Below are 57,671 nucleotides of genomic sequence, written 5' to 3' on the forward strand. Positions count from 1 at the left end.
ATGGAGCACTTTCGGCAGTGCGGAGTGCATGCGTTTGCCCATGCCTGCCGCGAGGATCACAATGTTCACGAGTATGTCTGTATGGGTGTGTGGGTGGAACTTCACCGTTACTGACAAGACGTTCTTGGCGTCTGGCCACCGGTATTGCCCGCGAGTTGACGGATTTCCTCCGCGAGCTTTGGCGTTGGTGTGTCGTACTTATAGCAATAAGGCGGAGCCGGCACCTTCTCCGGCAGATAGCTCCCCAACACGGCCCTGGCGTCACCAAGATAGAGATTGTCTCTGACCGAAAGATAGGCACGATAGTCGCGCCCTTCCCCATAAAGTTGGGCCGACCGCTCAAAATTCTTTTGGTCCGATCCCCCGTTCGGCAAAGCGGTTCTCGATGGTGCGTCGGCAATGTATTTGCAGTAGTTGGCGTTCACGCCTTCCACCGTGGGGAAGAACTTCGGCTCCACACAATCTCGATTCGACACGTTGCTGAATATATTGCCCTCCACCAACGCCCGTGCCTGAAGACTGAAGCTCATGCCATAAAAATCCCAGTTCTCGAGCAGATTGTTGAAAATATGAAACGTGCCGAACTGCGCGCGCGGATTTCGCTGTACGGTATTCAGGAAATAGCAATGATGGACGGTCACGCGCGCCACCTTGTCACGATCATAGTTAGCGAATAAATCCTTCGACGTAATATTGTTCAACAGCATCACTTTGTCGTCGTCGTGGAACTTGATCCATGACACCGTCACGTCCGTCGAGCCATTTTTTACGTTGAGCAGGCGATCTGCGAACCGGGAAAGATCGAGATGATCGATCCAGACATTGTTCGAGTAGTTGGCCACATTGATCGCTTGCGAAAACGTCCGCAACCGCCCGTCAATGGTCAGATGCGTGACAATCACGTTGCTGCTGCGGTAAATGCCCAGACCATAGTCAAGCAGCGTGACGCGATGCCCTCGGCCATCGATCGTCACGTTGCCAGGCACATGCAGTTGCGACAGCAACGTTATGGTCATGTCCGATGCAAAGCGGATCCACCGCGGCCTGTCGACGTTTGCGAGCGCTTCCCGCAGCGTTCCCGGTCCCGCGTCCGCCGACGATGTCACGATCACCACCTCTCCGCCCAGGCCGCCCGTTGCCGCGCGCCCATAGCCCTCGCGCTGCGCAAGCAGGCTGGAGACGAACGGACACTCGGCGCTTGCGACCGTGCACGCACTCGTGGGATCGGCGAACGCCGCGCGCGATGCCGCGGCCAGTGCAAGGCAGACAAGCAGCCACAACCGCAAGGCCCGCACGATGTTGCCAACATTGATCGTCATGAACGTTACCTGTATGGAGCGTCAAACTATTCGACCGTTACCGACTTCGCCAGATTGCGCGGCTTGTCAATATCGGCACCGCGCGCGCACGCCGTGTGATACGCGAGCAACTGGAGCGGCACCGTGTACAGGACCGGCGAGAGCGGCCCATAGTGCGCCGGCAGGCGGATCACATGGATGCCTTCTTCGCTTTCGAGCTGCGTGCCCTTATCCGCCAGAATAAAGAGCTCGCCACCGCGCGCGCGCACCTCCTGGATATTCGATTTCATCTTCTCCTGCATGGCGTCGTCCGGCACGATCGCAATCACGGGCATCATTTCGGTCACGAGCGCAAGAGGACCATGCTTGAGTTCTCCGGCTGGATAGGCCTCGGCGTGGATATAGGAAATCTCCTTGAGCTTGAGCGCGCCTTCCAGTGCGATCGGATATTGCAGTCCGCGCCCGAGGAACAACGCGTTCTCCCTGGCGGCGAGCCTCGCCGACCACGCAACGATCTGCGGTTCAAGCGCGAGCGTCGACGTCAGCATCTGCGGGAGCCCGTGCAACTGCTGCAGATACTGCGCCTCGTGCAACGCCGTCACATGACCGCGCTGGCGCCCGAGCGTCACCGCCAGCATGAAGAGCGCCACCAGTTGCGCGGTAAACGCCTTCGTGGACGCCACACCCACCTCTTGCCCCGCCTGGGTCAGAAAGCGCGTGCCGCAAAGCTGCACCATTGCGCTCGACGGGACGTTGCAGACCGTGAGGGTACGTGTCTGTCCGAGCGACTGCGTGTACTTGAGTGCGGCCAGCGTGTCGGCCGTCTCGCCCGACTGCGAGATCGTCACGACGAGCGCGCGCGGGCTCGTCATCGGCTCGCGATAGCGATACTCGCTCGCGATCTCGACGTCGGTTTTGATCTTCGCGATCGATTCGAGCCAGTACTTCGCGACGAGTCCCGCATAGTAGCTCGTGCCGCACGCGAGGATCTGCACGCTTTCGATGCCGTCGAACGTCGCGGCCGCGGCATCGCCGAACAACTCAGGCACGAAGGCTTCGACACCGCCTGTCGTGGCGGCCACCACGCCGGGTTGCTCGAAGATTTCCTTCTGCATATAGTGCTGATAGCTTCCCAATTCCACCGCCGAGTTCGCGATGCGCACCTGCTGCGGCTGACGATCGACTGGCTCGCCGTTGCGCGCCACGATGCGAATCGTGTCGCGCGTCAGTTCGCACACGTCTCCCTCGTCGAGAAATAGGAAATGTTCGGCCTGGTCCGTGAGCGCGAGCGCGTCGGAGGCAAGAAAATTGCCTTCCGCGCCGGCGCCGATGATCAACGGCGATCCCTCGCGTGCGCCGACGATAATATGCGGCGCGTCTTCATGAACCACCGCGATCGCGTAGGCACCGCGCAGACGTTGAACGGCCTCGCGCACCGCGGTGAACAGATCCCCGTCGTAGAGACTATGAATCAAATGGGCGATCACTTCCGTATCGGTCTGCGACACGAACGCGTAACCTGCATCGGAGAGTTCCTCGCGCAACGATTCATAGTTCTCGATGATGCCGTTGTGGACCACCGCAAGCGCATCGCAGGAAAACATCGGATGCGCATTGCGGATTTCAGGCGCTCCGTGCGTCGCCCAGCGCGTGTGTGCGATGCCGCTCGTGCTTTCGAGGCGCGCGCGGCGCAGACTCGAATCGAGATGTGACACGCGCTCTATGCTGCGCATCCGCTCGAGACCGCGCTTCGAATTCACGGCCACGCCGCACGAATCGTAGCCGCGATACTCAAGACGCCGGAGACCCTCAACCAGCACCGGAACAATATTCTCCCGTGCAACCGCACCAACAATCCCGCACATGATTTTTCTCCCCTTCCCGTATTGGGGCGTGGCTTCACGCCCATGCTTGTGTGTTATCGACTGACGCGACGTGCCGGTTCAAACAGCGGCCTTCTCTCCGGTAACGAATGCGAGGTACCAGGGAAGCGCCTCTGTCATGCCCCTTTGGAGATCGAAGAGCCCGGAGAAGCCCAGATCCCGCACCGCATTCGATACATCGGCTTGCGAGTGGCGCACATCACCGGCGCGGAAGGGTTTGTATGCCGGCCGCTTCCCGTAGTGAATACCGTGCGTGGCGAGCCCTGCCTGGATGATCGAGAAGAGGTCATTGAGCGTGGTGCGGCCGCCCACTGCAACGTTGTATACCTTGCTCGCGGTGAGTTCCCCGAGCAGCGCGGCACGCAGATTGGCCTGCACGACGTTACCCACGTAGCAGAAGTCGCGGCTCGTTTCGCCATCTCCGTTGATCTGAACGTCGTCTCCTGCCAGCATCGCGGCGATCCATTTCGGAATCACCGCGGCGTAAGCGCCGTCCGGGTCTTGCCGCGGGCCAAACGCGTTGAAGTAGCGCAGGCCGATCGAATGAAAACCGTAGGTCCGCGAATAGACGCTCGCATAGAGCTCGTTGACGAGTTTCGTCACGGCATATGGCGAAAGCGGATTGCCGATGCGCTCCTCGCGCTTCGGGAGGTTGGGCTCGTCGCCATAGGTCGAGCTGGACGCGGCATAGACGAAGCGTCGTACGCTGGCTACGCGTGAGGCGTCGAGCATCGCGAGAAAGCCAGACACGTTGACGTCGTTCGTCGTGTTCGGGTCCTTCACTGAACGCGGAACCGAGCCGAGCGCCGCCTGATGCAGGACGTAGTCCACGCCGGTGACCGCCTTCGCGCAGGCGTGCGCGTCCCGGATGTCCGCTTCATGGAAGTCGAAGCGGCTCCAGACCGCCTCGCCGACCCGTTCCCGCACTTCCAGGAGGTTGCGCCGGTGGCCGGTGGCGAAATTATCCAGACCGCGGACTTCCTGACCGAGCAACAGTAAAGTCTCCACGAGGTTGGAGCCGATAAACCCCGCGGCCCCGGTGACGAGCCAGCGAAACCGGTTTCCCTGCAGAAAGGTCCGCAGCTCGTTTTGCGTTTCGTCGTTCAGCCACGACGGCAGGTTGGTATTCAAAGTCGTTTCGTTCCGCTTCATCAGTGCATCTCCACGTTTTGTTCAATACTCAAGTTGCCGAATCCTTTGCAGTGGACGACACAACGTGCCGCCACAGTCCGCCGCTCAGGCGCAGGTTTTCCGGGCGCCCGGCGATGTGGACGCGCAAGTGCGCGAGCCACGCGTGCTGCCATCTCACGACGTAGTCTTCAAGTGTCTCGTTCTCGAGCGGTTCGGGCAGCCGCTCGAGCGTGTGGGTAATGCGGCCTTGCTCCCATTTCGGCGCGTAGAAGAGCGAAGGGAGGCCGAGGCGATAGCACGCGCGTGCAGCAAAGCTCGACCACGTGATCTCCTGGCCCTCGAACGGAACGCGCGCGGCCGCCGGATTCAGCGCGCCGTCCACGGCAAGGCATACGGCATGCCCCTCCTGAAGCGCCTTGAGGCTGGCCTTCACCACCTGGACCTCGGTCCTGTCGCTTGTCGAGATCAGCGAGCGCGCGTAGTGGCTGCGGCTGATGCCCGGCGTCGATGCAATCCACCGCGATGGAATGTCGAGCAGATCAAGCGCCATCAGTCCGCCATACATCGGCCCCACGTGTGCCGTGGCGACCACGAAACCCCGTCCGCTCTCGCGCAGCGGTGCAAAGAACTGCTCGGCCTCGTCAAGGTCCGAGAGCAATTCCATGGCTTCTTCCGCGCGGTCTTCGCGGCATTCGAGCCAGTCGAGCAGCAGATGGTCGGCAAGATAGCCCCATTGCGCCGCGCGCTCCCATGCTTCGCGTGTCATCGGCTCCTGCGCCTGCTGCTCGCCTCGCAGCGCCCACGCCCAGTCGAGGCGGGCGCGCGGCACCGTCACCGTGGCTGCCTGCGCGTCGATCCGCGCGAACGCCTGCTCGAACGTGGCGGGCATGCCGGCCGAACGGCGGCTGATGAACGCGTCGAGCAAATTGGCCGCTTCTTCCATGCGGCCCGCCTGGGTCAGCGCACCCGCCGCCGCGCGCTGCCAGCGCGCGTGCTCCGGATTCGCGTGGGCCAGATGCAAAAACTGCTCAGCCGATTGCGCATGATTGCCGGAATGGCGCAATGCCCGCGCGTACATCGCGCGTATGTGTTCGAGCCCAGGCGCGAGCGTGGCGCTCTTCTCCAGAAACGACACCGACTGCGCAAAGCGCCCGGCGCGCAATAGCGTTTCGCCATAGAGCGAGTTGAGCCGCAGATCGTCCGGCGCGATTTGTACGCCCACCGCGAGGTGCTCGAGCGCCGCGACCAGACGATCGTCGTGCGTCCCGCGCGCGAGGTGCGCCTGGGCGAGTTGCGAACGCAGCGCAGCGCTATCGTGACCGGCGCGCAAGGCGTTGCGCCCGACGGAGATGGCCGCGCCGGTCCTGCCGTTGCTGAGCAGCGCACGCACCGCGACGCTCGCGACCCGGTGATTGGGCGCCTCGATCTTGGCGGCGATGTTTGCCGCGCCGGCAAGATCGCCTCCGCGCAGCAGCGCGGTCATCCAGACATGCGCGTCGCCAGGGGCCTGCGTGGCGGCGCCGATCGACTCGCGCGCCAGCTGGGCCGCCGCAGCCGTCTCGCCTGCCAGTGTGCGCAACTGAATACGCGTCGCCAGCAGCGAGCCGTCGCCGGGCGCAGCGCGTGCGGCTTCGTCGACATGAGCGATTGCCTCGCTCCATCGTTTGAGCCGCGCGAGCACACTCGCATAGCTGCGCCGATCGTCGCTGCTCTCGGGATAAGCGCGCACCAGCAAGTCGAGCACGCGCGCCGCATCGATCAATGCGCCAGCCTTCACAAGCGGAGCGACCACGAGGCGCCGCAAATCGGCGCGTCCCTGCGCCTCGCGAATCCGCTGAGGATCGAGACTGTCGATCGCGGCCATGAAGCCCCTCGAGCGGATCAGCGCGATCGCCTTCAGAACGCCGGCATTGGCGTCGAGCTCACCGCCGCTGCGTTCGATCTCCTCGAGCAGCGCGAGGCCGGTTTCCCATGCTTCAGCGCGAATCGCACGCTTCGCGGCGTCGAGCGGCGAGACGGCGCGCTCACTTGCGCCGCGTTCGGCCAGTGGCTCAGCCATGGTGGAACTCCCGGTACAGCGCCGCGGCCATACGCACGGCGAACGCGAAGACGAACCCCGCCGCAAGCGCCTCGATCAGCAACACGTGCGTGTTGGGGCTTCCAGGGCGCGCCTCCGGCACCGGGCGCGCAATCACGCTGAGGTAGCGTTGCAGGCGCAGGGTGTCGATGAACGCCTGCTGGTAGTTCTGCCGCGCCGATGTGAGATTCTGGTCCGCGAAGGTCTGCGCATTCAACAGCGCCTGATAGGACTTCAGACGGCTCGCCTCAGTATTGCCGCGCCCGCTCATGCGCGCGCGCACTTCGTTGAGTTGCTTCTGCAGCGCGCTCACCTGCATCTGCGCGGGCTGCAGCATAGGATGCTCAGGATTACTCAGCGCCCGAACCTTGTCGAGATTGATCTTCGCCGTGTTGAGTTCGGCCTCCAATTGCGCCGAGAGGTTCAGCAGCATGCTGGCTTCGGCCTGCGGATCGATATTGCCGTTGCGCACCCGCCAGTCGGCGAGCGCGCCACGAGCATCGATTGCCTCTTTCTCCGCGCGCGCCACGGCGTCCTTGCTGACCTTGAGCGTATCGGCAATGCCTTCCTGGTCCATCTTGTTGACGAACTGCTGGGCCAGTTCGATCAACCCATTCGAGATCGCGCGCGCGTCGGCCGGCGAGAAGGCGCTAACGCGCAATACATCGATCTGCTCGATCATGTTGTACGAGACATCGACCGCGTCGAGATAGGCGCGATAAAGTTCGTCCTCGCCGGCATCAGGTGAGAGCCGGTTGACCGGGTCGATGCCCGTGTAGACGAGGTACTTGCGTAGCCCGATCTTGCTATCGAGCTGGCGCATGCAATCACGCGAGCGGATGAAGTCGGCGACGGCCCAACCGTCTACGAATCCACCCACCGCGCTACCGCCGTTACCGCTCGAGAGCAGGCTCCCCGATGCGCCCTGCACGGAGGACTGTACCGCGCTCGAACGCACCGAGAAGCGCGCTTCGGCACCAAAGCGCGGCGCCGCGAACGCAAACGCGTAGATCGCCGCCAACACCACGGGGACGAATACGAGACCGAGCGTGACGAGGCGCTGGCGGCGGCGCCCGCGCAACACGTGCTCGCGCACCTTCGCGCGCTGCGAGATCGGCAAATCCGCGCTAGACACCGAACTGGTCGGCAGCGCCGACGTCGACGACATTGGCTTCGCCTGACTCGCCGGACTCGCTGCGAGATCTCCGGGGAGGGAAGCGGCGGATGCATTCTCCGAGGTCATCGTCGATCCGAAGGCCGTATTGCTCATAGACCAAACCCTTGGTGCAGTAATCCATCATTTGCTGATGACGGTAAGTTGATAGAAGTAGCGTGCGTCCCACCAGCCGCTCTTCGAACAGCGCGAGCCACAGGTTCGTGAAGCGGCAGTCCTCGAACGGGATCGCCCCTTCGACGATGTACACGTCGAAATCCGGTGCGAGCGCGAGCGCGAAGGAGAATTCCTGGCGTACATAGAGCGGCCAGTGCTCCATCGGCCGCGGCAGATATTCGGGGCTCGTCAGCAGGTCCGACACCAGCTCGACGCAAGGTGTGGGCGCCATGCCGTAAAGCGCACACACGAACTCGATCATGCGCAGTCCCGTAGCCTTGCCGCGCACGAAGCCTTGCCGCCCGAGCGGCCACGAAACGAGGCCCCTGCGATCGACGAACCCATCGCGCGGCGGCCGCAGGCCCGCGATGACGTCGACAATGGCCCGATGAAACTCCGGCCTGCGCGAGAGCAGTGCATAGCGTCCGCGCGGAATCCACAGGTCGACATCCTGAAGCAGAATTTGCTGCGTCCCGAAGATGCGCGGAGCGTCCGTGACGCCGTTCAGATAGATCATGACTCGCTCACATCGGTTGCACGCGGGTCCGCGCGATCCGCTCCATGGCCACGCCGAGCACAGCCAGCAAGACCAGCGCAGTGACGAAATACGTGAAGCTCGCGTCGTGCGACGTGTAACTGTCGAAGTACGACGACCTGAGCAGCTGCATGCCATGCGCGAATGGCGACCACAAAACGTACTTCCGATATTGCTCCGGCAACTGCTCGGAGACGAAGAAGACCGACGAGAACAGCTCCAGGCATCGCTCGATCACCGGCGCAAATCGCAAGAAGAAGTGCCACGTGCTGGCGATGCATCCGAAGATCAACCCTATTGCGACGCCCGCTCCGCCCATCAGGACGACATAGGCGATCGCCCCCGACCAGCGCACAGGCAGCGTGATGAGACCGATTCCGTGGCCGACGCCGATGAGAATGGCGTACACGCTGAGGTAAATGGAGATGAACAGGCATCCTTGCACGAGCGCCACGGAAAGCGGCTTGACGGGCTCCAGGTTGATGAGCCAGCGGGCCGCGACGTAGCTCGTGCTCGTGCGAAACACCGTCTGCCGGAACATGATCCACGTCGTCGCGCCCAGCAACGAAAACGTGGGCACGTCCATGCCGAGCACGTAGTGCGTTCCCATCAGGAAGTAGAGCGAAGAAATCAGGCTCAGCAGCACCGCGGGGCCGACCACGGACCACAACAGCGCAATGCGGCTCTCGTTCTGGAGGATGTGCAGCTGAATCCGCAGCAGCGGCGCAATGCTCGCCAGCCACGACTGCAGTGTGCCGGGCTGGGCGCAATGTTGCCGGGCATGAATACCGGCGAGCCGCTCGCGCAACAGCGCGACTTCGCGCTCCTCCTGCGGCTGCAACGCGATATCGAAGGCGACATCCTCGGACGAGGCGCGGCGCCGCGCCTCGCGCACCTCCTGCTGTTTGCGCTGCTGTGCGCGCCGATCGAACCCGTCGCACAGCCGTGCGTTGTCTGCGTCGAGCGTTGCAGGTGCGTAGCCTGCCATCAGCACGTCGACACCCGCGCGGATATCGGCTTCGAGCAGTCGCACGACCATGCGCAGCTGGCGCCGGCGAAAATCCGCGAGCTCGGGCGGCGCGCCATCGCGCGCGAGTTCCGCGTCAAGCTCACTCTCGAGCGCATCGTAGATGCGTCGCCGCCCAGCCACGCTTTCGCGCGGCGCGCTGGCGAGTGCATCGAGCACGCCGCTCAGGACGTTGCGCACGTCGTCCGAAGCTGTCCAGCCGGAGCGAGCGCCGTGCAAACCCGCCGACGCGCCCGAAGCAGCGCTGGCAGCGGCAATCGCGTTGGCGGCCGCGCCGTCGGCATGCCGTGCCGTCCGGCGTTCGCGCCAGTTCTTGATCCGATCCTGATTGCTCATGCCCGCCCTTCACTGCGCCATGCTGGACACGGAGCGCGCGGTGCCTAGCGTTGCACTGAAGGCCGAAAGGACCTTCTGAATCTGCGTAAACGGCGCGTCCGAGATATAGATCGCATCGCCGCCGTGCACCGAGAACTTGCCGGCGAGCACCATCTGCTCGGGCTTCGTGAAGTCGAACTGATAGATGACCGGGCGGGCGTCGGCAGCAGCCGCAACGGCATCGGGGCGAATGCGCAGCAAGAAGACCGCCTTCGGATTGGCGAGCGAATCGCTCAGGCCGCGCGAATCGCCGAGCGCGTCGAGCACGGTGTAATTGCGCTTGCTGAGCTTGACACTGGATTGAGCGCCCGCGGCACCCAACACGATCAGATTTTCTACGACGTTGTGGACGACGACCGAGTCACCGGCGTGCAACGCGATGTCCTCCGCGCTATTTCGATAGACGTCGGACAGGCGCACCGATGCGCTCTCGCCGTGCCGTCGGACCGTGATCGCGAGCTGCTCCGGATTCATCTGGTTCGGCGCGGCCTGGCTTAGCAGGCCGCTCAGGCGCCGGGCGCCAGGCGCGATCGGATAGACGCCGGGCTTGCCAAGATCGCCCTCGATTGTCACGGTCTGCCCGCGCCGCTCTGTTCGGCGCACACTGACATCGAGCCCCACCGTCACGCGGCTCAATCGCCGCTCGATTGCATCGCGCAACCCGGCTGGCGTCAGGCCTTGCGCGCGCACGCGGCCGACCTGTGGAACGTAGATCGTGCCGGCCTCGTCAACGACCATCTCGCCCATGTCCGTCATTCCGCCCGTTCCGTTGGCAAAGACGCCCACGCCGTCGCGCCCCCACAGCGAGATATCGACGCCGTCGCCCGGAGCCAGCTTTTCATCGTCGATCGGCTGCGCCTGCAGGAAATCGGCCGGAAAGCCGGCGCTGCCCGCAACGCGAGAGGCAAGCGCGAGCGCCGGCGTTACACTGATCAGCTCAATGTCGTTACGATCGCGCGACGCCTGCACTTCGCTCAACAGCGGGCCGCTACGCGGGACCACACAGCCCTGCAAAACACAACAGAGGCAAACAGCCAGGGTCATGATCAGGCGTTCAGGAATACCAACAAGCGGGTACAGCATCAATTCATCACCAGATTTTCGAGTTGTTCCGCACACTGGCGACGTGCCTCCACCGGATCGTCGCGCCGGCACAGGTCCATAAACGTTTCGAGCATGGTCTCCACCGAAAAGTGCTCGGTGGCACGCCGCTTTGCCAGTTCCCTCACGGTTGCGTCCGCCTGCGCGCTCAGGACAAGGTGTTCGATCTTCGCGCAGGCGTCGTTCAGGTCGGGGTTCTCCGCGCACGCCAGCAGATGCCCGGTCACGCCGTCTATGAAGCACTCACCCGCCCCGCCCGCCGGCGTCGAGACCGTACAGATGCCGAGCAGTTGCGCCTCGATCAGAACGTTCGGTAACCCTTCATGCCGGGACAGCAGCACTTTGACATCCATCTTCGAATACCAGAACCCCACATGCGATGAGAGTCCAGCGAGCAGCAGGCGGTTGGCAATACCAAGCTCGGTAGCCAGCGCGTGAGCCTCCTCTCCGAAACGACCGTCGCCCACGATAACGAAGCGTGCAAGCGGGCGCCGCTTCAGGTAGCGATGCGCCAGCTTGATCCACAGCAGCGGCCGCTTGTCTGGCTCGAGGCGAAACACGCCGCCGATCGTCTCGGTCGCGTCCGGCGTGCGCTCGACGAACTCCGTCCACTTGCGCTCGTCGTGCTCCGAGGCGATCGCGTTCATTTCCGGCACGCCGTTGTAGAGAATGCGGAATCGCTCGAGCGGCAGCCCCAGCCATTGCGCGTACTCCCGCGCGCCGGTCATGCTGTTGCTGACGAAATCGACACCCGGCACCTCAGCGATGGCGCGATAGAATGCGGCGTACTCGGGACGGTTGCGCTCCTGCCGGATATTCGGCGGCAACCCCCGAAACACGAGATGAATCGTCGGCACGCCTGCCAGAAGCGCGGCCAGTGCGCCGAACAGACAAGTGCCGTCCTGCCAGAGGCTCACGACGTCGAACGCATGCTCGCGCAGATACGGGGCGAGGCGCGTGACACCGTAATGCACCTGCGGCGGCAGGCTGCCGAGCATGCGCAGCAGGTCCGCGTCGAGAATGTCCTGGTGCGCAGTCGAAACTGCCGGCATCGAATTGATTTCGGATACCTTGACATTTGCGTCACGCAACATACCCAGAAAGAAGTCGAGCCGTTGCGGCCGGTCGACGCGTGCAGGCTCGGAGTGCTGCTTGACCAGTACTTCCACGGCGCTCACGGCGTATTCGCTTGCGTCGACAGCCTCAGACGCGAGACGCTGCAGATGAACGGCGAGCCGCGATAGTTGCCGCTCCGCGCCGCCAGGCCCCAGGCTGCCCGTCACGAGCGCGACCGACGCGGGTTTGCCGCGTTGCGGTGGCGACACGACGCGATCGCGAAAGCGCAGGATCGCCTGACGCATCGCGGCAATCTTGATGTCCTGTCCCTCCAGATCCGCTGCGGATTCGAATCGACGGTAAAACGTGTAGTCGTCGATGATCTTCGCAACGAGCTGCCCCGCCTTGCTCTCAGGCGCGAGCCCAAGCGCGACGGGTTCGATGATCTGGATCGCATCGGCAACCATGCCGCGCTTGACGAGGCGCTTCGCGAACGCCACACGCAGATCGCGCCGGTCGTGCTCCGCTATGAGGCGCCTGAACAGCGCATCCGAAGCCTCATGTGCCTTGATGTCGGCGAGGAACTCCGCGCGGGCCAGCGTCTTGCGGGAATCGTCCGGCTGCTCGGGAAAGTAGCGGTCCGCTAGCGCCATGGCCTCCTCCACGCGCCGCTCCTTGAAAAGCCGCGTTGCGTAGTGACGCGCCACGACGAGATCCTCGGGACAGTCGCGAAGCAGATCGGCCCATTGCGCGAGCAGGCCCGTGCTGAGGCCGGTCCTCTCCTTGATCTGCAGCATCGCGATACGCACCGTCATGTCGTCTGGCGCCTGCGCCGCCAGGCGTTCCGCCTCGCCCAGATGCTTGCGCGCATTCTGCAGCGTTGTGCTGGCGGCGAGCAGGCCTGCCAGTTCCTCGTGCAGCGACTGTAAGCCGGCAGGTGTTTCAGTGCTGGTCCGGGGCCGCTGCGGCGTGCAGGCCGCTTCGGGCTCAACGGGCGCCGGCACCACCTGCGGCACCGGGGCAACCTCCGGCCCAGATGATGCCTTTAGCCTGGCGTCTGCGTGAGGCTTCGCCGCCGCGCGAGGCTTCGCCCGCGCCGTGGCCTTCGCCGCAGCGATTGCGTCGCCGGATGCCCGGACCCGCTTGGGCCGAGCGGGCACGGCACACGCGCTCTCGTTCGCTCCTGTCTTTCCTGCTTTAGCCATTACCGGAACCCAACCATGATTTACTGGAAATACTCCAACCACGTTCGCAAGCGATCGCCACGGGCCGGGACTGTGCGCCCCGGCCCGCAGGCCATCAGAGGCCGTGTCAGGCCGCCTTCTTGCGCTTTGCGCGATCGATGAATATCCGGCACTTCTGGATATTTCCGTCGATCAACTCCGGCGACGCGGCGCGGGGGCGCAGCGCCTGCCAGTACTTGAGCGCCTGGTCAAAGCGATGCGTGCGCATAGCCCCGGTCGCCGCCGCCTTCAACCCGATGGCGTCCTCGGGCGCGAGGCGCAGGATCGTCTCGCCGAGCGAGAGCCGGTCCGCGTCGCTCGTGGCGTCGAGCGACTTCACCTTCACGTGTAGCCCCGTGAGCACGCGCTTCTTTTCCTGCGAGACTTCCTTGTTATCCGGATCGAGCTGCTGCAGACGCTCGAGCAGCGCCCACGCGCGCTCATGGTCGCCCGCGCGGTGCGCATCGCGCGCGAGCCGGATGGCGCGGCTACGCAGGCCGAGAATCTGACGCTTCGCCTCGATGCGCGCTGCCGGATCACTCGACGGCGAGTTCAGCACCCGCGCATAGGCATCGATCGCTTCGCCGTAGTAGCCGCTGCGCACGGCCATGCGGGCCAGCTTGATCCATGCACTGTCCGCAATGTCGTCGAACGTGGATGGGTCACGCAGATACACGAGCGCGGTGCGGATATCGTCGAGCGCTTCGGCCACGCGTATGCGGAAGCTCACCAACTCGGGAAAGGTCGTGAGCGTCTGGCTCGCAATAGCGATCACGACGGCCGCGCGCTCATAGTCGCGGGCGATGAGGGCTGTGCGCGCGTCCTGCCGCATCTGGCGTTCGAGTTGCCTTTTCGCGCGAATCAACGCATTGCCGTTCGGACTCAGCTGCGCACGGGCCTGGATCTTGTCCGCCGCCTGCATCAAGTCGCCAGCCGCAAGTGCCGCGGTACCCTCATCGAGCCACGCTGTGGCGCAGCTGGCGATCCAGTCAACCGCAGCCTTGCCCTTGCTGCGCGTGAGCCCCTGGGTTGCGCTCAGCAGTGCTGCCGGTAGCGCGAAGCCGCGCTCGGCCGTGCGTTGTGCGACGGCCAGAACGTCCGCCTCACACATGTCCACGAGTTCGCGCGCCAACTCCAGCAGCGCCTCGCGGTCGGACGCCGCCAGCGCCCGATCCCAGAGCGCCGAGAAACTCGGTGCATGGGTAGGCAGCGTCTCGCGCACCTCATTGGCCCACTGGACCGCTCCCTCGGCATCGCCAGAGGCATCGAGCAGACCGATCACCGCCGTCGCAGCAACGGATGTGTCAGCCGTATCTGTCGAAACGCGGAACAAACGCTTCCAGGTGGCTAGCGCCGTGGGCGTATCGCCCAGCTTCCCCGCCGATTCCGCGCAAATCCTCAGGACTACCGGCGCCTCACGCTCGTCCGCGATCAGCGCGGCGGCCAGACGGGCGGCCTGCTCGTAGCGCCCAGTCTCGAAGTAGCAATGCGTGAGCAGCAGATTCGCCTTCTCGTCGAGTTCCGGCTCCGTGCCGAGCGATTCGAACTGCACTGCCGCTTGCTCATAGTCGCCGAGCTCATACTGCACGCGACCCAACAGCAGCCGATGCTGCCGGCTGCCCTCGCCGTGGCGCAGGATCCCTCGCAGCCGCTGCGACACTTCAAGCACGCGTCCGGCGTTCCACGCGGCCTCGAGGCTTTCAGCCGTATCTTCGTGCTGGAGGGAATCGACTTTCTGGGGCGACGGAATATCCGACGCATCGACCCGCGGCACGACAAATTCCGTGTACCACGCCTCGCATAGCTGGTCCGAGAACAAATCGGTGTAGTGCGCCAGATCGAGCCCGCCGTTTTCCAATGCGTTGGCCTGGCCCAACTTGCGCATCAGGAGACTAGGGTCGTAGCACGGCACATTCATCCGCTTCGCAATCGTGCGTACCGCGTTGATCAGCGCGCGCCGCTGCACGACCGGCATGCTGTCGGGCATATCGGCGTTCACATGCGTGACGAACGCCAGCTTGTCCCGGCCGACCAGGTCGGCGATCTGCTCCATCTCGGCCATGATTTCGGCATCCTTGAGATCGCGCCGCAGGATGCGGGCGAGCAGATCCCGGTCAACCGGCGAGAGACGCTGAAACGCGAAATCCTGCTCGAGCCATTGCCGGCGCTCGTCTAAACGGCCCGGCGTCGCCATGGACATGAACATTCGTGAGCGCTTCTTGTCGGCGAAAAAATCACCGAAATGACGCATCATGTAGTTCATCTGGATCGGATGATCGTCGACGCTAAAGAGCTTTCGCGAGGAGATCTCGACCAGATAGAACTCGGCGCCGGTCCACGAATTCGCGTCGAGGTTCTCCGGCAAAATGGGGCGAAACGTCAGCGTGCGCACGTCTGCGGGGATGTCCTTCTCCCCGAGCATGAACTGCAACTGCTGGAGCGCCTCGGAACTCGTGTGCACATAGCCGTAGTTTCGCGCTAGCGCCGGGCGGATCGGGTAGCGTCCCGCGCCTCGGCGCAGCGGCGTGTGAATGCGGCAGGTGCCGATGGGCGCAATGGTAAATGGATTCATGATCGCTGTTCGAATATCGTCAGTGCCGGCGTTTAGAGTGCCCAATAGGTCAGCTTGTTTTTCGTGATCCGCTCGCCGTCCAGCGTCGATTTCAGATCGCAGACAATCCCGCCGTCAGCGATCATCTCGGGCAGGTCGCGCTCGATCGTTGCCATGATTTCGCGGTGCGGCACTGCGAATACCAGTACGTCCAGCGCGCTAAGTTCCTCACGCGCTGAGAGCTTGATGCCGTACTCTTCGTGCACCTGCTCCGCGTCGGCCATCGGGTCGTAGACGAGCGGCGTCATGCCATAACGCGTGAGCGCTTCGTAGAGGTCGACAACCTTCGAGTTGCGGATATCGGGCACGTTCTCCTTGAACGTAATGCCAAGAATGCCGACACGGGTTGTCGCCTTGAGGCGATGGCGGCTTGCAATCACTTGAACGAGGCGGCTGGCGACATAGTCGGCCATGCCGTCGTTGATACGGCGCCCCGCCAGGATCACTTCGGGGTGGTAGCCGAGTTCTTGTGCCTTCGAGGTCAGATAGTAGGGATCGACGCCGATGCAATGACCACCAACGAGTCCCGGCGTGAATCGAAGGAAGTTCCACTTCGTGCCCGCAGCTTCCAGCACTTCGGACGAACGGATGCCGACCAGATCGCAAATCTTCGAGACTTCGTTCATGAGCGCAATATTGATGTCGCGCTGCGTGTTCTCGATGACCTTGGCCGCTTCGGCAACCTTGATCGAAGACGCGCGGAAAACGCCAGCCTCGATGATCTTTTCATAAACGTCCGCGATCAAATCGAGCGCTTCCTTGTCCTGACCCGAGACGATCTTGACGATCTTTTCGAGCGGATGTTCGCGGTCGCCCGGGTTGATCCGTTCGGGGCTGTAGCCGAGCTTGAAGTCGATGCCACAGCGCAAGCCCGAACTCTTTTCCAGTTCAGGTCCGCAGATTTCTTCGGTCGCGCCCGGATGGACGGTGGACTCGAACACTACGATGCTGCCCGGTTGCAGGACCGGCCCGATCAGACGGCAAGCACTCTGCAACAGCGAAAAGTCGGGGCTGCACCTTTCGTCGACGGGCGTAGGCACCGCGACCACGAAGAAGTTTGTACCGGCCAGGTCTTTGACCTCGTCGGTAAAGCGCAGCGTCGAGTCGCGCAGCACATGCGGCTCGATCTCGCCGGTCCAGTCCTCACCGCTGCGCAAGTTCTCGACTCGCCTCGCGTCAACATCGAATCCGGTTACCTCAAAGTGCCGCGCGAGCGCCACCGCCACGGGCAGACCGACATAGCCCAAGCCACACACTGCAATCTTCGTCGTCACACAATTCCCCTTATTAATAGTCGCGTGTCGCCGGCCCGCGTAGCCATGCACGGCTCGCTGACACGAACGCTTCGACCCAGACAAACAAGCCCGGTGACCAGTGTGGAAACTGGACCTGAGCGTAGAGATTTATTAGCTACCCTGAATCAGCTATTCATTCAGGACTATTGATTCTTAGATCTGCAATGACGTCGTTGCGGAAACGTGAACCCTGCATGTGCGTCGCGCCAGCGCGCTCCGCGACCTCCACGTCTGGCTCGTTTTCGATGCCGGTAATCACGACTTCGGCGCCAGCGCCGCGCGCCAGCGTGACGAGGTTGCGCAAGAAATCGTTGGCCCGATCGCGCTTGCGTGCGTCGCGAAGGCAGCCTGCATCGATCTTCACGACATCGACGCCTAGCGACGCCAGCGCCTCAATACTGCTGCTGCCGCCTCCCACGTTGTCGAGTGCAACCTGGCAACCGAGCTCCTGAAGCTTGCGCACGAACGCGCCCATACTCGCCAGATCCACCGTGGGCGTGACCCCGGAAAGCTCGATGACGAGGCGCTCGGCGAGCGCACGCTGCTCGCTCAGCACGGCAATGATGAACGTCCACCAGCCATCGAGCGAAGCGCTTTGCGACGTCACATTGCAGCCAAGCGCAATGCCGGGCTTCGACTGGAGCGCACAGATTGTCGTTTCGACTGTCCAGCGATCCAGTCTTCGGGTCAAGCCGAGCCGCTCGAGCGGCGCCACCATCTCTGCCACCTGCCTGCGCACGCCGTCGCACCTCCAGAAAGGCATCACCTCGTAGTAGCGTACGATTTCAGCATTGCGCAGATCGCAAACCGGCTCCGCGTCGAAGACCAGACGATCGAGATTTTTAGCCGAGAACAGCCGCTCGGCGGCCTTCATGTCGGAAAAAAACCGGTCGCGCCAGCGCTGCTCCGCCAAGCCGACCCGTGCACCGTCCGTGCCAGCGTCGGCAGCCGCAATATCGAACGCACTCTCGATCTGTTCGACGACCGTTACGGAAAGTGCCGCGAATACAACGTTGCCCGCAATTTCGATCGGCTGGTCAGCGAGATCGCAAAGAATGCGGTCCATCAGCAATCCGAGCCGGGCCGAGCCCGACGTTGCCGCTGGCAGACCGTCCAGAGGCGAATCGAAGACGAACAGGATGAGGTCGCCGCTCTGCACGGCAATGCCCGGTATCGACCGGCATAGCTCGCGCGCCCGCTGGAGCACAACGTGCCGTACGGCGAGCGCAGGTTGCGAACCCCAAGCGCGGTCGATCTCCCGCAGATTCGTGATCGAAGCGACGATGCACAACGTTCCTGCCGGGTCGAGGTGGTCGGGCAAATTAGCCTCAGGCCGCACCGACCGCAGAAAAAAATTCTCCTGGAACGTCATGCCCCAGCGCCTCTATTGAAAGCAATGCCACAACAGGGATAAAAGGACAAAAGGGGGCCTTTTGACAGCACGAATACGCCGCGTGTCTTGAACTGACGGCGCGTGAGATCTACAGATACGCTTGATCGTGCCACGCGTGCATCGTCACCAAAAAGCACCGTTTTGTTTTCGAAAAAGGTTCGCAATTTTTCAGTACAACGAAATCTTTGAATAGTTGTAGATGACATGCAAACTCGTATCTGCACCTGCGAGCTAGCTCATGCCAGAAGAGATTTTCTTTTCCGCAAAATCGATCTCACACCACGAACCATTGGCCCAAGAGAGCCGTGAAGCGCAGTGTTCAGCATCAGCGCGGAGAGTGTGTGAGCAGTTCTGCTCTCAGGTAGAGCGACTAGTCGTACGATGAGCTGCCCGATATTCCGTAGGCGTTTGCGACAAACGTTTGCGAAAAACCCGCGAAATCCGCTCGCCACTGCTCATCCCGCAGCGCCGTGCAATCTTGTCGACTGGAAGCGTGGTTTCCCGAAGAAGCCGACAGGTCATTTCAAAACGAGCATCGAGAAGATATTCAGAGGGTGTCCTGCCCGTTACAACTTTAAAATGACGCAGGAAAGTTCGCTCACTCATTCTGGCCACCTCCGCCGCCTGCGCAACGGAGATTGAACGCCTGCAATTCTTCGTGATCCATTGTGCCGCGGCGTGAACCCGATCCACCACGCTCACCTCGTTGAGCGCGTCGTCATCGGCACACGAAAGATCGAGACTGGGCGCAACGACATTTCGCATAATCCTGTGCGCGATCTCGGTATAAAGACTTCCCGGAATAAATGATAGTGCGGCGGAAAGCGAACTGTTCACACTCTGACCGACGAGCGACGCGCAATCTTCCGTTGAACTGTTTTTCCGCCGATATGATTCGGGCCACCCCCTTTCCGCTGCCGAAGTGGGTTCATAGCCCGAAGCCTCGATCACCGCCCACCCCTGCTCATTCCACTTCACGGAGCTGGCGTTCATAAGCAATTTACGCAATGCGCGAAGATCCGTTGGATCGACCGAAGCAACGTTTTCGGGGGCTCCGCCGAGAACGAAAACGCCGTCAAAATGTTCGGCTAGATGTTCGTCGATCGCATCGGTTCTGATACGAACCGATACGGAATTCGTAACGTACCCGCCTCGCGCCGAAACCATGGTAACTAAAACACGGTTATCGATCGTGCATGAAACGTCCGGAAATTGATTGAGTTGCCGAAACACCTCGGCTACGAGGCTGAGATCAAACAGGGAAAAGCCATCGCATAATACGATTGCCACATTAAGTGTGGCCTCCCGCGGCCTGACTACCGCACGCTGATCCATTGACTTCCAATACTCCGTCACATCTATTTGTGCTTGCATAAACCGCTCTCTCAACGGCAATCATTCAGCTTTTCTGTACCGGTGCTGAGTGTACTTTTTTTAGATAGGTGAAAATGTTCCATGGCACCGATAAGCAACGTTTTGTCGGAAGATAGTTTGCAATCGAAGCACCCAGCGCCACATTTCGGGCGTGAATTTACATTACATTTCAATAACATGCAACATCATTAACATTACATACATAACATTTGCCTTTCCATCCATTGACATTATCATTTACCCAATAAACATAAAAATGGCGCTTATGCGCAATAATTTGGCGGAAAATCAGGGTTACGACTCGCGTCACATCCGCAACCGATCGTCCAATGTCGGAGTGCCTCCAAGCCCGATGCCCATCAGACAGGGCTAACCGTCCGTGTTGAACCATCGGGCATGAAAATCGAGGCGGCCAGATTCCTGGCACGTATAGGTGGGGTTGGCCAGCCAGGCCTCACATGATTCCCGGCCCCGGTCGCGTCCATGATCCAGGCTGATACGGTCCGCTCCGATTGCAGCGAGGGCACCGCCCGGTGCCCTCATGACCGGAGCGACGCGACGTTCCACGATGGAGGCGTCCTGGACAAGATTGCTTGTGTTGGGGTTGATCTGGCGAAGAACGTCTTGCAGATCCACGCCGTCGACGGTGCCGATCATGCCGTCGTCCGAAAGGCGACTACGCGCGATCGCCGCGAAAACTGGTTTGAGAATCTGGAACCGTGCGCCGTCGCGACGGAGGCGTTCATTTAGAGAACGATGTCCTCGATGCCGAAGCAATCTGCGAAGCGGCAAGTCGCCCCTTCATGCCTTGCGTGCTGACCGAGTTCGGCGCGTTCCTGCCACAAAGCATTGGCTGATTGCGCATGCATTTCGTCGATCGCATTGAGGACGTTGACAACGAGCCGGTTGGACCAGCAAGTCAGGCGCCAATGCCTGGCTGGGTGCAATGCCGGGCGCCGGATGAGTGAATCGCGTGGCTGCTCAGCCCACCACGCTAGCCGATTCAGCGAGCACTATTTTGCACGATAGCCACGTTGAACATGTCTATAGACCGATGTCGTTAGCCCCGTACGCTAATCATGCAATACACATGCGCATAACGATTCAAATAGATTTTTCGCGACAGAAGCACGGATCAGGCCTGTACTGATGCAATCAGACAGTCGAACAGAAGATTGCTCGGTCTTCGACTGTAGCGACATGACGCAAATGACGCTACTCCATTGACTTGATTTCACTCCGGTACGCAAAAACGAAAAAAGTGCCGACGCGTAATGCGTCGGCACAACTCGTTCCGGCTATTCCGAGGGTGGTTGCCGAAACGGAGAGAACAGTCATCTTACCGAAGTCGACTATATTGATTCAGACATTCTCATGTTTCTACCGGCCAACCTCACACTAAAGCCGGAATTGTTAGCACATGGTTGTCATATCGTGTAGAACGTTATGGTTCGTGTTCTGTCTTCGCGCCATGTTATTCGTATCGCGAGATCGAAATTCATTGAATAAATTGCTGCCCGTTAGTAATGTTTGGTAAAGCACGAACACGAATGACATCGACGTCACTAACACGAATCCTGGGCCGTTCGTCTGGAACAAGCCGGTCGAAGAAATTATCAAGCCTGGTAAAACGAATTTACAACTCGCAAGACTAGACATTGGGGGGAGTAGTGAACATCAGAATCATAAACAAGGACCGTCCTGGTGGCAGCGTTCACGTGCCGAGGCAATGCTATGCACTTGTTTTGTTATGCTTAGTTGTTGCCGGATGCGGAGGGGGGAATTCAAACGATAGCGGTACAAATGCGTCAACGCCATCGCCGTCGGCTCCGCCACCTTCGGAAGAAAGCAGCGATCAATCGGCTCTGCCGGTTTCGATTGCAGACCAGAACCGTCCAATCAACTTTCTCCAGGTTTTTGGGCCAACATCCGAAGCGGCGCAACAAGCGCTCGTTGGTCGGGTCGGCGCCATGTGGTCCTCAGGATGGGGCCCGCAACCTGGCGTCTACTCAATGTCCTATGCGCCGGCCTACAGGTTGGACACCATTCCATCCGGATGGAGCGGGGCGAGCGGATACGACGCGACGCCGCTCGGTTGGCTCTACTACAACCATCCAGACTGGATCGCGTACGGCTCGGACAGGAATGTCATGTACGAGTTCGGTCACACGGACTACCCTGTCGTCGATATCTCGAACCCGGACGTCCAGCAGTACATGTTCCACTCGATGGCTGCCAAAGCGGGCGGCTATCAGGCGCTATCGCTCGACAATGTCAGCACACAAAACATTCGCAATGACTCAATTTACCAGGTTGGGCACTACACCGGAACTCGTGCGCCGTGTCCAGCCAAATTGCGGCCCGCATGTGGCGGGACGTTCGTTGCTCAGTATGCGTCTGCCAGCGATTCCAAATGGACTGCGGCGAATCTCGCGTACCTGAAGTACATCAGCGCGCAGGCGAAGGCTGCTGGACTCGCCACGATCGCGAACCTCTCATATCAAGGGGGGGCGAATTTCGTTGCAGCGGCAAACGCGGTGAGTGGGATCATCGTAGAGAACGTTCCGCAGCAGCAAGGGATCAGCGCGGAGAATAGCTGGTACAACGGGTTTATGATCGACGATCTGTTCGAGGCGAACCTTTACAACGCGGAGAACGTAACGCAGAAGTTCTACGCTGCGGTTAGCTACCTGAACGGGCATGACACGAGCAGCATCACGAAGGCCGAAGAAGCCTACGTTACGGCCTGGACTTTGCTGACGACACAAAGCGCTCAAAATTTTCTTGGCGCGGGGAAAATCTCGTCGAGGGCGGTTGAATCGTATCCGCCGTCGATGGGCGGTTATGTCGATGTAACCGTTACCGGCACGAGTAGTGCAGGTAGCCCGGTAGTGACTGGGCTGTCGTCGTCGAGAAGTGTGTCCGTGGGCCTCAATGTAACGGGCGCGGGTATCGCGGCGAATACGTCCATCGCCGCCGTATCCGGCACAACGCTTACGCTGAGCACGCCGGCGACTGCCAGCGCCACGACGGTCACGCTGAACATCTCCGGTCTTCCCGCGCTGCCAATTGGCGAGCCCATTGCGCCGCCGCCCGCCGTCAATCCCTATGCGGCCACACCGACCGGCGTGTGTGGATGGGTCAATGGTGCTAATGCGGGCGTGTGTTCGCGACAGTATTCCAACGGCTGGGTTTACATGAATCCGGTGTGCCAGTACAACGGCACGAGTTGTTCAGTCGCCTCTCAAGCCGTGACGATTCCCGCGGCGGCATCCGGCAGTTGGTACGACCAGTTCTGCAATGTCGTGCCAGCAGGACGTCACACGATGAAAGCCGCCACGGCGCTGGTGATCGCACAAGGCACGCCAACGCAATGTCCCTGGCCGCAACCGTAGTCGCTAACTTTGCGCGATGGTCGATTGTCCCTGCTGCGAGCTCGTCATGACGAAGTTGCGGCATACCATCGGCCAATCCCCCGCAGCCGCAGTCTTTCCGTACCGGTTTTCGTGCGCACATCTGTACCGGTACTGTACCGATTTCCGCGGCTAAACTGGCTGCCAGCCTATCGGCGGCGATCTTCACCGATCGCCGCCCTTTCCCTGGAGCCACCGCACCATGCTGCCCGAAATGCTCAGCGCCCTGCCCGCCGGCATGCTCTTCGTGGTCGTCACGACGATCACGCCCGGCCCCAATAACACGATGCTGCTCGCCTCCGGCGTCAACTTCGGTTTCAAGCGCACAGTGCCGCACATCCTCGGCATCAGCGCGGGCGTCGTCGTGCTCATGCTCTCGGTAGGATTCGGCCTCGGCGAAGTCTTCCGGCACGCGCCCTGGCTCTACACGGCGCTCGAGGCCGCGAGCGTCGCCTATCTGCTGTGGCTCGCGTGGAAGATCGGCACCTCGGGCATGATCAAGGCGAGGAGCGGCGAGCGCCGCCCCATGCGCTTTCACGAAGCCATCGCGTTCCAGTGGATCAACCCGAAGGCGTGGATGATGGTGCTCACCGCGGCCACCACGATTCGCCTCTCGGCGGACTTCGGCGTCAACACCGTCGTGATGGCCGCGCTGTTCTATGTGATCGGGCTGCCGTGCATCTGCGTGTGGGCCGCGTTCGGCACCGGCATGCGCCGCTTTCTCGACGATCCGCGCCGCCTGCGCACGTTCAATGTCGCCATGGCGCTGGCGCTGGTCGCGTCGATGTATCCATTGTTCGCGCATTTGCTGCAGCGCTAAAGGCGGCCCGCGCCCGGCCGCCCCGCGCTCAGCCCACGCTCAGCCCACGTTTAGACCCCGCCGTTGCCGCCCACGGTGCGCAGGCTCTTCCACTGCCCCTGCTGGACCTCGAACAGCGTGTAGGGCGGCTTGATCAGATCGCCGTGCGGATCGAACGCGATATTGCCGGTCACGCCCGTCACGGTGACCTTAGGGAAGCTCGCGACGATCTTCGCGCGGTCGAGCGAGTTGGCGTCCTCGATCGCCTTGATCATGGCGAGCGCCGCGTCATAGGCGAACGGCGCATACAGTTCGACATCCTGATTGAAGCGCGCCTTGTAGCGCTTCGCGAAGGCCTGCGCCGCCGGCAGCTTGTCGAGCGCGGGGCCGGGCTCCAGATCTTGGGTGCCCTCGCCCGCCGCGCCGGCAATCTGCAGGAAGGCATTGCTCTTGAGTGCCCCGGCGCCGAACAGGTGCGCCTGCATGCCGAGCGAGCGCATCTGCTTGGCGAGCATCGCGCCCTGCTCGTCCAGACCGCCGAAGAAGATCATGTCGACGTTCTTCTGCTTGAGCGTCGTGAGAATCGCGCGGAAATCCACGGCCTTGTCGTTGGTGAACTCGCGGTCGACGATATTGCCGTTGGCCTCCTTCGCGCCTTTTTCGAACGCATCGGCGAGCCCCTGGCCGAACGCGGTGCGGTCGTCGATGATGCCGATGCGTTTCGCCTTGAGCTGATCCACGGCGAAGCGCCCGGCGATCACGCCGCCGATGCCGTCGTTGCCCATGGTGCGAAAGACGTTCGCGAAGCCCTGCTGGGTGAGCGCCGGATTGGTCGAGCCCGGCGTGATCATCGCGACGTCCGCCTTGTGATAGACAGCCGAAGCCGGAATGCTGCAGCCGGAGTTGTAGTGGCCGACCACGCCGACCACGCCGTCGTCCACGAGCTTTTGCGCGACCTGGATCGCGATGCGCGGGTCGGCCTGATCGTCCTGCACGTCAAGCACGAACTTGACGGGCTTGCCGCCGATGGTGGGGTGTTTCGCGTTCTCCTCGTCCAGCGCGAGCTGCGCGCCAAATTGCAGATCCTTGCCGACGCGCGCAACCGGGCCGGTCAGCGGCCCCGCGAAGCCGATCTTGACGACTTCCGGATCGGCCGCGTACGACGAGACGTGCGCACACATCAGCCCAAGGGCCATCGTGATGATCAAAGTGCGACGGTTCATGATGCTCATCCTCTTCTGAAGACTATAGCGGTGGTTGAAGACAATCGTTAGTTACGCTGATTAAAAACGCCTGGGACTATAGGGCGCGAGATCGAGCGCACTCTCGCGGCCGGCAACGAGGTCGGCGACCACGCTGCCCGTGACGCCGCCGAGCGTCACGCCCAGATGCTGGTGGCCGAACGCGTAGATCACATTCGGCGAGCGGCTCGCCGGACCCACGACCGGCAGGCCGTCCGGCAGGCTCGGGCGAAAGCCGAGCCAGTCGCTGTCCGGTTCGGGCAAGCCGGGCAGCGCCGCTTGCGCCGACTGTGTGAGCAGCTTGAGCAGGTCGGCGTTCTTGCCTGCTTCGTGGCGGGCCAGCTCGACGGTGCCTGCCGCGCGGATGCCGCCCTCCATCGGCGTCATGTAAAAACCGCGCTCGGCCCAGCCGCAGGGCCGCGAGATCAGGCTGGACGTGCCCGGAAAACGCACGTGATAGCCACGCTCCGTGCCGAGCGGCACGGCGTCGCCGCATTGCCGCGCGAAGCGCCCCGAGCGCGAGCCCGCGCAGACGATCGCGCGCTCGGCCTCGTGCGCGGCGCCCGCGGTATCGATCAGCCTGACTGCACGCGCGTCCGGTGCAACCGACGCGACATCCACCTGCCGGTATTGCATGCCGCGCTCGAGCAGCGAGGCGTGCAGCACCCGCAAAAATCCGCGCGGATCGCTCAGGAACCAGCTTCCGCCGAACAACGTGCCGCGCTCGAAAAGCGGTGCGAGGCCCGGTTCGAGTTCGCCGATCGCAGCGCGCTCCAGCGTGTCGAACTGCACGCCGAGCGAGCGGCGCAGCGCCAGCGACGGCTGTGCCGCCTCGAACGACGTCTTGCTCGAATACAGGTACAGACATTCGCGTTCGCGCACGAAGGCGGCCAGCCCGTTAGCCGAGAGCATCTCGCGATAGCCCTCGAACGCGCGCGAGAGCATTTGCGCGAGCGCCTTCGCGCTCCACTCGTAACGGCGCGACGTGGCGGCCAGTAAAAAGCGCGCGAGCCAGGGCGCGAGCGTGGGCGTATCGCGCCAGCGGATCCGCAACGGGCTCGTTGCGGAGAACAGGAAGCGTGGCAGATTGCGGAACACGTCCGGGTTGTTGACGGGGATGCACGCGTAGTTCGCGAACGTGCCCGCATTGCCGTACGAGGCGCCCTCGCCCGGGCCCAGCGCGTCGAACAGCGTGACGCTGTGCCCGTCGCGCATGAGCCAGTACGCGCACGAGAGTCCCACGAATCCGGCGCCGATGACAGCCACTCGAGCCATTACTTCTTCCAGTTCGTTGCAGGTTCGCCGAAGCCATGCGAGTGCGCGCGGCGCGTCTGTGCACGGCGCTTGCTGCGGGTCAGCACGTATGCAAGCGAGACCACCGCGAGACTCGCCAGGCTCGCCATCAGTTGGCTGGAAAGCGAGCGGTCGAAGCCCATCGCGATCAGCACGCCTGCGATCGCCGCCACCACTGCCCAGGATAGCCAGGGAAACAGCCACATCTTCAGCGTGAGCCGCTCGGGTTGCTGCGCCTCGAGACGGCGGCGCAGAACGATCTGCGAAACGGCAATCGAGAGATAGACGAACAGCATCACCGCGCCCGACGCGTTCACGAGGTAGAGGAATACACCCTGCGGCGAGACGATGGCCGCAATGATGGCCACATAGCCCACCACGCTGCTTGCGAGCACCGCGAGGCGCGGCACGCGCGTGCGCGAGAGCTTGAGCAGCGCGTGAGGCGCGTCGCCGCGCTCGGCGAGACGGAACACGATGCGCGAGGAAACGTACAGGCCCGAGTTGAGCGCCGAGAGCACGGCAACGAGCACGATCGCATTCATCATGTCGGCGGCGCCGGGGATGTGCATTGTTTCGAGCGCGGCCACGAACGGCGAGTAGCCGACCTTGATTTGCGCCCACGGCACGATGCACGCGATCACGAAGAGCGAGCCCACGTAGAACGTGATGACGCGCAGGATGACCGAGCGCGTCATCGAGGCCACGTTGCGGCTGGGGTCATCCGATTCGGCCGCCGCGATGGTGGCGATTTCCGCGCCGCCCACCGCGAAGATCACCGTGGGCACGCCCGCGAAGATCGACATGGCGCCGAACGGCAGGAAGCCGCGGTCGCCCGCGAGATGCGCGGCGGTCTGGTGCCAAGAGCTGTAGCCGAACAGATAGCTCGCGCCCACCACGATGAAGACGATGATGGCCGCGACCTTGATCGACGCGAACCAGTACTCGAATTCGCCATACGATTTGACGGACAACAGGTTCACCGCCGTCATCACCGAGAGCAGCACGAGCCCGATCACCCAGACCGGCGCCGGTATCCAGCGCTGCAGGATGCCAGCGCCCGCCACCGCCTCCACCGCGACCACGATCACCCAGAAGTACCAGTAGAGCCAGCCGTTCGTGAAGCCGGCCCAGTCGCCGAGACCGAGGCGCGTGAACTCGGTGAACGAGCCCACGCCCGGATGCGCGAGCGCCATCTCGCCGAGCATGCGCATCACGAACAGCACGACGATGCCCGCGAGCAGGTAGCTCAAGCATGCCGCCGGTCCCATGGCGCTGATGGTCGCGCTGCTGCCGACAAACAGCCCCGCGCCGATGATCCCGCCGAGCGAGATCATGGTCACGTGCCGCTTGCGCAGCGAATGCCCGAGGTGGGTGGATTGTTCGCCGGACGGCGACGTGGGTTGCTGAATTGCCACGAGCATCTCCTCATGTACTACAGTGCGGGTTGCGCCGCATCAGTGTCCAAACAAAACCGTGGACTCATACTCACACAATAATTTTTTGTGTGCAAATTAAAAGTCTTTGTGTGGAGACCAGGAATTTCCCTGGAGAGAAACGCATATACGCGGCGGAAGTCTGGCAAATCTCTTGCCATACAGCAGCTTATTGGGTTTAAGATGCAGCAAGACCGTTGTGCGGCGAGCCTGAAGCACCGGTTTGCCGTGGCAGGAGACCGAGTTTTGTATGGAGTTATTACTTGAATGAAAGTGGACGAAAACCAGACAAAATCTGACGGCAATAGCCATACAAAAGGACGCCAGGCCACCTATCTCGAGGTGTCGCGCAATCTGGAGGAGCAGGTCCGCAGCGGGCAGTACCCGCCGGGCAGCCGGCTGCCGCCGCAACGCGATCTGGCGATCGAGCTGGGCATCAACGTGTCGACGGTTTCGCGCGCCTACAAGGAGCTGCAGGCGCGCGGACTGATCGTCGCGAGCAAGCGGCGCGGCTCGATCGTGACCGGCGGCGCGATGCCAGCCGTGCAGACGAGCGCGCAGCGCAACGCGCAGGCGCCGGGCGAGGCCGCGAGCGGCGTGATCGACCTGACCGTCAACCGCCCCGCGACCGGCGAATTTCTCGCGCAGCTCGCGCGCACCATGGCCGTCATTGCGCGCGACCCGCGCTTTGCCGAAACACAGGAGTACCAACCGCCCCAAGGCGCGGAATGGGCGCGCGCGGCCGGCGCCAGGTGGATCGCCGCGCCAGGGTTCACGCCCTCGCCGGAGAATCTCGTCGTGACGAGCGGCGCGCAGCACGGGCTATACGCAGTCCTGAGCAGTCTGATGGGCCACGAAGGCGTGATCCTCTCGGACAAGCTCACCTACTACGGCCTCAAGGCGCTCGCACCCGCGTTCCAGTTCGAGCTCATCGGCATCCCGAGCGACGCCGACGGCCTCTTGCCCGAGCATCTGGAAGACGCGTGCCGGCGCATGCGCGTGAAGGCCATCTTCACCGTGCCGAATCTGCAGAACCCGAGCGTCGTCACGATGAGCCTCGAACGCAGGCTCGCGCTCGCGGAGATCGCGCGGCGGCATCACGTGGCCATCATCGAAGACGACGTCTACGGGCCGCTCCTGCGCAAGCGCCTGCCGACCATCGCGAGCCTGTGCCCCGAGCTGACCTTCCACATCGCTTCCACGTCGAAGATCCTGGCGCCGGGCCTGCGCATCGGCTATCTGCTGACGCCGCCGCACGGCGCCGCGCTGGCCGCCGAGGCCGTGCGCACGACGGCGTGGATGCCCGCGCCGCTCTCGACGCTCATCGCCACACGCTGGATCGAGGACGGCACCGCCCAGGTCATTCTGGAGGCGCAGCGCGTGGAGCTGGAAGCGCGCCAGGCGCTCGCGCGCGAATTGCTGCCGCAGGAGCTGCTCAACAGCGACCCTGCGTGCATGTTCGTCTGGCTGCGCGTGCCCGAGCCGTGGCGCTCGGACGACTTCGCCGCCAACGCGCAGGCGCGCGGCGTGAGCACGATGCCCGCTTCGGCGTTCGCCGTCGATCGCTCGACCATCGAGCACGGCGTGCGGATCAATCTCGCCTGCGCGAGTTCGCGCGAGCAACTGGCGCGCGCGCTGCAGATTCTGGCGCGCACGCTGCGCGACCGGCCGCGCGCGCTGTACGGAACGATCTAGCGCCTGGTGTGGCGCGCGGGAAAGCCGCGCTTCATGACGCCCGGCCGCCGACCCGCTCGATGAACCGCCACAGCGCATCGCTAAGCGAATACGGCGCGTTGAAGCGGAACCAGGCGCTGGCCGCGTCGTCGGTCCGGAAATAGGAGCCGGGCGCGAGCCAGATGCCGTCGGCCAGCGCCGCCGTGGCGATTGCGCCGGCACGCGCGGCCTCCACGGGCAAACGTACCCACACGAAAAGCCCCGCGCGCGGCCGGCAGAACGGCTCGAGGCCCAGCGCATCGAGACGATCCTCCAGCGTGGCATGCGCGGCCTTCAGGCGCTCGTTGACGATCTCGACGTGACGCGCATAGCGCCCTTCGAGCAACACCTTGTCGACGATCCGCTCGATCGTCTCCGACGATGTGAGCCCCACCGCCATCTTGGCGCGCGCGAGCTCGCGCAGCACGTCGCGCTCGGCCACCACATAACCGCAGCGCAGCGACGGCGTCACCGTCTTCGAGAATCCGCCCACGTAGAGCACGCGCTGCAGCCCTTCCATCGCGGCCAGGAGCGGCGCACCGGGCGGCGCGAGCTCGCGGCTCACGTCGTCCTCCACCACCCACATGCGCTCGCGCTCGGCAATCTGCAACAGGCGAAACGCATTCGCCATCGTGTAGGTCGCGCCGGTGGGATTTTGCAGCGTCGTGTTCACGAAGATCGCCTTGGGCCGATGTGCGGCCACCTGCTGCTCGAGCACGTCGAGGTCGAGCCCGGCCGGCGTGCGCGGCACGCCATGCACCGCGAGCCCGGCGAGCTTGAGGATCTGCAGCAGGTTGCAGTAGCCCGGGTCCTCCACCAGCACCGCATCGCCGGGACGCAGCAGCGTGCGCACGATCAGGTCGAGCCCCTGGGTCGCGCCCTGCGTGAGCAGCACGTTGCCGACCTCCACCGGCAGGCCCTGGCGGTCCAGCTGTGCGGCGATGCGCTCGCGCAGCGGCGCGAAGCCGTACGGATGCCCATAGTCGCCCAGCCGCACCGCGGGCACGCGGCTCGTCGCACGCAGCGCGTGATGCAGGCCCGTCTCGTTGATCCACTCGCTCGGCATCCAGCCGCAGCCCGCCTTGATCGGCACGGAGTGGTCCGCGAACACGTCCGAGAGCAGCCAGGTGGCGGTGAGCGTGGGCGGCTGCCAGACCGCCGCGCTCGGGCGCGGCGCGGACTCGCGCGGCGCCACGCGGTAGCCCGAGCCGCGGCGCGCCACCACGAGCCCCATCGAGACGAGCCGGTTGTATGCCTCGGTCACCGTATAGGTGGAGAGCGCGTGCGACTGCGCGAGCTGCCGCACCGAGGGCAGCAGCGCGCCGGTGCGCAGCGAGTTCGCCTCGATCGCGTGCGCGAAGCCGCGCACGATCTGCTCGACGAGCGTCGTGGAGGCGCCGCGGCCGCGTTCCAGTTCAAGTTCGATCATGGGAAAAGTGGATGGCGCATGCGTGGGTTCGCGAGTTTCGGCTTAGCCGCTCCAGCTGCTCCAGCGCACGCAGACCAATACAGTTGCGTCAAATTGTCCAGCACGGTTATCAGCGCAGTATAGAGACTGTATATGCCGCCGTTCAAGCCCGGGGGCTACAGTCTTCGAAACCACCAAGGAGGAGCAATCCCATGACTTCGCGCCCCGTCATCGACGATCTTTCGTCGTTCTGGATGCCGTTCACGGCCAACCGTCAGTTCAAGGCCGCGCCGCGCCTGCTCGAATCGGCCAAGGGCATGTACTACCGCACGAGCGACGGCCGCGACGTGCTCGACGGCAGCGCGGGTCTGTGGTGCGTGAACGCCGGCCATGCGCGCGAAGAGATCGTCGCCGCCATCGCGCAGCAGGCCGCCTCGCTCGACTTCGCCCCCACCTTCCAGATGGGTCACCCGCTCGCCTTCGAGGCGGCGCGCAAGATCGCGGACATCATGCCCGCTGGGCTCGACCGCATCTTCTTCACGAACTCGGGCTCGGAGTCCGTCGACACGGCGCTCAAGATCGCCCTCGCCTACCACCGCTCACGCGGCGAAGGCCAGCGCACCAAGCTCATCGGCCGCGAGCGCGGCTATCACGGCGTGGGCTTCGGCGGCATTTCGGTCGGCGGCATCGGCGGAAACCGCAAGGCGTTCTCGGGCCAGCTCCTGCCCGCCGTCGATCATCTGCCGCACACGCACAACCTCGAGCACAACGCGTTTTCGAAGGGCCAGCCGGCCTGGGGCGCGCATCTCGCCGAGGACCTCGAGCGCATCGTCGCCCTGCATGACGCCTCGACCATCGCGGCCGTCATCGTGGAGCCGGTGGCGGGCTCGACCGGCGTGCTGATCCCGCCGCAAGGCTATCTGCAGCGCCTGCGCGAGATCTGCACGAAGCACGGCATCGTGCTGATCTTCGACGAGGTGATCACGGGCTTCGGCCGCCTCGGCAAGGCTACGGCGAGCGAATATTTCGGCGTGACGCCGGACATCATCACGATGGCGAAGGCGATCAACAATGCGGCCGTGCCGATGGGCGGCGTGGCCGTGAGCCGGACGATCCACGACACGGTGGTGAATAGCGGTGCGCCGGGCGCAATCGAGCTGTTCCACGGCTATACGTATTCGGCGCACCCGCTCGCCGCCGCGGCCTTGATCGCGACGCAGGACCTGTATCGCCGCGAAGGCCTCTTCGAGCGCGCCCATAGCCTCGCGCCGAAGTTCGAAGCCGCAGCCCACGCGCTGCGCGACGCGAAGCATGTGAAGGATGTCCGCAATCTCGGCCTCGTCGCGGGCATCGAGCTCGATTCGCGCGATGGCGCGCCGGGCGCGCGCGCCTATGAGGTGTTCGTCAAGTGCTTCGAGGCGGGCGTGCTGATCCGCTTCACGGGCGACATACTCGCGTTCTCGCCGCCGCTCATCGTCACCGAGGAAGAGATCGAGCGTCTGTTCGGCACGGTGCGCGACGTGCTGGCGAAGGTGCAGTAACCCTGGGGCTATCGCTCACGCACCCCGCTCATTGCGCCGCGCCCTCGCGCGCGGCGCAATGAGGTGAGAAGACAGCCAGGCGGCCCGCGGCAGCATGTTCGCGGGCCGCTTTTTTTCGCCCGTATCTTTCAGTTTGCTTTTTCCCGTGCCTGGCCCGGCGATCACGACACGCGCACGGCGCGCGGCATCGGCGTATCGTTGGTTTATCGACACTGCGATGCCGCTCGCAGACGGCGGCGGGAGGAAGGGCCATGAAGACACCGATCCGTATGGGCGCGCATATCGAAGGCGTCCACTGGGTAGCGGAATATCTCGCGTCGACGCATGAGATCCGTGTGTTCCGCGACGGCCGCGCAGTCGACACGTTCGCGGCGCCGGCCGCGCTATTGGGCGAAGAAGACGATGCGGGCTCGGCCAGCGACGAAGCGAGCCGCGCCGAAGACGCCGCCGTGCTGGCCGTCCTGCGCCGCTACGTGGCTGAGCTCAATGCCGAAGAGTAAACGGGTAAGCCGGGGCGCACGTTGCGCGCGCCCCGTTGCGCAGGATTAGCCCTGCGCGTCGCCCGACGGCGCGGTGTCTTCCTCGCGGAAGATGCGATCGGCGAGATGGAACGCCGAATTGGCTGCGGGCACGCCGCAGTAGATGGCCGTCTGCAGCAAGACTTCCTTGATCTCGTCGCGCGTCACGCCGTTGTTCTTCGCGGCGCGCAAATGGAGCGCAAGCTCCTCGCTGCGATTGAGCGCCACCATCATGGCGATCGTGAGCAGGCTGCGCGTGTGGCGCGGCAAACCCTCGCGCGTCCAGATCTCGCCCCACGCGTAGCGCGAGATGAGCGTCTGGAATTCCTCGGTCAGCTCGGTGCGGTTCGCGATCGAGCGGTCGACGTGCGCGTCGCCCAGCACCGCGCGGCGCACTTTCATGCCCGCTTCGTAGCGTTCGTCTTCGTTCATTTCGACTCCAGCAGGAAGCCCAGCACGGTCTGGTTGAACTCGTCCGCCAGCTCGACGTTCGAGATGTGCGCAGCGTTCAATTCGACGTAGCGCGCGCCCGGCACCGATTGCGCCAGCTCGCGGCCCTGCGCGGGCGTGGCGGCCAGGTCGTGGGTGCCCGAGATCACCAGCGTGGGCGCCTTGATCGACGCGGCCTCGCCACGCAGATCGGCAGCATTGATCGCTTCGCAGTTCGAAGCATAGCCGTCCTTGTCGGTATGCACGAACACGTCGCGCGCCTGGTCGATCACGAGCGGATTGTTCGCCATGAATTCGGCCGTGTACCAGCGCGGCAGCACCGCGTCGGCGAGCGCGAGCATGCCTTCATTGCGCGCCTTCGCCGCGCGCGGCACCCACACTTCGGGCGTGCCGATCTTCGCGGCCGTGTTGCACAGCGCGAGGCGCCCGATGCGGCTGCCAAAGCGCGCGCCGAGGCCCACGCCGGTCAGGCCGCCCATCGAGACACCCGCGAAATGCGCGCGCTCGATGCCGAGGTGATCGAGCAGGCCGATCACGTCGCCGGTCAGTTGCTCGATGGTGTACGGGCCGGCCGGCGCCGCCGAGTGACCGTGACCGCGCGTGTCGTAGCGCAGCACGCGGAAATGCTTCGAGAATGCGGCGAGCTGGGGCGTCCACATCGACACGTCGCTGCCGAGCGAATTCGACAGAACGAGCCACGGGGCCGTGGCGTTCTGCGCACCGTCGATGCGGTAGAACAGTTGCGTGTCGTTGACGGCTGCATGAGGCATGCGGTTACTCCTGATGAGTCTGCGATGAAGAATGGGAGGCGCGCTCGCCATACGACGCGAGTACCGCGTCGACAAAAGCGTGCGCCTCACCCACGTAGTTGGCGGGATCGAGCAGCGCCTTCAGGCGCGCGTCGTCCAGATGTTGTGTGACGGCGGGGTCGGCTGCGAGCACGTCGTAAAGCGTGCGCCCCGTTTGCACCGCCGTTTTCGATGCGTGCTCAACGAGATGATGCGCGTCCAGCCGACCGATTCGGTCGCCGAGCGCGAGCATCACGGCCTCGCCGAGAATCAGGCCATGCGTGACGTTCAGGCTGGCCGCGAGACGCTCGGGCCGCACTTCGAGGCCGCCCGCGATCTGCTCGATCTGTGCGAGCGCGCCGCCCGCGAGACGCGCGAGCTCCGGCAGCGCATCCCATTCGGCCTGCCAGCCGCCGAGCGCACGCTCGTGCTCCTGCACCATGCCCGCGAAAACGGTGGCGACGAGGCCCGGCGCGCGCGTGGCGGCAGTCAGGACTGCTGCGCAACCGACCGGATTGCGCTTGTGCGGCATTGTCGAAGAACCGCCCTTGCCTGCCGCAGCAGGCTCGCCCAGTTCGCCGATCTCGGTTTGCATCTGCAGCGAGATATCGCGCGCGATCTTGCCGAGCGTGCCGATCAGCATGCCGAAGAACGAGGCGGCCTCGGCAATGCGGTCGCGCTGCGTATGCCAGGGCAGCGCGGGAGCGGCAAGGCCGAGCGCCTTCGCGAGTTCCGCACTCACCTTCGGCGCCGCCTCGCGCAGGCTCGCGAGCGTGCCCGCCGCACCGCCGAATTGCAGCACCAGCGCGCGCTCGCGCAACGCCGCCAAGCGCTCGCGGTGACGCAGCATCGCATCGAGCCATTGCGCGAATTTCAGGCCGAGCGTGATCGGCAGCGCTTGCTGCAGCCAGGTGCGCCCGACCGCGGGCGTCGCGCGATGCGTGCGCGCGAGGTCGGCGAGCTTCGCGCAGGTGGCGTCGATACCGCTTTCGATCAGCGCAAGCGCGTCGCGCAATTGCAGCACCGTGGCCGTATCGATGATGTCCTGGCTCGTCGCGCCCCAATGCACATATTTCGCGGCTTCGGGATCGGCAGCCTTCACGCGCGCGGTCAGTTGCTTGACGAGCGGAATCGCCAGATTGCCGCCCAACGCGGCATCGCGCGCAAGTGCTTCGGCGTCGAGCCGGTCCGCAGCGCAGGTCGCGACGATCGCCGCGACGGCGGACTGCGGAATCACGCCATGCGCCGCCGACGCCCGCGCCAGCGCCGCTTCCACGTCGAGCATGCGCTGCAGCGTGGCCGCGGGAGACCACACGGCATTCATCGGCTCGGTGCCGCAGATCAGGCTCGTCAGGCGTTCAATCATGGATCGGGATGAATCGAGTGGAGATACGCGCAAACACAGATGGCGCGGCGCCCGGCTACCGTTCAGCCGGACGCCGCGCCACGCGGGTGTTCATGCGATGAGCGCGTTGCAGCAGTTTAAGCCGCGCGGCGATTCTGCGTTGCGTCGATCAGCGGCACGCCGGCCAGCTTTTGCAGCGCGTCGAAGTCGATGTCCGAATAGATCTCGCGCACGGCGAGGCCTTCCGGCGTCACGTCGAACGCGGCGATGTCGGTGTAGACACGGCCCACACAGCCCACGCCCGTCACCGGATACGAACACTCGCTCACGAGCTTGCTTTCGCCCTGCTTCGTGAGCAGTTCCATCATGACGAACACTTGCTTCGCGCCGAGCGCGAGGTCCATTGCGCCGCCCACTGCCGGAATCGCATCAGGCGCGCCGGTGTGCCAGTTCGCGAGGTCGCCCTTCACGGAGACCTGGAACGCGCCGAGCACGCAATAGTCGAGGTGGCCGCCGCGCATCATCGCGAACGAGTCCGCGTGATGGAAGAACGCGCCGCCCGTGAGCAGCGTCACGAACTGCTTGCCTGCGTTGATGAGTTCGTCGTCTTCCTGGCCGGGCGCCGGCGCCGGGCCCATGCCGAGCAGGCCGTTCTCACTGTGCAGGAAGATTTCTTTGCTCGGATCGAGGTGGTTGGCCACCAGCGTCGGCACGCCAATGCCGAGATTCACATAGGCGCCCTCAGGAATGTCCTGAGCCACGCGTTGAGCCATTTCGTCGCGATTCAACCGTTTCATTTCTTGACTCCGTAACTCAGGCAGCCTGGCCGGCTTGCAGCGCCAGATGCGCCGGCTGCGGCACTTCAACGACGCGCTGCACGAAAATGCCGGGCGTCACGATGTTTTCCGGGTCGAGCTCGCCGAGCGGCACGACCTGAGTAACCTGGGCGATGGCGACCTTCGCCGCGCTCGCCATGATCGGGCCGAAGTTGCGCGCCGTCTTGCGATAGACCAGGTTGCCCCAGCGATCGCCCTTGTAGGCCTTGATGAGCGCAAAGTCGGCGTGCAACGGCGACTCCAGCACGTAGTGGCGGCCATCGATCAGGCGCGTTTCCTTGCCTTCGGCCAGCTTCGTGGCGTAGCCCGTGGGCGTGAAGAAGCCGCCGATGCCAGCGCCCGCCGCGCGAATGCGCTCGGCCAGATTGCCCTGCGGCACGAGCTCGAGCTCGATTTCGCCGGCGCGGTAGAGCGCGTCGAACACATACGAGTCGCTCTGGCGCGGGAACGAGCAGATGATCTTGCGCACCCGCTTGGCCTTGAGCAGCGCGGCGAGACCGGTGTCGCCGTTGCCTGCGTTGTTGTTCACGATCGTGAGCTCGCGCGCACCCTGCGCGATCAGCGCGTCGATCAGTTCCGACGGCATGCCGGCCGTGCCGAAGCCGCCGATCATCACCGTGGCGCCGTCGTGCACGTCGGCGACGGCGGCTTGAAGCGAATCAAAAATCTTGTTGATCATGCCTGTTCCTGAAAGCGATGCGCATCGCGGAAAGTCCACGTCACCCGATCGCAAAAAAGTTCTATATACGAACACTGATTCGTTTAGCGAACGTCCAGCGCATTATCGGAGCCGAAATGCGCACTTGTCAAGGCGGGACTTCCTGAGGCAGCAATCCAGTGCACGCGGATTCATCGGAGGAAATCTAGTGCATTGTCATTGGACAAGGCATTGGACTGCAGGCGATGCGCGTCGTGCGAGATACAGTGAGCAAATCCCCCAATATCAGGCAATCGAATTCATGCACTACTGTTTATCGCGTTTCAACATAGTGCACCTTGCCGCCGGCGCGCGTCTTTCCCATGCAAGATCTCGACCTGAATCTGATCCCTTACCTCGTCGCGATGGAGGAAACGCGTAACGTGAGCCGCGCCGCCGAGCGCCTGGGCGTGAGCCAGCCGCGCGTGAGCACGGCGCTCGGCAAGCTGCGCGAGTATTTCGGCGACCCGCTGTTCGTGCGCACCTCGCGCGGCATGGAGCCCACGCCGCGCGCACTCGGCCTCATCCCGGCCGCGCGCGACGCGCTCATCCGCATCGAAAAGGGCATGCTCGAAGCGCAAGACTTCGACCCGGCCACCAGCACGCATACGTTCTCGATCGCCCTTTCGGATGTAGGCGAGATCGTGTTCCTGCCGCGCCTCTTGCAAGTGTTCGCCGAACGGGCGCCCAACGCCAATCTGCGCTCGGTCTCGCTGCCGCACAGCCAGGTGGAACGCGGACTCGAATCAGGCGACATCGATCTGGCCGTCGGCTACTTCCCCGACCTCGGCGGCAACAACTTTTTTCAGCAGCGCCTTTTCACGCACCGGTTCATCTGCCTGATGCGCAGCAACCACCCGCTCGCCGGCAAGCCCATGACGCTCGAGCAATTTCTTGCACTCGGGCACGCCGTCGTGCGCGCCGAGGGCCGCAGCCAGGAAGTGCTCGAACGCTTTCTGGAGAAAAAGCGCCTGCACCGGCGCGCCGTGCTAGAGACGCCTCACTTCATGAGCCTGCCGTTCATCCTCACGCGCACCGATCTGATTGCAACCGTCCCGCATGCAATCGGCTTCGCCTACGTATCGGAACATGCATCGATCGCGCTGGTGGAGCCGCCGCTGCCCTTGCCCCGCTTCGACCTCAAGCAGCACTGGCACCGCAAGTACCATAATGCGCCGCGCGGAGAATGGCTGCGCAGCGTGGTTGCCGAGCTCTTCAACGATGCAATGGACGAATGGCCGAAATGAACCGGGCGATGAATGCCGCGGCGCAAGCCGTGGCAGCGCGCGCCGCCGTGCGCGGGCACTAAAGATTCATGAAACAATGCGCGTTCGTGGTGCGCGTCGCAGCGGCGTGGCCCACATGACAGGAGCCGATGCATGACCGACGAAAAGAACGCAGAAAAGACCCGCAAGAAAAAGTCGAAAAGCGGCGCAGGCCGGCCATCGCGCGAGCAAGCGGAAGACGCCGTGCGCGTGCTGCTGCGCTGGGCCGGCGACGACCCCGCACGCGAAGGCCTGATCGATACGCCCGCGCGCGTCGTGCGCGCCTATGAGGAATTCTTCGCGGGCTACGATCACGATCCAAGCGAGATTCTGTCGCGCACCTTCTCGGAAGTGGACGGCTACGACGAGATGATCGTCCTGAAGGACATCCGCTTCGAGAGCTACTGCGAGCATCACATGGTGCCGATCATCGGCCGCGCGCACGTGGCGTATCTGCCCGAGCATCGCGTGGTGGGCATTTCGAAGCTCGCGCGGCTCGTCGACGCCTTCGCCAAGCGCCTGCAGATTCAGGAGAAGATGACCGCGCAGATCGCCGACACGCTCAACGAGGTGCTCCAGCCCAAGGGCGTGGGCGTGATTCTCGAAGCGGCGCATCAATGCATGTCGACGCGCGGCGTGCACAAGGCCGGCGTCACGATGGTCACGTCGCGCATGCTCGGCACGTTCCGCAGCGACCCGTCCACGCGCCGCGAATTTCTTTCCATCGTCGGCAATCCCGGTGTGATGAGCGTGCCCAACACCTGAAGCTCGCGCCGCAACGTGCCCTCAGGTTCGGCCCGAGCCGGGTCGCAACCGCTCAGGCCGTTCAGCCACTGGTGCGCCCGGGCGCACCGCCCTGAAGGCCACTCGCGGCGGCAACCGCCACAACGCGGCCGCTCAGGACCGCTCGCAGCGCCTCAAGCCGATTCGTTGCCGCTGCCGATTTCGCGAATCTTGCCCTGGCGCACGCTGCTGCCCGGCGGCACGCTGTGCGTGAGCCACACATTGCCGCCGATCACCGAGCCTCGTCCGATCGTCACCCGGCCCAGAATGGTTGCGCCGGCATAGATCACCACGTCGTCCTCGACGATCGGATGACGCGCATTGCCCTTCACGAGCGTGCCGTCGAGATCGGCCGCGAAGCTCTTCGCGCCCAGCGTCACGGCCTGGTACACGCGCACGCGCTCGCCGATGATCGCCGTCTCGCCGATCACGACGCCGGTGCCATGGTCGATGAAGAAGCTCGAGCCGATCTGCGCGCCCGGGTGAATGTCGATGCCCGTTGCCGAATGCGCGATTTCGTTGATGAAGCGCGCGAGCAGCGGCACGCCGAGCCGATGCAAGGCATGCGCCAGCCGATGATGCGTCATGGCCCAGACACCGGGATAGCAGAGCAGGATTTCGGTGATGTGCTGCGCGGCCGGGTCGCCCGTGAAAGCGGCCTGGATGTCGCTCACGAGCAGTGCGCGAATGCCGGGCAACTGGTGACCGAACTCACGGGCGATGTCGAAGGCGCGCGTGCGCAGCACCTCGTCGCCGGCTTCGGCATTCTCGGGCAGGAAGCGCAGCGCACGGCGGATCTGCTCGGCAAGCAGGCGCAAGGTGCTTTCGAGGGTATGGCCGACGTAATAGTCGACGCTTTCGTCAGTCAGGTCGGGGGCGCCGTAGTGCGTGGGAAACAGCGCGGCGCGCAGACCGGCGACGATATTGATCACGCCATCGCGCGAGGGCAGTTCGCGGATGCCGAGCGGATGGCGCGTGCGGTGGAGCTCTTCGCGCGACGCGCGCAGGTCGGCAACGATCTGTTCGAGGCCCCAATCGGGAGAAGCGGGATTTGACATGATGAAGCGGCAGAGGCAGCGGGCGCCACCGAGGAGTGTATCGACCCCAGAGATTACCGCTTTTCGCGAGAGTGCGCCGAGGTGCCCTCAGGCGCTCCCGGGCGGCCCTGGTTGCCCTTAGGCGCGCTCATGGGTCCTTGACCCAAGCCCGCCAGCGGCGCGTCCCCTGGAAGCCGGACGGCGCGCCCCTTGAAAGCCGGACGGCGGCGCGCTGCGCGCCAGGCCTCAGAGCGTGACGCTGCTCGCATCGATCCAGCGCACCGCCCAGTCGCGCGCATGCGCAATGGCAGCGGCTTCGTCGGAAAAGCGCAAATCGGCTGGGAAAAAACGATTGGCAACGAGTTCGCCGTCGCTCGAGCGCGAGATCACCACATAAGGTTGATAAGTGCCGTCGCCAGCGCGCGCCGGTGCGCAATTAAGCAAATAGCCGCGATGCGTGAATGCAGCGTCGAAGTGCATGTGTCTCATCCGCCCCTGACTGCCTTGTCCGTTTTCGTGGGCGCGTACAGGATCGTGCGGCAAAGCCACAGCCCGGCCATTCTTCATGCCGTTAATTCTTAAGCGCGCCAACTCGTTGAAAGAGGATCATACTCCCAGTAAATACGGCGATCCAACGAAAAAAATGCTGGATTGCTGGAGGCGTTCTCCTGGTGCACAGGCTTGCAATTCCGCCCGATTCACGGTTCGCACCGAGTGTTTTGGAACGTCTCATGCTGAATTTTGGTGCATCTAGTTCTTCATTGGCTCTCCCACGGAGGACACACCATGACCGACTCCGACCGCAACAACCGCCCCGGCGAAATGCAAGCCAAAGAGCCGCGCCGGCGCAGCGCCGAGCTGCATAACGACCGGACCCACGACAGCACGGTCGACACCGACGGCAAGAACCGCGAAGCCGCACGCCTCGCGGGAGACGGCCTGATCGGCCCCGACGAAGTCACCACCAGCAACGCCTCGCTCGACAACAGCATGCCGGAGGCCCTCGACGGTCTGGCGGGCTTCGACAGCCGCGGCCTCGCGCATCGCATGCCGTTCGCGGCCGGGACTGGCTTCGAGGCCGTCGATATGGGAATGACCAACCCGGAGATGCCCTACGATTTCGACTGGCAGCTCGCCGACCCGCGCGAGCCGGGCCAGCGCCGCAGTCCGGGACGCATTCATTACGCCATCAACCACATGCGGCCGACGCGCGTTGTCGAACTGCATCGCAAGCCTTGACCCACGCAGCACATGCAATCGAACGCCTGGCGAACATGCCTCGCCAGGCGCGGCCGATTGCGGCCGTGCACACCGCGACACCCTCTTCCGTTCGGTGAGACCGCGCAGGCCGGAATGGACCAAATGCCGCGTTGAATGACGCGCGAACGGCCCTAACTAGCATGCACAAAAGTGCATTCGATCGTATTAACAATCTTTCAAATTAGCGCGATATGAATTACCCGGCTTTATTACCGATTCGGATTAAGCCATTTCCGGAATGAGCAATAGATGCCAAAACTCAATTCCGTGCGACGTCCGCGTTAGATGCGCTATGCCAACAAACCATCACTTTTGTTCTGCATGTGCAGAACAAGTACGAGACTTCTCCCTAAGCGCCGGGTCAATCCCTGGCGCAAAACCTTTCCGGTGGGGAGAAAAAGACGATGTTTTCGGAATTTAGTGATAAATTGTTACATCACAAGAAGCAAGGCGGCAGCCTGCCCCAGGCACCGCCTGCGGTCTGGCCCACCGCCGATGGAGAGTGTTGACGTGCCTCTACATTACATTGAGCAGATGTCATCCGTGCTCGACGCCCCCGAGGATTCGGCGTGGTTCGAGGCGGTGTCTCGGCTCGCCGCCTCATGGGGTTTCGGCCAGGTCATGCTGGCCATCCTGCCGCGCCCGGGCATGCGGCTCGAAGACGCGTTCATCCGGACCAACTATTCCTCCGTCTGGCGGCAGGCGTATAACGACCACGGCATGGCGTATTTCGACCCGGTCGTCGCGCATTGCACGACGCGTGCCGCCCCGCTCATCTGGTCGCCTGAACTGTTTGCCACCGAGCAGCAGCAATCGATGTATGAAGAGGCCCGCTCACACGGGCTGCGCGCCGGCATTACCCTGCCGATCCATGGCCCGCGCCAGGAGGCGGGCATGCTGTGCTTCGTCAACGACGCCAATCCGTCGGACTCGTTCTGGCAGGACGTGGACCGCGCGCTGCCGAACCTCGTGTTGCTACGGGATCTCGTGCTCGACACGAGCCAGCGGCACCTGAACGATCATGCTCAGTCCCTGATTCCCAAGCTCACGCCGCGCGAAAAGGAATGCCTCAAGTGGACTGCGCTGGGCAAGTCCACCTGGGAAATTTCGCACATCCTGAATTGCTCCGAGGCCGTTGTGAACTTCCACATGAAGAACATTCGCGGGAAGTTCGGCGTGAACTCACGGCGTGCGGCAGCCGTGATTGCAACCCAGATGGGTCTTATTGACCCGGGCTAAGCATCATCGGCGTTTCCGGACGCCGAAGCACGCGTTCGGCACGGCCCAGATCGCCGTCCGAAATCGTCTTGTTGAAGTACAGACCCAGCAGGATCGATACCGGCGGCGGAATCTCCGCGCCCGACTCGAACCGGCTGCCGCGCGATTGCGTCACGCCGAACCGCGCCCAGAAGCGGCGCTGGCTTTCCTTCTTCTTCTTCCGATACGCGATGATCAGGACACGGTCGATTACCGACGACAGGTCCCCTCCAGTGTGAGCGTGAGAGGAATTCACGCCCGCCTGCCATTGATGATTGTCCAGAAGTTCCATTTTGACTCTCGCTGTGTCAGATATGCCTGATGAGTGACTGCCGCCCAGCCATTCTCCAGAACTGACCCTCCCCGCGCACCTACCTATCTTGATAGGTGTTTTTTTATATTCATAACGCATAGCTTCGATCCATACCGCTGCCCCTCCACACGTACACGGGAGAGTTGTCATGCAAGCTGCGATTCGGATCGGACTGCGCCAGGAGTTCGACAACGAGGATATCAACGAGATGTACCGGCTGCGCGCACGCGTGTTTCGCGACCGCATGGGCTGGGATATTCCCACCATCGCCGGGATGGAAATCGATGGGTACGACGCGCTCGGGCCCCATTACATGCTGATCCAGGGCAACGACGGCAAGGTGTGCGGCTGCTGGCGCCTGATGCCGACCGAAGGCCCGAACATGCTGCGCGACACCTTCCCGCAGCTGCTGCATGGAGATACGGCGCCGGCGGGCCGTCATATCTGGGAACTCAGCCGTTTTGCCATCGAGTCGGGCAATGACCAGGCGTTCGGATTTGCCGATGTCACCATGCACGCGATCCATGCACTGGTCTCGTTTGCCGACCGCATGGGCATCTCGCGCTATGTGACCGTCACCACCACGCCCATCGAGCGCCTGCTGCGCCGCACCGGCATTGACGTCACGCGGCTCGGCGCGCCCGTTCGCATTGGCGTGGAAAACGCCGTCGCGCTGGAAATCGCCGTGAGTCCGCAGACCCGCAACGCCCTGTTCGGACCGATGGCCGCCGCGGCCTGAAAGCCGCGCGCACCCCCTTGTCGATCCAGCAACTTGCGCCACGGCCCGCGGCGCACATGTCAGGCAGCTTACGATTTTGTCTGATGAATTGCGCCGAAGGTGGCCGAAACCCTCCGCAGCGGGCGAGCCGCGCACGCAAGTAACGGGCCCTGGACGGCAACGCCGTCACTCCGCCTGCACCGGCCCGCGCGCCGGCGCCGATGGTGCTGCGGCACGGCCGAAGCGGATATGCGCGATGCGGCGCACGCTCAGCGCCGCCACGAACGCGGCGAAGCCGGTCAGGCCGATGCCAAGATGGATGGCGTCCACCAGCACGTGCCGCACCGCCTCGATCAGCGCCGCTCCGTCGAGTCCCGCCGCCTTCATTTGTGCCGTCAGAGCGCCGCGCAGCGCCGGATCGATCAGTACGCGCGGATCCGCAAGCTGTGGCTGCCAGCGCGCAGCGCCTGGCGAGCCGAGCACCGCGAGCGCGTCGCCGACGCCGCCGGCATAGCGATGGTTCACGATCGTCGCGACGATGCTCGTCCCGAGCATGCCGCCCACCATGCGCGTGGATTGCAGCAGCGCCGTCGTGATGCCGAAGCGCTCGCGCCCGGCAATCTCCTGCCCGAACACGTTGAGATTGTTGAGAATGAAACCGAGGCCGATGCCCACTGCGGCCATTGCGAGCTCAAGCCACAGATGCGGCGTCGTGCGCGTGGCGAATGCGAGCCCCACCGAAGCGCACACGAGCAGGCCAAAACCAACGGTCAGAATGGCCGTCGGCTTCTTCAGGTGGATCACGATGCGCGTGTTGACGAGACTGCCGAGCGCAATGCACGCGGCGATCGGCGTCGCCAGCAGGCCGGCCTCCTGGGGCGAGAGGCCGAAGCCGCCCTGCAGCAGCAGCGGCGCGAAAAAGATCAGCGAGAACATCACGAAGCCGGAGAGCGTCGAGAGCGTAAACAGCGTGACCAACTGAGCGTCGCGAAAGAGGTCGAGCGGAATAATCGGATGTGTCGCGCGCCGCTCGCAAGCCAGCAACGCCACGGCGCCAACCGCCACGATGGCGATCAACGCGAGATTGCCCGGCGTCACGCCGTCCTTCGGCACGGCCTCGATCACGGTCTGGAAGGCGCCCAGCACGATCGCGACCAGCGCGGCGCCGGTCCAGTCGATGCGCACCTCGCCCGTGCGCGCTTGACGGTAGGCCGGCAGATGCGCCCAGATGAAATAGAGCGCCAGCGCCCCAACCGGCAGATTCACCAGGAAGGTCGAGCGCCAACCGAAATGCTCGGAGAGCCAGCCGCCCAGCGAAGGGCCCGCCGCCGTGCCGATGCCGTAGGCCGCCGCCATCACCACCTGCCAGCGCACCCGCGCGCGCGGATCGGGAAAGAGATCGGGAATCGAGGCGAACGCGGTGCCCACCATCATCCCGCCGCCCACGCCTTGCAGCGCGCGCGCCACTGCCAGAAAACGCATATCCGTGGCGAGCCCGCACAGCGCCGAGGCGACGGTAAACACGATCACCGCCGCGATCACAAAGCGCTTGCGCCCGAAGTAGTCGCCCAGACGGCCGAACACCGGCACGGTCACGACCGATGCCAGCAGATACGCGCTCGCAATCCATGCGTAGTACTGGAAGCCGTGCAGCTCGGCGACGATCGACGGCAATGCGGTGCTGACGACGGTCTGATCGAGCGCGACCAGCATGTTGACGAGGCCGATGCCGAGCATGGCCAATAGCGCGTCGCGAAACTGCAAGGGAGTGTGGGCGGAAGTCACGGATCGGAATGCTGCGGCGCGCAAGTGCGAAAGAGACGCAAAGATAGCGGGACGGCGAGCCCCGCGCAACCGGACGAATGATGGAATGCGCCCGGCTACTGGTGACGGCAGCGTGCTTCGAAACCGGCCAGACGCCCCACCCCGACGCAAAAATCTTGATCTTCCTTCCTATACCTTCCACTTTTCATACCGCGACACTGCAACTTTCTGAACAATCAATTAAGCTTTTCAAAGTTCAATAATTGCAGCACAAGGCCACGGGCGTACGTCAACCCAAAGCCACACGCATTCCGGTTCCACTCAAACGGAGGCTCCATGTATAAACGCATCCTGGTCGCAGTCGACGGCAGCGAAACGTCGCGCCGCGCATTCGACGCCGCGCTCGAACTGGCGAAGACGATGGGTTCGACACTGCAACCGTTCTACGTGATCGAGAACACGCCGATGTATTTCGACGCCCCGGGCTACGATCCGTCCATCCTGCGCAACCAGATGATTGCCCAGGGCAAGGAGCTCGCCGAGCAGATGAACAAACGGCTGGCCGAGCGCGGCGTGCAGGGCGAGATGCTGACCGCGGAGGCGTCCTCGCTCGACGACGTGCCCGCGCTCGTGCTCAACGCGGCAAAGACCAACGGCACTGACCTGATCGTGATGGGCACTCACGGGCGGCGCGGTTTCCAGCGGCTGATTCTTGGCAGCGTGGCCGAGCGCTGCGTGCGGCAATCGACCCTGCCGGTCCTCCTGATTCCTTCCGCCGCTGGCCCATTCGAAGCCGACTCCGAATAACGGATATCGAATAGCCGCGAATTACGAGATAACGCTCCAATTCAAATCTTTTTGAACCCGCTTGAGCACGATCACTTGCCGCGAAACCGGCTTCTGACAAGGCTCAAGCGGGTTCATCTCAAATGCGTGGCGTTTTGCCGCCATTTTAAGATTTAAACGCGGTGTGACAATGCTCCAAAATTCGATTACAGGAGCAAGCCATGCTGACCCCTACCGTCGTATCCCACTCCACCGTGCGCCGTGCTACCCGCAACGCCGCGACAAGCCCGCGCACCACCGCGCGCTGCTCGACTTGTGCAATGCGGCATTTGTGCATGCCTCAGGGACTCGCGCTCGACGATTTGCCCAAGCTCGAAGCGCTCATCTGCAACGCACGCAGCGTGCGGCGCGGCGAAGCGCTCTATCGCGCCGGCGACCCGTTCGATACGCTCTACGCCGTGCGCTCCGGATCGCTGAAGACCGTCATGGCGCACCGCGACGGCCGCGAGCAGGTCACGGGCCTGCGCCTCGCCGGCGACCCGCTCGGCATCGACGGCATCAGCACCGACTTCCACACCTGCAGTGCCGTGGCGCTCGAAGACAGCTCGGTGTGCATCATCCCCTACTCGGCGCTCAAGCACCTGTGCCGCGAGACCGGCGCCATGCAGGACCGCCTGCACCGGCTCATGAGCGAGCAGCTCATCCGCGAGTCGTCGCAGATGATGGTGCTGGGCTCGCTTTCCGCCGACGAGCGCGTGGCGGCCTTCCTGCTCGACGTCTCCGAGCGCAACGGACAGCGCGGCTACTCGCACGCGGAGTTCAATCTGCGCATGACGCGCGAGGACATGGGCAGCTATCTCGGCATGACGCTCGAAACGGTCAGCCGCACCCTGTCAAGATTTCAAAAACGTGGTCTGATCGACACGCAGGGCAAGCTCATCCGCATTATCGACATCGATGGCCTGCGGCACCTGTAAGCGAAGTGCCCCATGCGTGCCGCCCCTGCGGGCGGCACGCGTTCAAGTGCGTCCCCATTAGCCTCCCTCGTTCGCACCCCCTTCACCCCTGAACGGCGGTGCGCGCGTCGGGCTGCGACACGTTGGCACGACTCCTGCGCAGCGGTAAAGTCTTGTTCACCGCTCAAGTCAGGAGACTCGCCGCAATGCAGCTCCCGCCCTCTCCCACGCTCGCCGCACGCCTTGGCCACGCCCGTGCCGCCAGCGACGCGCTCTTCGCGATCGTCAAGCCCGAATGCCTCTACGAGCGCCCGATCCGCGAGCGTCATCGCATCGTGTTCTACATCGGCCATCTAGAGGCGTTCGACCGCAATCTCTTCGACAAGCGGCTCTTCGATCTGCCATCCGCCGCCCCGCGGCTCGACCACTTGTTCGCGTTCGGCATCGACCCCGTCGACGGCGCGCTGCCCACCGATACGCCGGCCGACTGGCCGCGCCTCGATGAAATCCGCAACTATGCGCGCGACACCCGTGCGCGCATCGACGCGCAACTCGCCGCGCTCGACCTGCCGCCCGGCGCTTCGCCGCTCGGCGCCGCCGCGCAATTGCTGAATGTGGCCATCGAGCATCGCCTGATGCACGTCGAGACGCTCGCCTACATGCTCCACCAGTTGCCGTTTGCGCAGAAGCTCGCGCCCGCCGGAGCACGCGAATTCGCCGACCATCTGTATTTGGCGACGCCGTCGACGGTCAGCGTGCCGGCCGGGCGCACCGAGCTCGGCATGACGCACGAGCGCGGCGTCTTTGGCTGGGACAACGAGTTCGGCGAGGAACAAGTGGCGGTCGAGGCGTTCGAGATCGACCGCTACATGGTGACCAACGGCGCCTGGCTCGATTTCATGGCCGACGGCGGCTATCGGCGCAAGGACCTTTGGGACGACGCCAATTGGGCGTGGAAGGAAGCCGAAGGCATCGAGCATCCGGTCTTCTGGCTGCGTGACGCAGGCGGCTGGCGCCTGCGCACGATGTTCGAGGACATTGCGCTACCGCTCGCGTGGCCGGTCTATGTGAGTCACGCGGAAGCCAGCGCCTTCGCGCGCTGGCGCGGTGCGCGCTTGCCGACCGAGGCCGAATGGCAGCGCGCGGCACACGGCGCGTTGCCGGGCGCCACCGACAACTTCGACTTCCGGCGCTGGAACCCCGTCGCCGTGGACGCGACGCCGGACAGCGCCAGCACGTGGGGCGTGGAGGGGCTATACGGCAACGGCTGGGAATGGACGTCGACGCTATTCGGCCCCCTGCCCGGATTCGAGCCGTTTCCCTTCTACGAAGGCTATTCGGCGAATTTTTTCGACGGACAGCATTATTCGATGAAAGGCGGCTCCGCCCGCACTGCGGCCTGCATGATACGCCCGACGTTCCGCAACTGGTTTCAGCCGCACTATCAGTATGTCTATGCGGGATTTCGTTGTGTACGCAACGAATAAATCGATCGCTGTCCTGATCGCCCTGCTCGGCTCGCTTTCCGGCTGCACAGTCGGCCCCGATTACCGCACGCCCGCCCCGCCCGCGACCGACACCTACACCCCCACGCCGCTGCCCGAACAAACGGCGTCGTCGCCGGGCGCAGCGGGCGTCCCCCAACGGTTCGAAGCCGGCCAGGACATTCCCGCGCAATGGTGGACGCTCTTTCATTGCGAGCCGCTCGATGCGCTGATCCGCGAGGCGCTCGCCAACAGTCCCAATGTCGCCGCGGCGCAAGCGGCGCTCAGGCAGGCCAGCGAAAATCTGCGCGCGCAGGTAGGCAGCACGCTGTATCCCTCCGTCAATGCGACGGCCAATGCGACGCGAGAAAAGTTCAACGGCGTCACGTTCGGCGAACCGGGGCTGACGGAGGTGCTGAACCTCTATAACGCGTCGGTGAACGTGTCGTACAACCTCGATGTGTTCGGCGGCGAAAAACGCCAGATCGAATCGCTGCGCTCACAGGTCGACTACCAGGGCTTTCAGTTGCAAGCGACGTATCTCGCGTTGTCGGCGAATATCGTGACGGCGGCTGTCAAGGAAGCGTCGCTGCGCGAGCAGATCGAAGCGACCGAGCGCATCGCCGACGACGAAGACGCGCAACTCGGCGTGCTGCGCAAGCAACTCGAGCTTGGCGGCGTGAGCCGCACGGCCGTGCTGGCGCAGGAAACACTGGTCGCGCAGACGCGCGCGAGCTTGCCGCCGCTGCGCCAGTCGCTCGACCAGACGCGCCACCAGCTGGCCGTGCTCGCGGGCAAGCCGCCGAGCGATACGGGTGTGCCCGAATTCAGGCTGTCGATGTTCACGCTGCCGCAGACCTTGCCCGTCAGCGTGCCTTCGTCGCTCGTCAGGCAGCGTCCCGACATTCTCGCCGCCGACGCCACGCTGCATCAGGCCAGCGCCCAGGTCGGCGTGGCGACGGCAAACATGTATCCGCAGCTCACGCTCTCCGCGAGCTACGGCCCGCAAGCGCTGACCCCAGCCGGTCTGCTCAAGTCTGCGGACATGATCTGGAGCATCGGCGCCGGCATCACGCAGCCAATCTTCCATGGCGGCCAGCTGAGCGCGCAAAAACGCGCGGCGCAAGCGGCATTCGATCAGGCCAACGCGCAATATCGGCAGACGGTGTTGCTCGCGTTCCAGAACGTCGCCGATACGCTGCGCGCGCTCGAGCACGATGCAACGGGCCTGTCCGCGCAAACGCAAGCATGGCGCGCCGCGCGCGATTCGCTCGATCTGACGCGCGGCCAGTTTCGCGTCGGCGGCGTCAGCTACCTGGCGCTGCTCGATGCGCAGCGCCAGTTCCAGCAGAGCGTCGTCAATCTCGCACAAGCGCAAGCCGCGCGCTACGCGGACACGGCAGCGCTGTTTCAGGCGCTTGGCGGCGGCTGGTGGAACGACACGACGACCGGCCAGGGTGCCCTGGCGGCGCCCGCCTCGCGAGCCGCCCAAGCGCAGTGAGTCCACGCGCCGCGATTCCACACGCAGTAGCCGCGCGTCACATGCGAAACGATAGCAGCGCCGCCGGACGAATGTATGCCTCACCTGTTTGCCGCGCAAGGACACGACGATGACTAAAAAACCGATGGCAAAGCGGATGATCATCACGCTGGTCTGCGTGTGCGTACTGCTCGGCGCTCTGATCGGCTTCAATCTGTTCAGGGCGCACATGATCAAAAAGTTCATGGCGAGCAACGCCGCGCCGCCCGCCACTGTCACGGCCGCGGTCGCGGGCTATCAGACGTGGCAGCCGCAGCTTGCCGCCGTGGGCAGCCTGCGCGCGGTGCGCGGCGTCGACGTGACGACGGAAGTGGCCGGGCTCGTGCGCGAAATCACGTTCAATTCGGGGCAGGAAGTGAAAGCGGGCCAGGTCCTCGTGCGCCTGAACGACGATTCCGACCGCGCGCTGCTTGCGTCGCTGAAAGCCGCGGCGGACCTCGCGCAAACCGTCTACAAGCGCGATACGGCGCAATACGGCATTCAGGCCATCGCGAAGGCGCAACTCGACGCCGACGCGGCCGACCTCAAGAGCAAGCGCGCCCAGGTCGATCAACAGGCCGCGCTCGTCGACAAGAAAACGATCCGCGCGCCCTTTGCGGGCCGCGTCGGCATCACGACCGTCAATCCGGGCCAGTACCTCAATCCGGGCGATGCCATCGTCACGTTGCAGGCGATCGACACGCTCTACGCCGACTTCAATCTGCCGCAACAGCAACTCGGGCAATTGCGGGTCGGCCAGGTGGTCGTCGTCGATACGAACGCGTTCAGCAATCGCACGTTCGACGGCAAGATCCGCACGATCAATCCACGCGTCGACAGCACGACGCGCAACGTGCAGATCGAAGCGAGCGTCGACAACCGCGAGCGCAAGCTGCTGCCCGGCATGTACGCGAACGTGAAGATCGACGCGGGCAGCGTGCAGCGCTACCTGACCTTGCCGCAAACGGCGATCACGTATAACCCGTATGGCGCGACGGTGTTCGTCGTCAAACCGGGCACGCGCAAGGATGCCCATGGCAACACGATGCCCATCGCGCAGCAGGTGTTCGTGACGCCGGGGCCGACGCGCGGCGATCAAGTCGCGATTCTCAAGGGCATCAGCGAAGGCACGCAGGTCGTGACGAGTGGGCAACTGAAACTGAAGAACGGCACGTCGCTCGTGATCGACAACCGCGTGCTGCCCGCCGACAACCCGAATCCGATGCCTCAGGAACAGTAAGAGGCCGCCCGATGAAATTCACCGATCTCTTCATTGAACGTCCGGTGCTCGCATCGGTGGTGAGTCTGCTGATTCTCGTGCTCGGCTTGCGCTCGCTTTCGGCGCTCAAGGTCAGCGAATATCCGCAAACCGAAAACGGCGTCGTCACGATCAGCACTGCGTACTATGGCGCGAGCGCCGACACGATGGCGGGCTTCATCACGCAGCCGCTCGAAGCCGCGATCGCGCAAGCGCAGGGCATCGACTATATGTCGTCGAGTAGCAGCACGGGCGTCTCGACGATCACCGCGACGCTGCGCCTGAACTACGACTCCAACCGCGCGCTCACGGAGATCAACACGCAGATCGCCTCGGTGCGCAACCAGTTGCCGCCGCAGGCGCAGCAGCCGGTGCTGACCGTGCAAGTGGGTCAAACCACCGACGCGATGTACATGGGCTTCTACAGCGACGTGCTGCCGAGCAACAACGTCACCGACTATCTGCTGCGCGTCGTGAAGCCGAAGCTCGATTCGATCCAGGGCGTGCAGACGGCGGAAATTCTCGGCGGCCGGCAGTTCGCGCTGCGTGCATGGCTCGATTCGAACAAGCTGGCCGCCCACAACGTTACGGCCTCCGATGTGTTTACGGCACTCGGCAACAATAACTATCTCGCCACGCTCGGCACGACCAAAGGCCAGATGATCAGCGTCGATCTGAATGCTGGCACCGACCTGCATTCCGTCGACGACTTCAAGAAGCTGGTCGTCACGCAGAAGAACGGCTCGATCGTGCGCCTCGAAGATGTCGCCAATGTCGTGCTCGGCGCGGACAACTACGACTTCAACGTCGCGTTCAGTGGCAAACGCTCGGTGTTCATCGGCATCAAGGTCGCGCCGGATGCGAACGTGCTCGACGTCGCGAAGCGCGTGAAAGCGGTCTTTCCGGACTTGCAGAAGCAGTTCCCGACCGGGATGACCGGCGACATCGTCTATGACGCGACCGACTTCATCAATACGGCCATCGTGGAAGTGGTGAAGACGCTCGTCGAAGCGCTGCTGATCGTGACGGCCGTGATCTTCCTTTTCCTCGGCAGTTTCCGCGCGGTGATCGTGCCCGTGATCGCGATGCCGCTGTCGCTGATCGGCACGTTCTTCGTGATGCAGCTGCTCGGCTATTCGATCAATCTGCTGACGCTGCTCGCGCTCGTGCTGGCCATCGGGCTCGTCGTCGATGACGCGATCATCGTCGTCGAGAACGTCGACCGGCATATGAAGGAAGAAGGCAAGCGGCCTTTCGAAGCCGCGCTGATCGCGGCGCGCGAGCTCGGCGGGCCCATTCTCGCGATGACCGTCGTGCTGATTGCCGTGTATCTGCCGATCGGCTTTCAGGGCGGCTTGACGGGCGCGCTCTTCACCGAGTTCGCGTTCACGCTGGCGGGCGCCGTCGCCGTATCGGGCGTGATTGCGCTGAGTCTGTCGCCGATGATGTGCTCGCGCTTTTTCCGCACGGATCAGGAATCGGGCCGCTTCGCGCGCTTCGTCGACCGGCAGTTCGAGCGCGTGCATCGCGGCTATGGGCGCCTTCTGCATTCGATGCTCGACACGTGGCCCGTGTTCATCGTGATGGGCGCGCTCCTGCTGGCCGGCACGGTCTATCTGTTCATGACGTCGAAATCGGAGCTGGCGCCCCAGGAAGACCAGGGCATCGTGCTCTCGCAGATACAAGGTCCGCCGAACGCGACGATCCAGCAAATGCAGACATACGCGGACCAGGTGTTCGAGATTTCGAAGCAGTTGCCCGAGTATGCGCAGATGTTCCAGCTGACGGGCGCGCCGACGCTCAACCAGGGCATCGGCGGCGTGCTCTTCAAGACGTGGGACAAGCGCAAGAGAGGCGCGACCCAACTGCAGCAGGAATTGCAGCAGAAATGGAATGGCATTGCGGGCGCGCGCGTGGCCGCGTTTCAGTTTCCGCCGCTGCCGGGCGCGCAGGGCTTGCCCGTGCAATTCATCATCAGCACGACGGAGCCGTTCGAGAACCTCAACGAAGTCTCGCAAGCCGTGCTGCAGAAAGCGCGCGAAAGCGGCATGTTCTTCTTCGTCGACAGCGACCTGAAGATCGACAAGCCGGAAAGCGTGCTGCTCGTCGACCGCGACAAGGTCGCCTCGCTGGGCCTGTCGCAAAGCGACGTCGGGCAGGCGCTGGGCGCGGCGCTCGGCGGCAACTACGTCAATTACTTTTCGATTGCGGGCCGCTCATACAAGGTGATTCCGCAGGTGCTGCAAACGGATCGTCTGAACCCGTCGCAAGTCCTCGATTACTACTTGCGCACGCCCGATGGCAGCGTGATGCCGGCATCCACCGTCACGCATCTGAAAGAGACCGTCGTGCCCGAGTCGATCAATCACTTCCAGCAGTTGAACTCCGCGACGATTTCCGGCGTGGTCGCGCCGGGCATCTCGCAAGGCGAAGTGCTCGACTTCTTGCGCCAGGCCACCGCGCAGGCCGCGCCGACCGGCTATTCCATCGACTATTCGGGCCTGTCGCGCCAGTTCGTGCAGGAATCTGGCGGCTTCGTGATCACGCTGATGTTCGCGACGATCATCGTATTTCTCGCGCTCGCCGCGCAGTTCGAGAGCTTTCGCGATCCTGTCGTGATTCTGGTGTCGGTGCCGATGGCGCTATTTGGCGCGCTCATTTTCATCAACGTGGGGCTCTCGACGCTCAACATCTACACACAGGTGGGTCTGGTCACGCTGATGGGACTGGTGAGCAAGCACGGAATTCTGATCGTGCAGTTCGCCAATGAACTGCAGCGCGCGGGGCGCGGCAAGCGTGAAGCGCTGGAAGAAGCGGCCGGTGTGCGCTTGCGGCCGATCCTGATGACGACGGCCTCGATGGTGCTCGGCGTGCTGCCGCTCGTGATTGCATCGGGAGCGGGTGCGGCGGGCCGCAATGCGATGGGGCTGGTGATTTTTACGGGACTGTCGATTGGCACGTTGTTTACGCTGTTTGTCGTGCCCGCGATGTATATGTTTATCGCGGCGGATCATCAGCGGGATCGGGAGCAGCCTGTGGCGGTTTGAGGATGGGGTCTTCGTGTTTGTTTGCGACAGACACGTGACGCTGCGCGACGGCAGCCACGCAATCCGTCACCAGTACTCGATCCGGAACGTGCAGGACATTGCGCGCACTCTGGACAAGGCCAATATAGACGCCGCACGGCGATGCGAACGCAGGATTCAATTCGAGGGCGCGAGAAAGGATTCTCTTCAGGCCACCGTGGCTGTTTGCACCCGCACTTCCCGCATGCGCAGGCGGGAAGTGCGCGCTGCAAATAGTGGCCACATCGAAAGTCAGGCAGTGACGAGTGCTTTGTCGGCGGGCGTCCAGTGCTCGGCGACCGCCTTGTCCGGTATGCGCACCGTCGCAAGCAACGGCACGTAGCCGTGCAGCTTGGCCTCACTCACCGCCAGTCTCTCGGAGCGAAGCAGTTCGCCAGAAAGCTTGGTCCCATCCTGAGTTTCAATGCGGTATCCGTCGATTGGCCCCCACTGACCCTTCGGCACCGGTTCGATATAAACGTGCAACATCTCGTCTCTCCACAGGTTTGAAAAAATTGTCGGAACGCGTAGACCTTGCGAGCCGGAGCATTGCGAGCCTCCGTCTGTGTTCCCCATGGAAAGAGAGTATCGAGATAAGTGATGGCCGTGGCCCCCGATCCGTCGCCGGATCAGCGATAAAAAATAATTAAAATTCAATGACATAAAATGCACATATCACAATGTGCAATGCCACTCAACGATACGCAACGTCTGCATGTTGCGTCGCGGCAGATTTTTCTGGCATACGCGACATCGTTTTGCATTGTGGAATCTGGACGCGAGCGCCTGCCGAATTACAAGGTGCTAGTGCGCATCGGCCGCGGTGAGCGTCAGCATATGAACGGCAGTGCCCGGCAGGAACGGTGCCGCGTCGCCGCGGACCCAGGATTCGTGCCCCGCAATGAAGTACGGCGACAGGGGATTGCCCGACTGCCCGCCCGGCATCTCGAAGATGCCGTCCTGCTCGCGCCCCGGCGACACCGCAAACCGCTCGGACGCGCCGAACGCCGGCGACTGCACGCGCGGCATGTTGATGTCGCCCGGCAGCGGATCGCGCGGCGCGCTGAGCCAGCCGCGTGCCCACGGTAGCCACGGCGGCAGGAGCCGCGCGAACGGATGCGCGATCGCCGAGCGATTACGCTCACCCCAGCGCGCATCGGCGAGCTTCGTGCCCTTCGGCAACTGGGCGATCGAGTAGTCGATCCGTTCCAGCACGAACGCGCGCCAGTCCGCGAAGCCGCCGGGAATCCAGGCGTGATGCCCGGCGAGCGTCTCCATCGTCGCTTCGTAACGCGTGTTGGCCGCGCGATAGCCGAGTCCCGGCGCAACAGCGGCCATCTGCTCGTCGAGCGCGCCGAACCATGCGTCGTACAGCGAGAAGTAAAACGCGCGCACCAGCCGATAGCCGACCGCATCCGCATCCGCACGGCCGTTCCAGCTTTCGACGAGCCGGCGGAATTCCACGCGCTCGGGATGACCGCCGAGCGCTTGCGCATCGAGTGCGTCGAGCGCGACGCGCCGCCAGTATTCGATCCAGAAGGCGCGGTCGTCGGTCTGCACCGCAAGCAGGTCGCGCTCGCTCGCATGCGGCAGCGCCAGCAGATCGTTGCGAATCTGCGTCGCGCGTGCGCCGAGATCGGTGCCGGCATCGCCGATGCGCGTCGCCTCGGCGAGCGGCAAGGTCCGGTTGTTCGCGCTCCAGATGCGGCCAGCCGGCGGATCGACGCGCACCGGATACGCATCGGCTGACCAATACCCCTGCCAACCGATATACGTGTCGGAGCTGAACGGCAAGCTGGCAGGCGCCGCCGGGCTCGCATCTGCATCTGCATCTGCATCTGCATCGGCAAAGCGCGGCAGCGGCCCGGCAAGCGTCCAGCCGATATGGCCTTGCGCATCGGCCACCGTGAAGTTCTGCGTCGGCAGGCCAAAGGTCTGCGCGGCATGCAACGCGTCGGCGACATTCGTGGCGCCTTCGAGCCGCACGAGGTTCATGTTGACCGCCTCCCGGTCCTGCGCGACCCAATGCACGGCATACGCATGCGGGCCGACCACGATCTGCGGCCCCCAGCGGGTTTGCACGACCGGCAGGTCGACGCTCGCGCCGCCGTTCACGTCGAGACGCTCGTGGATCAGCTGCGCCCTCTCCCATCCGCCGCCGTCTCCACGGCCTTCATGGTCAAGGCCGCCGTGGTCAAGGCCGCCGTGGACACGGTAGCGCAGCGGGTCGGCCGGGTCGCGTTGCAGCTCGATCAGATCGACGAAGCGGCCGTAGCTGTTCGTGAACGCCCACGCGACGTGGCCATTGCTGCCGGCCACCACGAGCGGCTCCCCCGGCAAACTGACGCCGGTGATACGCCGCGTGCTGCCATCGGGCGCGGGCGCAGGATAGACCAGCGACACCCGATACCAGATGTTCGGCAGCGACAGGCCGAGGTGCATGTCGTTCGCGACCAGCGCGCCGCCGTGCGCACTATGCGCGCCGTCGACCGCGAAGCCGTTGCTGCCGACCATTGCGTTGAGCGCACTCCCTGCGTCGACGAAACCGGGCACGGCGCCAGGCAGCCCCTCGGCCACCGCTTCGCCGCGGGTGGCGGACGGCATCGCGCGCAGCCATGGCGGCGGCGCAGGCAGCGCGGCAGGCAGCGGTGCAGATGCGCCCGGCCCGTCGAGCGGGGCGTCCCAATGGCTCGTCGCCGGCAGCAGGAACGCGAGCAGATCGGGCGGCCCACGATCGGGCGGCACGCGATCGGGCTGCACGCGATCCGGCGAACCGCGATCGGGCGGCCCACGATCGGGCCGCACGCGATCGCGCAGCGCCGCGCGCGACAGCACACGCGTCACCTGGTCGTATTGAAGATCGAAGTACATCGCGTAGACGACCAGCAGCGTGTCCTCCGCACGCCACGGCACCGGCCGCGTGCGCAGCAGCCAGTATTCGAACGGCCGCGCGCGCAGCGAGCGCAGGCCGTCATTGACGCCCGCCGTGTAGCGCTCGATCAGTTGCCGCTGGTCCGCAGGC

Annotated in this window: 45 protein-coding genes (1 of these 45 running past the window's edge); 16 read left to right on the forward strand and 29 right to left on the reverse strand. The window is 63.7% G+C overall.

Going from position 1 to position 57,671, the window contains the following annotated elements; translation table 11 throughout:
• Positions 1 to 107: 107 nt before the first annotated feature.
• From EYW47_RS34035 to EYW47_RS34100, 14 genes are all read right to left on the reverse strand, one after another.
• Positions 108 to 1,319: a pectate lyase family protein gene (locus EYW47_RS34035; protein ID WP_133199208.1), complete on the reverse strand. Its 1,212-nt coding sequence runs from the start codon at positions 1,317 to 1,319 to the stop codon at positions 108 to 110.
• A 26-nt stretch (positions 1,320 to 1,345) separates the two neighbouring features.
• Complete coding sequence (glmS, locus tag EYW47_RS34040) at positions 1,346 to 3,163, reverse strand: glutamine--fructose-6-phosphate transaminase (isomerizing) (protein WP_133199209.1); 1,818 nt, start codon at positions 3,161 to 3,163, stop codon at positions 1,346 to 1,348.
• 78 nt (positions 3,164 to 3,241) lie between these two features.
• On the reverse strand, positions 3,242 to 4,333 hold the full coding sequence (locus EYW47_RS34045; protein WP_133199210.1) for an SDR family oxidoreductase: 1,092 nt from the start codon (positions 4,331 to 4,333) through the stop codon (positions 3,242 to 3,244).
• Positions 4,334 to 4,361: 28 nt separating this feature from the next.
• Positions 4,362 to 6,371 (reverse strand): tetratricopeptide repeat protein, encoded by a 2,010-nt coding sequence (locus EYW47_RS34050; RefSeq protein WP_133199211.1) that lies wholly within the window; start codon positions 6,369 to 6,371, stop codon positions 4,362 to 4,364.
• Positions 6,364 to 7,557: a KpsE/RkpR family capsule polysaccharide export protein gene (locus EYW47_RS34055; protein WP_240764036.1), complete on the reverse strand. Its 1,194-nt coding sequence runs from the start codon at positions 7,555 to 7,557 to the stop codon at positions 6,364 to 6,366. The genes EYW47_RS34050 and EYW47_RS34055 overlap by 8 nt, the downstream gene beginning before the upstream one ends.
• Positions 7,517 to 8,236: a P-loop NTPase family protein gene (locus tag EYW47_RS34060; RefSeq protein WP_133199212.1), complete on the reverse strand. Its 720-nt coding sequence runs from the start codon at positions 8,234 to 8,236 to the stop codon at positions 7,517 to 7,519. The genes EYW47_RS34055 and EYW47_RS34060 overlap by 41 nt, the downstream gene beginning before the upstream one ends.
• Positions 8,237 to 8,243: 7 nt before the next feature.
• Positions 8,244 to 9,617 carry an ABC transporter permease gene (locus tag EYW47_RS34065; RefSeq protein ID WP_133199213.1) on the reverse strand — a complete coding sequence of 458 codons (1,374 nt, stop codon included), beginning with the start codon at positions 9,615 to 9,617 and terminating at the stop codon, positions 8,244 to 8,246.
• 9 nt (positions 9,618 to 9,626) lie between these two features.
• A complete protein-coding gene (locus EYW47_RS34070; protein WP_165976750.1) occupies positions 9,627 to 10,658 on the reverse strand; it encodes a polysaccharide biosynthesis/export family protein in 1,032 nt (343 codons plus the stop codon).
• Between the two features lie 80 nt (positions 10,659 to 10,738).
• Positions 10,739 to 12,829 (reverse strand): glycosyltransferase, encoded by a 2,091-nt coding sequence (locus tag EYW47_RS34075; protein ID WP_240764037.1) that lies wholly within the window; start codon positions 12,827 to 12,829, stop codon positions 10,739 to 10,741.
• A 295-nt stretch (positions 12,830 to 13,124) separates the two neighbouring features.
• Positions 13,125 to 15,608, reverse strand: a complete 2,484-nt coding sequence (locus EYW47_RS34080; RefSeq protein ID WP_133199215.1) for a tetratricopeptide repeat protein — start codon at positions 15,606 to 15,608, stop codon at positions 13,125 to 13,127.
• A gap of 32 nt (positions 15,609 to 15,640) precedes the next feature.
• Positions 15,641 to 16,903 carry a nucleotide sugar dehydrogenase gene (locus EYW47_RS34085; RefSeq protein ID WP_133199261.1) on the reverse strand — a complete coding sequence of 421 codons (1,263 nt, stop codon included), beginning with the start codon at positions 16,901 to 16,903 and terminating at the stop codon, positions 15,641 to 15,643.
• Between the two features lie 172 nt (positions 16,904 to 17,075).
• The gene (locus tag EYW47_RS34090) at positions 17,076 to 18,263 is read right to left on the reverse strand and encodes an EAL domain-containing protein (RefSeq protein WP_165976751.1); all 1,188 of its coding nucleotides are present in this window, start codon (positions 18,261 to 18,263) and stop codon (positions 17,076 to 17,078) included.
• Between the two features lie 429 nt (positions 18,264 to 18,692).
• Complete coding sequence (locus EYW47_RS34095) at positions 18,693 to 19,670, reverse strand: helix-turn-helix domain-containing protein (protein WP_165976752.1); 978 nt, start codon at positions 19,668 to 19,670, stop codon at positions 18,693 to 18,695.
• A 408-nt stretch (positions 19,671 to 20,078) separates the two neighbouring features.
• A complete protein-coding gene (locus tag EYW47_RS34100) occupies positions 20,079 to 20,366 on the reverse strand; it encodes a hypothetical protein (protein WP_133199218.1) in 288 nt (95 codons plus the stop codon).
• Positions 20,367 to 21,721: 1,355 nt separating this feature from the next.
• Between EYW47_RS34100 and EYW47_RS34105 the strand changes: the two genes are divergently transcribed.
• Together EYW47_RS34105 and EYW47_RS34110 are read left to right on the forward strand one after the other, a co-directional pair.
• The gene (locus EYW47_RS34105) at positions 21,722 to 23,104 is read left to right on the forward strand and encodes an alpha-galactosidase (RefSeq protein ID WP_133199219.1); all 1,383 of its coding nucleotides are present in this window, start codon (positions 21,722 to 21,724) and stop codon (positions 23,102 to 23,104) included.
• Positions 23,105 to 23,324: 220 nt separating this feature from the next.
• Positions 23,325 to 23,942: a LysE family translocator gene (locus EYW47_RS34110; RefSeq protein WP_133199220.1), complete on the forward strand. Its 618-nt coding sequence runs from the start codon at positions 23,325 to 23,327 to the stop codon at positions 23,940 to 23,942.
• A gap of 50 nt (positions 23,943 to 23,992) precedes the next feature.
• Here the strand turns inward: EYW47_RS34110 and EYW47_RS34115 are convergent, their stop codons facing one another.
• The 3 genes from EYW47_RS34115 to EYW47_RS34125 are packed head-to-tail and all read right to left on the reverse strand — an operon-like array spanning position 23,993 to position 27,789.
• Positions 23,993 to 25,144, reverse strand: a complete 1,152-nt coding sequence (locus EYW47_RS34115) for a branched-chain amino acid ABC transporter substrate-binding protein (RefSeq protein ID WP_133199221.1) — start codon at positions 25,142 to 25,144, stop codon at positions 23,993 to 23,995.
• A 60-nt stretch (positions 25,145 to 25,204) separates the two neighbouring features.
• On the reverse strand, positions 25,205 to 26,437 hold the full coding sequence (locus tag EYW47_RS34120) for an NAD(P)/FAD-dependent oxidoreductase (protein ID WP_133199222.1): 1,233 nt from the start codon (positions 26,435 to 26,437) through the stop codon (positions 25,205 to 25,207).
• Positions 26,437 to 27,789, reverse strand: coding sequence for an amino acid permease (locus tag EYW47_RS34125; protein ID WP_240764039.1), 1,353 nt, complete (start codon positions 27,787 to 27,789; stop codon positions 26,437 to 26,439). Before EYW47_RS34125 ends, EYW47_RS34120 begins: the two co-directional genes overlap by 1 nt.
• Positions 27,790 to 28,155: 366 nt before the next feature.
• Here EYW47_RS34125 and EYW47_RS34130 point away from each other — a divergent pair, with 366 nt between their 5' ends.
• The gene (locus tag EYW47_RS34130) at positions 28,156 to 29,583 is read left to right on the forward strand and encodes an aminotransferase-like domain-containing protein (protein WP_133199224.1); all 1,428 of its coding nucleotides are present in this window, start codon (positions 28,156 to 28,158) and stop codon (positions 29,581 to 29,583) included.
• 31 nt (positions 29,584 to 29,614) lie between these two features.
• Here the strand turns inward: EYW47_RS34130 and EYW47_RS34135 are convergent, their stop codons facing one another.
• Positions 29,615 to 31,030, reverse strand: a complete 1,416-nt coding sequence (locus tag EYW47_RS34135; RefSeq protein WP_133199225.1) for an aminotransferase-like domain-containing protein — start codon at positions 31,028 to 31,030, stop codon at positions 29,615 to 29,617.
• A gap of 191 nt (positions 31,031 to 31,221) precedes the next feature.
• On the opposite strand from EYW47_RS34135, the gene aptA reads away from it, so the two are divergent.
• Together aptA and EYW47_RS34145 are read left to right on the forward strand one after the other, a co-directional pair.
• Entirely contained in the window at positions 31,222 to 32,550 is a 1,329-nt protein-coding gene (gene aptA / locus EYW47_RS34140) for an omega-aminotransferase AptA (RefSeq protein ID WP_133199226.1), read from the forward strand.
• Positions 32,551 to 32,801: 251 nt separating this feature from the next.
• Positions 32,802 to 33,050: a hypothetical protein gene (locus tag EYW47_RS34145; protein ID WP_133199227.1), complete on the forward strand. Its 249-nt coding sequence runs from the start codon at positions 32,802 to 32,804 to the stop codon at positions 33,048 to 33,050.
• Between the two features lie 45 nt (positions 33,051 to 33,095).
• Here the strand turns inward: EYW47_RS34145 and pcaC are convergent, their stop codons facing one another.
• The 5 genes from pcaC to EYW47_RS34170 all read right to left on the reverse strand — a co-directional run bounded on the left by pcaC (position 33,096) and on the right by EYW47_RS34170 (position 37,166).
• Entirely contained in the window at positions 33,096 to 33,500 is a 405-nt protein-coding gene (gene pcaC, locus EYW47_RS34150) for a 4-carboxymuconolactone decarboxylase (protein WP_133199228.1), read from the reverse strand.
• Positions 33,497 to 34,288: a 3-oxoadipate enol-lactonase gene (pcaD, locus tag EYW47_RS34155; protein ID WP_133199229.1), complete on the reverse strand. Its 792-nt coding sequence runs from the start codon at positions 34,286 to 34,288 to the stop codon at positions 33,497 to 33,499. Before pcaD ends, pcaC begins: the two co-directional genes overlap by 4 nt.
• 4 nt (positions 34,289 to 34,292) lie before the next feature.
• Positions 34,293 to 35,672 carry a 3-carboxy-cis,cis-muconate cycloisomerase gene (locus EYW47_RS34160; protein ID WP_133199230.1) on the reverse strand — a complete coding sequence of 460 codons (1,380 nt, stop codon included), beginning with the start codon at positions 35,670 to 35,672 and terminating at the stop codon, positions 34,293 to 34,295.
• Positions 35,673 to 35,788: 116 nt separating this feature from the next.
• Positions 35,789 to 36,448, reverse strand: a complete 660-nt coding sequence (locus tag EYW47_RS34165) for a 3-oxoacid CoA-transferase subunit B (RefSeq protein ID WP_133199231.1) — start codon at positions 36,446 to 36,448, stop codon at positions 35,789 to 35,791.
• Positions 36,449 to 36,464: 16 nt separating this feature from the next.
• Complete coding sequence (locus tag EYW47_RS34170) at positions 36,465 to 37,166, reverse strand: 3-oxoacid CoA-transferase subunit A (protein WP_133199232.1); 702 nt, start codon at positions 37,164 to 37,166, stop codon at positions 36,465 to 36,467.
• 341 nt (positions 37,167 to 37,507) lie between these two features.
• Between EYW47_RS34170 and EYW47_RS34175 the strand changes: the two genes are divergently transcribed.
• The gene (locus tag EYW47_RS34175) at positions 37,508 to 38,431 is read left to right on the forward strand and encodes a LysR family transcriptional regulator (RefSeq protein ID WP_133199233.1); all 924 of its coding nucleotides are present in this window, start codon (positions 37,508 to 37,510) and stop codon (positions 38,429 to 38,431) included.
• Positions 38,432 to 38,563: 132 nt separating this feature from the next.
• Complete coding sequence (gene folE, locus EYW47_RS34180) at positions 38,564 to 39,214, forward strand: GTP cyclohydrolase I FolE (protein WP_133199234.1); 651 nt, start codon at positions 38,564 to 38,566, stop codon at positions 39,212 to 39,214.
• Between the two features lie 152 nt (positions 39,215 to 39,366).
• On the opposite strand, the gene epsC is transcribed toward folE, so the two are convergent.
• The gene (gene epsC / locus EYW47_RS34185) at positions 39,367 to 40,290 is read right to left on the reverse strand and encodes a serine O-acetyltransferase EpsC (RefSeq protein ID WP_133199235.1); all 924 of its coding nucleotides are present in this window, start codon (positions 40,288 to 40,290) and stop codon (positions 39,367 to 39,369) included.
• Positions 40,291 to 40,515: 225 nt separating this feature from the next.
• Positions 40,516 to 40,749 (reverse strand): hypothetical protein, encoded by a 234-nt coding sequence (locus tag EYW47_RS34190; RefSeq protein WP_028222781.1) that lies wholly within the window; start codon positions 40,747 to 40,749, stop codon positions 40,516 to 40,518.
• Positions 40,750 to 41,091: 342 nt separating this feature from the next.
• Here EYW47_RS34190 and EYW47_RS34195 point away from each other — a divergent pair, with 342 nt between their 5' ends.
• Positions 41,092 to 41,508: a DUF3005 domain-containing protein gene (locus EYW47_RS34195; protein ID WP_377785316.1), complete on the forward strand. Its 417-nt coding sequence runs from the start codon at positions 41,092 to 41,094 to the stop codon at positions 41,506 to 41,508.
• A 555-nt stretch (positions 41,509 to 42,063) separates the two neighbouring features.
• Entirely contained in the window at positions 42,064 to 42,768 is a 705-nt protein-coding gene (locus EYW47_RS34200) for a helix-turn-helix transcriptional regulator (protein WP_028222779.1), read from the forward strand.
• Here EYW47_RS34200 and EYW47_RS34205 read toward each other — a convergent pair.
• A complete protein-coding gene (locus EYW47_RS34205) occupies positions 42,752 to 43,078 on the reverse strand; it encodes a helix-turn-helix domain-containing protein (protein ID WP_133199237.1) in 327 nt (108 codons plus the stop codon). The genes EYW47_RS34200 and EYW47_RS34205 overlap by 17 nt on opposite strands.
• 169 nt (positions 43,079 to 43,247) lie before the next feature.
• On the opposite strand from EYW47_RS34205, the gene EYW47_RS34210 reads away from it, so the two are divergent.
• Positions 43,248 to 43,838: an acyl-homoserine-lactone synthase gene (locus EYW47_RS34210; RefSeq protein ID WP_133199238.1), complete on the forward strand. Its 591-nt coding sequence runs from the start codon at positions 43,248 to 43,250 to the stop codon at positions 43,836 to 43,838.
• Positions 43,839 to 44,003: 165 nt separating this feature from the next.
• Here EYW47_RS34210 and EYW47_RS34215 read toward each other — a convergent pair whose 3' ends face one another.
• Positions 44,004 to 45,554: an MFS transporter gene (locus EYW47_RS34215; protein WP_133199262.1), complete on the reverse strand. Its 1,551-nt coding sequence runs from the start codon at positions 45,552 to 45,554 to the stop codon at positions 44,004 to 44,006.
• 363 nt (positions 45,555 to 45,917) lie between these two features.
• Here EYW47_RS34215 and EYW47_RS34220 point away from each other — a divergent pair, with 363 nt between their 5' ends.
• The 6 genes from EYW47_RS34220 (at position 45,918) to EYW47_RS34245 (ending at position 54,631) form a co-directional block, all read left to right on the forward strand.
• A complete protein-coding gene (locus tag EYW47_RS34220) occupies positions 45,918 to 46,388 on the forward strand; it encodes a universal stress protein (RefSeq protein WP_133199239.1) in 471 nt (156 codons plus the stop codon).
• Positions 46,389 to 46,588: 200 nt separating this feature from the next.
• A complete protein-coding gene (locus tag EYW47_RS34225; protein WP_133199240.1) occupies positions 46,589 to 47,344 on the forward strand; it encodes a helix-turn-helix domain-containing protein in 756 nt (251 codons plus the stop codon).
• A 185-nt stretch (positions 47,345 to 47,529) separates the two neighbouring features.
• Entirely contained in the window at positions 47,530 to 48,810 is a 1,281-nt protein-coding gene (locus EYW47_RS34230) for an SUMF1/EgtB/PvdO family nonheme iron enzyme (RefSeq protein WP_133199241.1), read from the forward strand.
• The gene (locus EYW47_RS34235; RefSeq protein WP_377785314.1) at positions 48,773 to 50,308 is read left to right on the forward strand and encodes an efflux transporter outer membrane subunit; all 1,536 of its coding nucleotides are present in this window, start codon (positions 48,773 to 48,775) and stop codon (positions 50,306 to 50,308) included. Before EYW47_RS34230 ends, EYW47_RS34235 begins: the two co-directional genes overlap by 38 nt.
• Before the next feature lie 109 nt (positions 50,309 to 50,417).
• Positions 50,418 to 51,566 (forward strand): efflux RND transporter periplasmic adaptor subunit, encoded by a 1,149-nt coding sequence (locus EYW47_RS34240; protein WP_133199242.1) that lies wholly within the window; start codon positions 50,418 to 50,420, stop codon positions 51,564 to 51,566.
• Between the two features lie 11 nt (positions 51,567 to 51,577).
• Positions 51,578 to 54,631: an efflux RND transporter permease subunit gene (locus EYW47_RS34245; RefSeq protein ID WP_133199243.1), complete on the forward strand. Its 3,054-nt coding sequence runs from the start codon at positions 51,578 to 51,580 to the stop codon at positions 54,629 to 54,631.
• 270 nt (positions 54,632 to 54,901) lie between these two features.
• Here the strand turns inward: EYW47_RS34245 and EYW47_RS34255 are convergent, their stop codons facing one another.
• Positions 54,902 to 55,138, reverse strand: coding sequence for a hypothetical protein (locus tag EYW47_RS34255; RefSeq protein ID WP_133199264.1), 237 nt, complete (start codon positions 55,136 to 55,138; stop codon positions 54,902 to 54,904).
• 315 nt (positions 55,139 to 55,453) lie between these two features.
• A protein-coding gene (locus EYW47_RS34260; RefSeq protein WP_133199245.1) for a penicillin acylase family protein crosses the window boundary here: on the reverse strand, positions 55,454 to 57,671 show its 3' portion. It continues 404 nt past the right edge of the window; 2,218 of the gene's 2,622 nt are visible here — the last part of the coding sequence; its start codon lies beyond the right edge, outside the window; the stop codon is at positions 55,454 to 55,456.

This window comes from Paraburkholderia silviterrae, assembly GCF_004353915.1.
Classification (GTDB): Bacteria; Pseudomonadota; Gammaproteobacteria; order Burkholderiales; family Burkholderiaceae; genus Paraburkholderia; species Paraburkholderia silviterrae.

Coding starts and splice junctions, on each gene's coding strand:
- EYW47_RS34035 (WP_133199208.1), bottom strand. CDS start 1,319: ATGACGATCAATGTTGGCAACATCGTGCGGGCCTTGCGGTTGTGGCTG.
- glmS (WP_133199209.1), bottom strand. CDS start 3,163: ATGTGCGGGATTGTTGGTGCGGTTGCACGGGAGAATATTGTTCCGGTG.
- EYW47_RS34045 (WP_133199210.1), bottom strand. CDS start 4,333: ATGAAGCGGAACGAAACGACTTTGAATACCAACCTGCCGTCGTGGCTG.
- EYW47_RS34050 (WP_133199211.1), bottom strand. CDS start 6,371: ATGGCTGAGCCACTGGCCGAACGCGGCGCAAGTGAGCGCGCCGTCTCG.
- EYW47_RS34055 (WP_240764036.1), bottom strand. CDS start 7,557: ATGTCGTCGACGTCGGCGCTGCCGACCAGTTCGGTGTCTAGCGCGGAT.
- EYW47_RS34060 (WP_133199212.1), bottom strand. CDS start 8,236: ATGATCTATCTGAACGGCGTCACGGACGCTCCGCGCATCTTCGGGACG.
- EYW47_RS34065 (WP_133199213.1), bottom strand. CDS start 9,617: ATGAGCAATCAGGATCGGATCAAGAACTGGCGCGAACGCCGGACGGCA.
- EYW47_RS34080 (WP_133199215.1), bottom strand. CDS start 15,608: ATGAATCCATTTACCATTGCGCCCATCGGCACCTGCCGCATTCACACG.
- EYW47_RS34095 (WP_165976752.1), bottom strand. CDS start 19,670: ATGGATCAGCGTGCGGTAGTCAGGCCGCGGGAGGCCACACTTAATGTG.
- EYW47_RS34100 (WP_133199218.1), bottom strand. CDS start 20,366: ATGATCGGCACCGTCGACGGCGTGGATCTGCAAGACGTTCTTCGCCAG.
- EYW47_RS34105 (WP_133199219.1), top strand. CDS start 21,722: ATGTCCTATGCGCCGGCCTACAGGTTGGACACCATTCCATCCGGATGG.
- EYW47_RS34110 (WP_133199220.1), top strand. CDS start 23,325: ATGCTGCCCGAAATGCTCAGCGCCCTGCCCGCCGGCATGCTCTTCGTG.
- EYW47_RS34115 (WP_133199221.1), bottom strand. CDS start 25,144: ATGAACCGTCGCACTTTGATCATCACGATGGCCCTTGGGCTGATGTGT.
- EYW47_RS34120 (WP_133199222.1), bottom strand. CDS start 26,437: ATGGCTCGAGTGGCTGTCATCGGCGCCGGATTCGTGGGACTCTCGTGC.
- EYW47_RS34125 (WP_240764039.1), bottom strand. CDS start 27,789: ATGATCTCGCTCGGCGGGATCATCGGCGCGGGGCTGTTTGTCGGCAGC.
- EYW47_RS34130 (WP_133199224.1), top strand. CDS start 28,156: ATGAAAGTGGACGAAAACCAGACAAAATCTGACGGCAATAGCCATACA.
- EYW47_RS34135 (WP_133199225.1), bottom strand. CDS start 31,030: ATGATCGAACTTGAACTGGAACGCGGCCGCGGCGCCTCCACGACGCTC.
- aptA (WP_133199226.1), top strand. CDS start 31,222: ATGACTTCGCGCCCCGTCATCGACGATCTTTCGTCGTTCTGGATGCCG.
- EYW47_RS34145 (WP_133199227.1), top strand. CDS start 32,802: ATGAAGACACCGATCCGTATGGGCGCGCATATCGAAGGCGTCCACTGG.
- pcaC (WP_133199228.1), bottom strand. CDS start 33,500: ATGAACGAAGACGAACGCTACGAAGCGGGCATGAAAGTGCGCCGCGCG.
- pcaD (WP_133199229.1), bottom strand. CDS start 34,288: ATGCCTCATGCAGCCGTCAACGACACGCAACTGTTCTACCGCATCGAC.
- EYW47_RS34160 (WP_133199230.1), bottom strand. CDS start 35,672: ATGATTGAACGCCTGACGAGCCTGATCTGCGGCACCGAGCCGATGAAT.
- EYW47_RS34165 (WP_133199231.1), bottom strand. CDS start 36,448: ATGAAACGGTTGAATCGCGACGAAATGGCTCAACGCGTGGCTCAGGAC.
- EYW47_RS34170 (WP_133199232.1), bottom strand. CDS start 37,166: ATGATCAACAAGATTTTTGATTCGCTTCAAGCCGCCGTCGCCGACGTG.
- EYW47_RS34175 (WP_133199233.1), top strand. CDS start 37,508: ATGCAAGATCTCGACCTGAATCTGATCCCTTACCTCGTCGCGATGGAG.
- folE (WP_133199234.1), top strand. CDS start 38,564: ATGACCGACGAAAAGAACGCAGAAAAGACCCGCAAGAAAAAGTCGAAA.
- epsC (WP_133199235.1), bottom strand. CDS start 40,290: ATGTCAAATCCCGCTTCTCCCGATTGGGGCCTCGAACAGATCGTTGCC.
- EYW47_RS34190 (WP_028222781.1), bottom strand. CDS start 40,749: ATGCACTTCGACGCTGCATTCACGCATCGCGGCTATTTGCTTAATTGC.
- EYW47_RS34195 (WP_377785316.1), top strand. CDS start 41,092: ATGCAAGCCAAAGAGCCGCGCCGGCGCAGCGCCGAGCTGCATAACGAC.
- EYW47_RS34200 (WP_028222779.1), top strand. CDS start 42,064: ATGTCATCCGTGCTCGACGCCCCCGAGGATTCGGCGTGGTTCGAGGCG.
- EYW47_RS34205 (WP_133199237.1), bottom strand. CDS start 43,078: ATGGAACTTCTGGACAATCATCAATGGCAGGCGGGCGTGAATTCCTCT.
- EYW47_RS34210 (WP_133199238.1), top strand. CDS start 43,248: ATGCAAGCTGCGATTCGGATCGGACTGCGCCAGGAGTTCGACAACGAG.
- EYW47_RS34215 (WP_133199262.1), bottom strand. CDS start 45,554: ATGCTCGGCATCGGCCTCGTCAACATGCTGGTCGCGCTCGATCAGACC.
- EYW47_RS34220 (WP_133199239.1), top strand. CDS start 45,918: ATGTATAAACGCATCCTGGTCGCAGTCGACGGCAGCGAAACGTCGCGC.
- EYW47_RS34225 (WP_133199240.1), top strand. CDS start 46,589: ATGCTGACCCCTACCGTCGTATCCCACTCCACCGTGCGCCGTGCTACC.
- EYW47_RS34230 (WP_133199241.1), top strand. CDS start 47,530: ATGCAGCTCCCGCCCTCTCCCACGCTCGCCGCACGCCTTGGCCACGCC.
- EYW47_RS34235 (WP_377785314.1), top strand. CDS start 48,773: ATGTCTATGCGGGATTTCGTTGTGTACGCAACGAATAAATCGATCGCT.
- EYW47_RS34240 (WP_133199242.1), top strand. CDS start 50,418: ATGACTAAAAAACCGATGGCAAAGCGGATGATCATCACGCTGGTCTGC.
- EYW47_RS34245 (WP_133199243.1), top strand. CDS start 51,578: ATGAAATTCACCGATCTCTTCATTGAACGTCCGGTGCTCGCATCGGTG.
- EYW47_RS34255 (WP_133199264.1), bottom strand. CDS start 55,138: ATGTTGCACGTTTATATCGAACCGGTGCCGAAGGGTCAGTGGGGGCCA.